Origin of the sequence: Sulfuriferula multivorans (assembly GCF_003851125.1) — a bacterium.
In the GTDB taxonomy this organism is placed as follows: Bacteria; Pseudomonadota; Gammaproteobacteria; order Burkholderiales; family Sulfuriferulaceae; genus Sulfuriferula; species Sulfuriferula multivorans.
The window spans coordinates 1-57,671 of sequence record NZ_BGOW01000021.1 but is presented as its reverse complement, the minus strand read 5'-3'; the positions used below and the strand labels follow the sequence as shown (position 1 = coordinate 57,671).

The 57,671-nt window shown below is 56.3% G+C and carries 55 protein-coding genes; 51 read left to right on the top strand and 4 right to left on the bottom strand.

Annotation, left to right across the window (positions count from 1 at the left end; genetic code table 11):
• The first annotated feature begins 204 nt into the window (after positions 1 to 204).
• From EI185_RS12000 to EI185_RS11905, 20 genes are all read left to right on the top strand, one after another.
• Positions 205 to 3,042 (top strand): class I SAM-dependent DNA methyltransferase, encoded by a 2,838-nt coding sequence (locus EI185_RS12000; RefSeq protein ID WP_124705397.1) that lies wholly within the window; start codon positions 205 to 207, stop codon positions 3,040 to 3,042.
• A gap of 214 nt (positions 3,043 to 3,256) precedes the next feature.
• Positions 3,257 to 4,060 (top strand): radical SAM protein, encoded by an 804-nt coding sequence (locus EI185_RS11995; protein WP_124705430.1) that lies wholly within the window; start codon positions 3,257 to 3,259, stop codon positions 4,058 to 4,060.
• Complete coding sequence (gene acpS / locus EI185_RS11990; protein ID WP_124705396.1) at positions 4,060 to 4,443, top strand: holo-ACP synthase; 384 nt, start codon at positions 4,060 to 4,062, stop codon at positions 4,441 to 4,443. Before EI185_RS11995 ends, acpS begins: the two co-directional genes overlap by 1 nt.
• Positions 4,440 to 5,516: a beta-N-acetylhexosaminidase gene (gene nagZ, locus EI185_RS11985; RefSeq protein WP_124705395.1), complete on the top strand. Its 1,077-nt coding sequence runs from the start codon at positions 4,440 to 4,442 to the stop codon at positions 5,514 to 5,516. The genes acpS and nagZ overlap by 4 nt, the downstream gene beginning before the upstream one ends.
• Complete coding sequence (locus EI185_RS11980) at positions 5,503 to 6,453, top strand: cation diffusion facilitator family transporter (RefSeq protein ID WP_223247812.1); 951 nt, start codon at positions 5,503 to 5,505, stop codon at positions 6,451 to 6,453. Before nagZ ends, EI185_RS11980 begins: the two co-directional genes overlap by 14 nt.
• Entirely contained in the window at positions 6,453 to 7,085 is a 633-nt protein-coding gene (locus EI185_RS11975; protein WP_124705393.1) for a uracil-DNA glycosylase, read from the top strand. Before EI185_RS11980 ends, EI185_RS11975 begins: the two co-directional genes overlap by 1 nt.
• Before the next feature lie 3 nt (positions 7,086 to 7,088).
• Complete coding sequence (locus EI185_RS11970) at positions 7,089 to 7,274, top strand: tautomerase family protein (RefSeq protein ID WP_124705392.1); 186 nt, start codon at positions 7,089 to 7,091, stop codon at positions 7,272 to 7,274.
• Complete coding sequence (gene uvrC, locus EI185_RS11965; protein WP_124705391.1) at positions 7,264 to 9,069, top strand: excinuclease ABC subunit UvrC; 1,806 nt, start codon at positions 7,264 to 7,266, stop codon at positions 9,067 to 9,069. Before EI185_RS11970 ends, uvrC begins: the two co-directional genes overlap by 11 nt.
• Before the next feature lie 26 nt (positions 9,070 to 9,095).
• Complete coding sequence (gene pgsA, locus EI185_RS11960; protein WP_124705390.1) at positions 9,096 to 9,668, top strand: CDP-diacylglycerol--glycerol-3-phosphate 3-phosphatidyltransferase; 573 nt, start codon at positions 9,096 to 9,098, stop codon at positions 9,666 to 9,668.
• Between the two features lie 204 nt (positions 9,669 to 9,872).
• Positions 9,873 to 10,685 carry a thiol:disulfide interchange protein DsbG gene (gene dsbG, locus EI185_RS11955; RefSeq protein WP_189836390.1) on the top strand — a complete coding sequence of 271 codons (813 nt, stop codon included), beginning with the start codon at positions 9,873 to 9,875 and terminating at the stop codon, positions 10,683 to 10,685.
• Positions 10,686 to 10,833: 148 nt separating this feature from the next.
• Positions 10,834 to 12,342, top strand: a complete 1,509-nt coding sequence (locus EI185_RS11950; RefSeq protein ID WP_124705388.1) for a sensor histidine kinase — start codon at positions 10,834 to 10,836, stop codon at positions 12,340 to 12,342.
• On the top strand, positions 12,335 to 12,898 hold the full coding sequence (locus tag EI185_RS11945) for a dihydrolipoamide acyltransferase (protein WP_124705387.1): 564 nt from the start codon (positions 12,335 to 12,337) through the stop codon (positions 12,896 to 12,898). The genes EI185_RS11950 and EI185_RS11945 overlap by 8 nt, the downstream gene beginning before the upstream one ends.
• Positions 12,895 to 14,250, top strand: a complete 1,356-nt coding sequence (locus tag EI185_RS11940) for a sigma 54-interacting transcriptional regulator (RefSeq protein WP_124705386.1) — start codon at positions 12,895 to 12,897, stop codon at positions 14,248 to 14,250. The genes EI185_RS11945 and EI185_RS11940 overlap by 4 nt, the downstream gene beginning before the upstream one ends.
• Positions 14,251 to 14,471: 221 nt before the next feature.
• Complete coding sequence (locus EI185_RS11935) at positions 14,472 to 14,807, top strand: EF-hand domain-containing protein (protein ID WP_124705385.1); 336 nt, start codon at positions 14,472 to 14,474, stop codon at positions 14,805 to 14,807.
• A 188-nt stretch (positions 14,808 to 14,995) separates the two neighbouring features.
• A complete protein-coding gene (locus tag EI185_RS11930; protein ID WP_124705384.1) occupies positions 14,996 to 15,514 on the top strand; it encodes a BON domain-containing protein in 519 nt (172 codons plus the stop codon).
• A 103-nt stretch (positions 15,515 to 15,617) separates the two neighbouring features.
• The gene (locus EI185_RS11925; protein WP_124705383.1) at positions 15,618 to 15,887 is read left to right on the top strand and encodes a BON domain-containing protein; all 270 of its coding nucleotides are present in this window, start codon (positions 15,618 to 15,620) and stop codon (positions 15,885 to 15,887) included.
• Positions 15,888 to 16,566: 679 nt separating this feature from the next.
• A complete protein-coding gene (gene oxlT / locus EI185_RS11920; RefSeq protein WP_124705382.1) occupies positions 16,567 to 17,871 on the top strand; it encodes an oxalate/formate MFS antiporter in 1,305 nt (434 codons plus the stop codon).
• Between the two features lie 92 nt (positions 17,872 to 17,963).
• Positions 17,964 to 19,532, top strand: a complete 1,569-nt coding sequence (locus tag EI185_RS11915) for a gamma-glutamyltransferase family protein (protein WP_223247811.1) — start codon at positions 17,964 to 17,966, stop codon at positions 19,530 to 19,532.
• A 62-nt stretch (positions 19,533 to 19,594) separates the two neighbouring features.
• Positions 19,595 to 20,386, top strand: a complete 792-nt coding sequence (locus tag EI185_RS11910) for a sulfite exporter TauE/SafE family protein (RefSeq protein WP_124705380.1) — start codon at positions 19,595 to 19,597, stop codon at positions 20,384 to 20,386.
• Between the two features lie 16 nt (positions 20,387 to 20,402).
• Positions 20,403 to 20,849, top strand: a complete 447-nt coding sequence (locus tag EI185_RS11905) for an Lrp/AsnC family transcriptional regulator (protein WP_124705379.1) — start codon at positions 20,403 to 20,405, stop codon at positions 20,847 to 20,849.
• A gap of 78 nt (positions 20,850 to 20,927) precedes the next feature.
• Here EI185_RS11905 and EI185_RS11900 read toward each other — a convergent pair whose 3' ends face one another.
• On the bottom strand, positions 20,928 to 21,479 hold the full coding sequence (locus EI185_RS11900; RefSeq protein ID WP_223247810.1) for a bactofilin family protein: 552 nt from the start codon (positions 21,477 to 21,479) through the stop codon (positions 20,928 to 20,930).
• A 349-nt stretch (positions 21,480 to 21,828) separates the two neighbouring features.
• On the opposite strand from EI185_RS11900, the gene EI185_RS11895 reads away from it, so the two are divergent.
• The 17 genes from EI185_RS11895 to EI185_RS11815 all read left to right on the top strand — a co-directional run bounded on the left by EI185_RS11895 (position 21,829) and on the right by EI185_RS11815 (position 38,276).
• Positions 21,829 to 23,613 (top strand): ABC transporter transmembrane domain-containing protein, encoded by a 1,785-nt coding sequence (locus EI185_RS11895; protein WP_124705378.1) that lies wholly within the window; start codon positions 21,829 to 21,831, stop codon positions 23,611 to 23,613.
• 155 nt (positions 23,614 to 23,768) lie between these two features.
• Complete coding sequence (gene rpsB, locus EI185_RS11890; protein WP_124705377.1) at positions 23,769 to 24,518, top strand: 30S ribosomal protein S2; 750 nt, start codon at positions 23,769 to 23,771, stop codon at positions 24,516 to 24,518.
• An 87-nt stretch (positions 24,519 to 24,605) separates the two neighbouring features.
• A complete protein-coding gene (tsf, locus tag EI185_RS11885) occupies positions 24,606 to 25,481 on the top strand; it encodes a translation elongation factor Ts (protein WP_124705376.1) in 876 nt (291 codons plus the stop codon).
• Between the two features lie 4 nt (positions 25,482 to 25,485).
• Entirely contained in the window at positions 25,486 to 26,208 is a 723-nt protein-coding gene (gene pyrH / locus EI185_RS11880; protein WP_124705375.1) for a UMP kinase, read from the top strand.
• Positions 26,209 to 26,220: 12 nt separating this feature from the next.
• Positions 26,221 to 26,778, top strand: coding sequence for a ribosome recycling factor (gene frr, locus EI185_RS11875; protein ID WP_124705374.1), 558 nt, complete (start codon positions 26,221 to 26,223; stop codon positions 26,776 to 26,778).
• Positions 26,779 to 26,790: 12 nt separating this feature from the next.
• Positions 26,791 to 27,552 carry a polyprenyl diphosphate synthase gene (gene uppS, locus EI185_RS11870; protein ID WP_124705373.1) on the top strand — a complete coding sequence of 254 codons (762 nt, stop codon included), beginning with the start codon at positions 26,791 to 26,793 and terminating at the stop codon, positions 27,550 to 27,552.
• On the top strand, positions 27,542 to 28,369 hold the full coding sequence (locus EI185_RS11865) for a phosphatidate cytidylyltransferase (protein ID WP_124705372.1): 828 nt from the start codon (positions 27,542 to 27,544) through the stop codon (positions 28,367 to 28,369). The genes uppS and EI185_RS11865 overlap by 11 nt, the downstream gene beginning before the upstream one ends.
• Entirely contained in the window at positions 28,366 to 29,556 is a 1,191-nt protein-coding gene (gene ispC, locus EI185_RS11860; protein WP_124705371.1) for a 1-deoxy-D-xylulose-5-phosphate reductoisomerase, read from the top strand. The genes EI185_RS11865 and ispC overlap by 4 nt, the downstream gene beginning before the upstream one ends.
• Before the next feature lie 3 nt (positions 29,557 to 29,559).
• Entirely contained in the window at positions 29,560 to 30,915 is a 1,356-nt protein-coding gene (rseP, locus tag EI185_RS11855; RefSeq protein WP_124705370.1) for an RIP metalloprotease RseP, read from the top strand.
• 5 nt (positions 30,916 to 30,920) lie between these two features.
• Positions 30,921 to 33,230 carry an outer membrane protein assembly factor BamA gene (gene bamA, locus EI185_RS11850; protein WP_124705369.1) on the top strand — a complete coding sequence of 770 codons (2,310 nt, stop codon included), beginning with the start codon at positions 30,921 to 30,923 and terminating at the stop codon, positions 33,228 to 33,230.
• Between the two features lie 10 nt (positions 33,231 to 33,240).
• A complete protein-coding gene (locus tag EI185_RS11845) occupies positions 33,241 to 33,738 on the top strand; it encodes an OmpH/Skp family outer membrane protein (RefSeq protein WP_370685767.1) in 498 nt (165 codons plus the stop codon).
• 25 nt (positions 33,739 to 33,763) lie between these two features.
• Positions 33,764 to 34,801, top strand: a complete 1,038-nt coding sequence (gene lpxD, locus EI185_RS11840; RefSeq protein WP_189836388.1) for a UDP-3-O-(3-hydroxymyristoyl)glucosamine N-acyltransferase — start codon at positions 33,764 to 33,766, stop codon at positions 34,799 to 34,801.
• Between the two features lies 1 nt (position 34,802).
• Positions 34,803 to 35,231, top strand: a complete 429-nt coding sequence (gene fabZ / locus EI185_RS11835) for a 3-hydroxyacyl-ACP dehydratase FabZ (protein WP_124705427.1) — start codon at positions 34,803 to 34,805, stop codon at positions 35,229 to 35,231.
• Between the two features lie 5 nt (positions 35,232 to 35,236).
• Complete coding sequence (lpxA, locus tag EI185_RS11830) at positions 35,237 to 36,007, top strand: acyl-ACP--UDP-N-acetylglucosamine O-acyltransferase (RefSeq protein WP_124705367.1); 771 nt, start codon at positions 35,237 to 35,239, stop codon at positions 36,005 to 36,007.
• Position 36,008: 1 nt separating this feature from the next.
• On the top strand, positions 36,009 to 37,166 hold the full coding sequence (gene lpxB / locus EI185_RS11825; RefSeq protein ID WP_124705366.1) for a lipid-A-disaccharide synthase: 1,158 nt from the start codon (positions 36,009 to 36,011) through the stop codon (positions 37,164 to 37,166).
• The gene (gene rnhB / locus EI185_RS11820; RefSeq protein ID WP_189836387.1) at positions 37,163 to 37,762 is read left to right on the top strand and encodes a ribonuclease HII; all 600 of its coding nucleotides are present in this window, start codon (positions 37,163 to 37,165) and stop codon (positions 37,760 to 37,762) included. Before lpxB ends, rnhB begins: the two co-directional genes overlap by 4 nt.
• Before the next feature lie 64 nt (positions 37,763 to 37,826).
• Entirely contained in the window at positions 37,827 to 38,276 is a 450-nt protein-coding gene (locus EI185_RS11815) for a CopD family protein (protein WP_124705365.1), read from the top strand.
• A gap of 12 nt (positions 38,277 to 38,288) precedes the next feature.
• Here the strand turns inward: EI185_RS11815 and EI185_RS11810 are convergent, their stop codons facing one another.
• The 3 genes from EI185_RS11810 to senB all read right to left on the bottom strand — a co-directional run bounded on the left by EI185_RS11810 (position 38,289) and on the right by senB (position 41,086).
• On the bottom strand, positions 38,289 to 39,425 hold the full coding sequence (locus EI185_RS11810; protein ID WP_124705364.1) for an HD-GYP domain-containing protein: 1,137 nt from the start codon (positions 39,423 to 39,425) through the stop codon (positions 38,289 to 38,291).
• Between the two features lie 261 nt (positions 39,426 to 39,686).
• Positions 39,687 to 40,079, bottom strand: coding sequence for a Gfo/Idh/MocA family oxidoreductase (locus tag EI185_RS11805; protein WP_124705363.1), 393 nt, complete (start codon positions 40,077 to 40,079; stop codon positions 39,687 to 39,689).
• Between the two features lie 53 nt (positions 40,080 to 40,132).
• Positions 40,133 to 41,086: a selenoneine biosynthesis selenosugar synthase SenB gene (gene senB, locus EI185_RS11800; protein ID WP_124705362.1), complete on the bottom strand. Its 954-nt coding sequence runs from the start codon at positions 41,084 to 41,086 to the stop codon at positions 40,133 to 40,135.
• Positions 41,087 to 41,146: 60 nt separating this feature from the next.
• On the opposite strand from senB, the gene EI185_RS11795 reads away from it, so the two are divergent.
• From EI185_RS11795 to EI185_RS11730, 14 genes are all read left to right on the top strand, one after another.
• Positions 41,147 to 41,911 (top strand): TrmH family RNA methyltransferase, encoded by a 765-nt coding sequence (locus tag EI185_RS11795; RefSeq protein ID WP_124705361.1) that lies wholly within the window; start codon positions 41,147 to 41,149, stop codon positions 41,909 to 41,911.
• 94 nt (positions 41,912 to 42,005) lie between these two features.
• Positions 42,006 to 44,342 (top strand): phosphoenolpyruvate synthase, encoded by a 2,337-nt coding sequence (gene ppsA, locus EI185_RS11790; RefSeq protein WP_124705360.1) that lies wholly within the window; start codon positions 42,006 to 42,008, stop codon positions 44,340 to 44,342.
• A gap of 21 nt (positions 44,343 to 44,363) precedes the next feature.
• Positions 44,364 to 44,486: a type II toxin-antitoxin system RelE/ParE family toxin gene (locus EI185_RS11785; RefSeq protein ID WP_124705425.1), complete on the top strand. Its 123-nt coding sequence runs from the start codon at positions 44,364 to 44,366 to the stop codon at positions 44,484 to 44,486.
• The gene (locus EI185_RS11780) at positions 44,486 to 44,806 is read left to right on the top strand and encodes a HigA family addiction module antitoxin (protein ID WP_124705359.1); all 321 of its coding nucleotides are present in this window, start codon (positions 44,486 to 44,488) and stop codon (positions 44,804 to 44,806) included. Before EI185_RS11785 ends, EI185_RS11780 begins: the two co-directional genes overlap by 1 nt.
• A 166-nt stretch (positions 44,807 to 44,972) precedes the next feature.
• A complete protein-coding gene (locus EI185_RS11775) occupies positions 44,973 to 46,448 on the top strand; it encodes an amidase (RefSeq protein WP_124705358.1) in 1,476 nt (491 codons plus the stop codon).
• A 118-nt stretch (positions 46,449 to 46,566) separates the two neighbouring features.
• Positions 46,567 to 48,228: a CTP synthase gene (gene pyrG / locus EI185_RS11770; protein WP_124705357.1), complete on the top strand. Its 1,662-nt coding sequence runs from the start codon at positions 46,567 to 46,569 to the stop codon at positions 48,226 to 48,228.
• The gene (gene kdsA / locus EI185_RS11765; protein WP_124705356.1) at positions 48,225 to 49,067 is read left to right on the top strand and encodes a 3-deoxy-8-phosphooctulonate synthase; all 843 of its coding nucleotides are present in this window, start codon (positions 48,225 to 48,227) and stop codon (positions 49,065 to 49,067) included. The genes pyrG and kdsA overlap by 4 nt, the downstream gene beginning before the upstream one ends.
• A gap of 40 nt (positions 49,068 to 49,107) precedes the next feature.
• Positions 49,108 to 50,394: a phosphopyruvate hydratase gene (eno, locus tag EI185_RS11760; protein WP_124705355.1), complete on the top strand. Its 1,287-nt coding sequence runs from the start codon at positions 49,108 to 49,110 to the stop codon at positions 50,392 to 50,394.
• Between the two features lie 23 nt (positions 50,395 to 50,417).
• On the top strand, positions 50,418 to 50,768 hold the full coding sequence (ftsB, locus tag EI185_RS11755; RefSeq protein WP_306308279.1) for a cell division protein FtsB: 351 nt from the start codon (positions 50,418 to 50,420) through the stop codon (positions 50,766 to 50,768).
• Complete coding sequence (locus EI185_RS11750; RefSeq protein ID WP_124705353.1) at positions 50,765 to 51,988, top strand: cell division protein ZipA C-terminal FtsZ-binding domain-containing protein; 1,224 nt, start codon at positions 50,765 to 50,767, stop codon at positions 51,986 to 51,988. The genes ftsB and EI185_RS11750 overlap by 4 nt, the downstream gene beginning before the upstream one ends.
• Positions 51,988 to 54,012, top strand: coding sequence for an NAD-dependent DNA ligase LigA (gene ligA / locus EI185_RS11745; protein WP_124705352.1), 2,025 nt, complete (start codon positions 51,988 to 51,990; stop codon positions 54,010 to 54,012). Before EI185_RS11750 ends, ligA begins: the two co-directional genes overlap by 1 nt.
• Before the next feature lie 25 nt (positions 54,013 to 54,037).
• Entirely contained in the window at positions 54,038 to 54,925 is an 888-nt protein-coding gene (gene galU, locus EI185_RS11740; protein WP_124705351.1) for a UTP--glucose-1-phosphate uridylyltransferase GalU, read from the top strand.
• Between the two features lie 414 nt (positions 54,926 to 55,339).
• Positions 55,340 to 56,203, top strand: a complete 864-nt coding sequence (locus EI185_RS11735; protein ID WP_124705350.1) for a phosphate/phosphite/phosphonate ABC transporter substrate-binding protein — start codon at positions 55,340 to 55,342, stop codon at positions 56,201 to 56,203.
• 489 nt (positions 56,204 to 56,692) lie between these two features.
• Entirely contained in the window at positions 56,693 to 57,559 is an 867-nt protein-coding gene (locus EI185_RS11730) for a phosphate/phosphite/phosphonate ABC transporter substrate-binding protein (RefSeq protein ID WP_124705349.1), read from the top strand.
• Positions 57,560 to 57,671 lie beyond the last annotated feature (112 nt).

Below are 57,671 nucleotides of genomic sequence, written 5' to 3'. Positions count from 1 at the left end.
CGGCGTGCCGGGCAGATTTTCGATTTCAGGCAGCATCATGCTGCGCTATTTGCACTTGGTCATCGAACCGCCTCAGATATAACCGATTAGAGAAAAACGTATTCAATACCAGGAAAGACAAACGGAAGCGCGCGCAAAATCGCGGCTTTACAACTTACCTCCCGCATAGCACCATGCTCCAGTTAAAAAACTGGTGCCGAGCAGATGACCCCCAAGCAGTTTATCGAAAAGTGGCGTGACAACCCGCTCAAGGAGCGCGCCAGTTACCAGCTCCACTTTATCGACCTGTGCGCATTGCTGGACCTGCCCACTCCCTCACCCTCCAGCCACGACACCTATTGCTTCGAACGCGGCGCGACCCGCACCGGCGCCGGGCAAGGCTGGGCCGACGTGTGGAAAAAAGGCTTTTTCGCTTTCGAATACAAGGCCACGCGGCGCAACCTGGGCGAAGCCCTGAAACAGTTGATGACCTACGCGCTGGCGTTGGACAACCCGCCGTTGCTGGTGGTGTGCGATACCAGCATCATCGAAATCCACACCCATTTCACCAACGCGCCGTCCGAGGTGCACACCATCGGGCTCGAACACCTCGGCGAACCGGAAAATCTGGACAAACTGCGCTGGCTGTTCACCGACCCGGACAAGTTCCACCCCAAGCGCACCATCACCCAGATCACCGAAGAAGCCGCAGGCAAGTTCGCTGCGCTGGCGCAGTCGCTGAACGCCAGAGGACATGCCCCGCAGAGCGTGGCGCACTTCCTCAATCAATGCCTGTTCTGTCTGTTTGCCGAAGATGCCGAACTGCTGCCCGGAAAACTGTTCGAGCGCTTGCTGAACAAGAGCCAGCAAGACCCGGCCAAATTGTCCGCGCGCCTGGAAGAATTGTTCAACGCGATGCGCAAAGGCGGCGACTTCGCGCTGGAAGATATTCACTGGTTCAACGGCGGCCTGTTCGAGAAAGTCGAAGTTTTGCCGCTGGAATCCGCCGAAATAAAAATACTGTTTCAGGCGGCGCAACTGAACTGGAGCGGGATCGAACCGTCGATATTCGGCACCCTGTTCGAGCGCGGCCTCGACCCGAAGAAACGCTCCCAACTCGGCGCGCACTATACCGACCAGCAATCCATACTGCGCATTATCAACCCCGTCATCGTCGAACCGCTGACCAGGGAATGGGAGGTTATCAAGCAGAAAATAAGCGAGCTATATCCAAAGTTTGCTCTGACTGGAAAAAAGCGAGATACCCCAAACAAGGAAATGAAAGAAGGTTATGGGTTGTTCCACGCCTATCTCGAACGTATCAAGAACTTCCGAGTGCTTGACCCTGCGTGTGGTAGCGGTAACTTTTTATACCTTGCGCTGCGCACATTGAAAGACCTCGAACACAAAGCCAACCTCGATGCCGAAACCATCGGTCTACACCGACAAATCAGCATTGAAGCCTCGCCCGCCAACGTGCTGGGCATTGAACTCAACCCCTATGCCGCCGAACTCGCGCGCGTCACCGTGTGGATCGGCGAAATCCAGTGGATGCTGAAAAACGGCTACCCCATCCGCAACAACCCCATCCTGCAGCCGCTCGACCACATCGAAAACCGCGATGCGGTGCTGAAAGCGGATGGCAGCGAAGCGCAATGGCCGGGGGTGGACGTCATCATCGGCAACCCGCCTTTTTTAGGCGGTTCCAAGATGCGCAGCGAGTTGGGCGACGACTACACCGAAGCCCTGCGCAAGTGCTATGCAGACCGGGTAGCGGGCGGCGCGGACTTGGTGACCTATTGGTTCGAGAAAGCGCGCGCACAGATTGAAACGGGCAAGTGCCAGCGCGCCGGGCTGGTTGCGACCAACTCGATACGCGGCGGCGCGAACCAGAAAGTGCTGGCACGCATCTGTGACACCACCCGCATCTTCACTGCGTGGAGCGACGAGGAATGGATCAACGAGGGCGCTGCGGTGCGCGTGTCGCTGGTGTGTTTCGGAAATATCGCAGGCGCGATACTGGACGGCAAGGCCGTCGAGGCCATTCACGCCGACCTGACCGCAGGTGATGGGCTGAATCTCACGCAGGCCAAGCCCCTGAAAGCGAATGCGGGCATGTCCTTCATTGGTACGCAAAAGAATGGCCCATTCGATATCCCCGGCGATATTGCGCGCCAATGGCTCAAACAACCTAATGCGAACGGAAAGCCAAGCAGCAATGTTGTGCGACCTTGGGTGAATGGTATGGATATAACTCGCCGCCCTTCCGATACTTGGATTGTTGATTTCGGCGGTAATACCACTATCGAAGTGGCTGCACTCTACGAGCAGCCATTCGCTCATGCCGAGAAACATGTTAAGCCAACCCGCGATGGAAATCGCGATCCTCGTGCTGGTAGTATTTGGTGGTTACACAAACGCTCTAATGATGACTTACGCACTGCTCTGGCACCGCTCAAGCGGTATATTGGCACGCCGCGTGTTGCGAAACATCGGCTGTTTGTTTGGTTAGAACAATCAATGCTTCCAGACTGTCAGGTGGTGGCTGTTGCTCGTTCCGATTACACCACTTTTGGCATCCTCCACTCGCGTTTTCACGAACTATGGGCGTTGCGCCTCGGCACCAGTCTGGAAGATCGGCCACGCTACACACCGACCACCACCTTCGAGACCTTCCCCTTCCCCGAAGGGCTGACGCCCAACCTCGCGCCAGCCGATTACAGCAATCCCGCAGCAGCCGGGATCGACACCGCCGCGCAAGCTTTGAACACGCTGCGCGAAAACTGGCTCAACCCGCCGGAGTGGGTGGACTGGGTGCGCACAGCGGAAGAAGAAAAAGCCGGCTACCCCGCGCGCCCGGTTGCCAAACCGGGGCATGAGGCCGAGCTGAAAAAACGCACCCTGACCAACCTCTACAACGCCCGCCCCGCGTGGCTCGACAACGCCCATAAGACGCTGGATGCGGCCGTCGCCCAGGCTTACGGCTGGAACGACTACACGCCAGAGATGACCGACGAGGAAATCCTGCGTCGCCTGCTCGCGCTCAACCTGTCCCGAGCGTAGAAATTACCCCGTAAGCGCCTGAAACCCGCTGCGATGATACAATTGCGTACATCCCTTGGGCCTGCAAGCGCCGTGCGTTGGCAGGGATATTTCTGATAACGGTTTTCAAGCGGCTGCCAGCCTAAGCGTGACTGACCTGGCCGCGCCATCTCACATCGTGGATACCTCGAACAAGCCTCTGACACCTACCGATCATTCGCGCGACGCCGCCGGCATGACTTATGTCTATCCGGTGGTGTCGCGCCGCGCCGGCGGGGTATCGGTGGGCATCAATCTCAATCCCAACAATGCCTGCAACTGGCGCTGCATTTACTGCCAGGTGCCGGGGCTCACGCGCGGTGCAGCGCCGGAAATCGACCTGGCGCTGCTCGAACGTGAGCTGAGCGGTTTTCTGCACGAGCTGCTGCAGGGCGACTTCATGGTGACGCGCGTGCCGGAGAGTGCGCGGCGCATTAACGATATCGCCTTGTCCGGCAATGGCGAGCCGACCAGCGCCAAAGCCTTTGTCGAGGTGATAGAGCTGATTGGCCGGGTGATGGCGCGTTTCGACCTCACGGGTAAAATCAAGCTGGTTCTCATCACCAATGGCAGCCTGCTGGACAAGGCATACGTACAAGCGGGGCTGCAGCAGATGCGTTCGCTCAACGGCGAAGTCTGGTTCAAGCTGGACAGCGCCACGCGCGAAGGTTTGCGCCGCATCAATCACGCCGAACTCAGCCCGGAGCGGGTGTTTGTCAACCTGCAAACTGCCGCCGGGTTGTGTACCACCTGGCTGCAAACCTGTATGTTTGCGATCGATGGCGCTGCGCCGCCGGAGGCGGAACAGCAGGCTTATCTGGATTTTGTGCGACGCATCGTAAGCGCAGGCGTGCCGGTGCAGGGTGTGCTGTTGTACGGTCTGGCGCGGCCCTCGCAGCAACCCGAAGCGCCGCGTTTGTCGGCATTGCCGGCAGGCTGGATGGAAGTATTTGCGGAAAAAATTCGCGCATGCGGGCTGGCCGTGAAAGTGAGTCTCTGATGATTTACGGTATCGGCACGGATATGGTGGCGGTGGCGCGCATGGCGCGGCTATTGGCGCGCCACGGCGAACGTGCGGTACAGCGTATTCTTGCGCCGCAAGAATGGGCGGAATTTGCGCGCAAATCCGACGGCGCGCGCTTTCTCGCCAAACGCTTCGCCGCCAAGGAGGCGCTGGCCAAGGCGGCCGGTACCGGCCTGCGCAGCCCGGTGGCGTTAAGCAATATCCGCGTGCAACATACCCCGCTTGGGCAACCCGAACTGGCGTTTGCAGCAGAGCTGCAAACCTGGCTGGCTGAACGGGGCGTGGCGCGCGCGCATCTTTCCATCAGCGACGAATCCGATTACGTTATAGCTTTTGTGATACTGGAAACCACACCATGAGCCTGGGTCCCATCATGCTCGACGTGCCCGGCGCGGCACTCACCGACGACGACCGCCGCCGCCTTGCGCATCCGCTGGTGGGCGGCGTGATTCTGTTTGCGCGCAATTATCAGTCTCCCGCGCAACTGCTTGCGCTGACGGCCGAAATCCACGCGCTGCGCACGCCGCATCTGCTCATCGCGGTGGATCACGAAGGCGGGCGGGTGCAGCGTTTCCGCGAGAGCTTCACGGTGCTGCCGCCGATGCGCGAGCTGGGGCGGATATGGGATCGGCATCCCGCCGAGGCGCGGCGGCTGGCGCGCGAATGCGGCTATGTACTGGCTGCCGAGTTGCGCGCGCACGGTGTGGATCTGAGCTTCACGCCGGTGCTGGATCTGGATTACGGCGCATCCGGCGTGATCGGCGACCGCGCCTTTCACAGCGATGCGGATGCCGTCGCCGACCTCGCGCATCAGCTCATGCTCGGCCTCAGGGACGCAGGCATGGGCAGCGTTGGCAAGCATTTCCCCGGCCATGGTTTCGTGCGCGCCGATTCACATCGGGAAATCCCGGTGGACGAACGCAGCTATGCCGACATCGAGCAGGCCGATCTGGTGCCGTTCCGCCGTATGGCAGGCTATGGCATGACCGGTGTGATGCCGGCCCATGTCATCTACCCGGCCGTGGACAGCCGTCCGGCGGGATTTTCTACGGTCTGGCTGAGGCAGATATTGCGCAGCGAGCTGGGTTTTGACGGGGTGATTTTCAGTGACGATCTTTCCATGGAAGGCGCCAGCGTGGCGGGCAGCATTGTCGAACGCGCCGCCGCTGCGCTCGAAGCGGGCTGCGACATGGCGCTGGTGTGCAACAACTGCGCGGCTGCCGATGAAGTGCTGGCTAATCTGAACTGGCGCATGCCGGCCACCAGCATTGCCCGCATCGCACGCCTGCACGGCAAACCGCATCCACCCGGCATGACGGAATTACGCGAGCAGGCACGTTACGCTGCTGCCGTTCACGCCATCGCCGGTATAGGGCATGGCAGCGCAGATTTATGGGAAACCGACGGGAGTAATACTTGTGGCAAAGGCTGAAGACACGCATCAGGATCACGATCACGACCACGCGCACCATGGGCACGACCATCACCACCATGGTCACGGTGGTGTGGGCATCGCGTTCTGGCTGACCCTGGGATTTGCTGCAGTGGAAGCGGGCGGAGGATGGTGGTCGGGCTCGCTGGCCTTGATCTCCGATGCCGGGCACATGCTGATCGACTCACTGGCGCTGGGGCTGGCGGCGTTTGCCGGCTGGCTGGCGCAGCGTCCGGCATCGTATCGGCATTCCTACGGCCTGGTGCGCGCCGAGGTGGTGGCAGCACTGGCCAACAGCGTGCTCATGCTGGCGCTGATGGTGGGTATCGTGTGGGAAGCCATCGCGCGCCTGCAAGCACCGCAGCCGGTGCAGGGCGGGGCCGTGATGGTGATCGCCGCCATCGGGCTGGCGGTGAATATTTTTGTCGCCTATCACTTGTCGCGCGGCGAACAGACTCTGAATGTGCGCGCCGCGCTGCTGCACGTGCTGGGCGACATGCTGGGCTCGGTGGCGGCGCTGGCTGCGGGCGCGGTGATCTATTTCACCGGCTGGCTGCCGATTGACGCGCTGCTGTCGCTGTTTGTGGTGGCGCTGATTCTGGTTTCCAGCATTCGCCTGCTCAGGGAAGCGCTGCATATTTTGATGGAAGGCGTGCCGCAAAATCTCGATCTGCCCGAAATAGGGTTGGCGATGGCGCAGACAACCGGGGTGAACTCGGTACATGACCTGCATATCTGGACGCTGGCCTCGGGCAAGGTTGCGCTGTCGGCGCATCTGGAAATTCCCGCCATGCAGGATTGGCCGGGTATTCTCCACAGCACACGGCAAATGCTGCACACGCGCTTTGATATCGACCACGTGACCCTGCAGCCGGAACTGCCCGCCGCTCAACTCGAACAGGTGGGCATTCCGTTTTATCCGCGGCACCATCATTGATGACGTCTTTTGATCTGAGCTGCCGTGCCTGCCCGCGTCTTGCCGGTTTTCTCGATGAGGTGCGCATGGCACATCCCGCCTATCATGCGCGCCCGGTTGCGCCATTTGGCGATGCCGCACCCTGGCTGTTGATTGTCGGCCTGGCCCCCGGCATGCACGGCGCCAACCGCAGCGGCCGGCCGTTTACCGGCGACCACGCCGGCATATTGCTCTACGAAACCCTGCACGCCTACGGTTTCGCCAGCCATCCCACCTCCGTGAGTGCTGACGATGGATTGCAATTGCATGGCTGCCGCATCACCAACGCAGTCAAGTGCCTGCCGCCGGCCAACAAGCCGGAAACCGCCGAGATTCGCCAGTGCAATCATTATCTGGCGCATGAAATTGCGGGGCTCCCCGATGATCTGGCCATCCTTGCATTGGGCAGCGTCGCGCATGCCGCTGTGCTCATGGCGCTGGGACGGAAAGCCAAATCCCATGCGTTCGGCCACGGTGCGGTGCATGCACTGGATGATGGCCGCACGCTTTACGACAGCTACCATTGCAGCCGTTACAATACCAATACGCGACGCCTGACGCCGGACATGTTCCGCGCCGTGTTTGCGCGTATCCGTGCTGACAAGGAGAGATGAACCATGCCTTATGTGAATATCCGTATCGCAGGTAGTTTGAGCCGCGAACAGAAGCAGAAAATCGCCGAAGAAATCACCGGTACGCTGGAGCGTGTGGCGGGTAAGCCTGCCTCGTACACTTATATTGCCTTCGATGAATTGCCGGAAGAAAACTGGGCAATCGCGGGCAAATTGCTGGATGAAAACTGAAAGTTTCGACAGCAAGGCATTTCTCGCCACACTGCCAGGATTACCCGGCGTGTATCGCATGCTCGGGCAGGATGGCGAAGTGCTGTATGTGGGCAAGGCGCGCGACCTGAAAAAACGCGTGACCTCGTATTTCCAGAAGACCGACCAGAGCCCGCGCATCCGTCTGATGGTGGCGAAAATTGCCAGCGTGGAGATCACCGTCACGCGCTCCGAATCCGAAGCGCTGGTGCTGGAGAACAACCTGATCAAGGCGCTATCGCCGCGTTACAACATCCTGTTTCGCGACGACAAGTCCTATCCCTATCTCATGCTCAGCGGCCACCGCTATCCGCGCCTGGCCTATTTCCGCGGCACGCCGCAGCGCCAGGACCGGTGCTTCGGCCCGTTTCCCAATTCCTATGCGGTGCGCAACAGCATCCAGATTCTGCAAAAGGTGTTCCGCCTGCGTACCTGCGAGGACAGCGTATTCAATCATCGCTCGCGTCCGTGCCTGCTGCACCAGATCAAGCGTTGTACTGCGCCGTGCGTGGATTTGATCAGCGCCGAAGACTACGCCGCCGACGTGAAGAATGCCGCGCTGTTTCTGGAGGGCAAGGAAAACGAGGTATTGCAGTCAATCACCGAAAAAATGCAGCAGTCTGCGGATGCCATGCGCTATGAAGAAGCAGCGTTGTATCGCGACCAGATCAAGAGCCTCACGGCGGTGCGCGAAAAGCAGTTTGTAGCCAGCCAGAGTCAGGCGGATGTGGACGTGGTGGCCGTGGTGGCCGAGCAGGGTCTGCTGTGTGTTAACCTGCTGATGATACGCGGCGGGCGGCATCTGGGCGACAAGACCCTGTTCCCGCAAAATGCCCAGGACGTTGTCCCCAAAGAAGCCATGGAAGCCTTTCTCTCCCAGCATTATCTCAATCGCGCCATTCCGCCGCAGATCATCGTTTCAGAACCGGTTGATGCTGACGCACTGGCGGCAGTTTTCAGCGAGCAGGCCGGGCGCAAGGTCAGCATCCAGGTCAACCCCATCGGCGAACGCCGCAGCTGGCTGGCCATGACGCAGGGCAATGCGCGCATCGCCATCACCCGCCAGGTCGCGCAAAAAGCCACGCAAGAGGCGCGTCTCACCGCGCTGCAGGAAGCGCTTGTCCTGCCTAATGTGCAGCGCATCGAGTGTTTCGATATCAGCCACACCATGGGCGAGGCGACGGTGGCGTCGTGCGTGGTGTACGACAAGGGCGCGATGCAGAATGGCGAGTACCGGCGCTACAACATCAGCGGCATCACTCCCGGCGACGACTATGCGGCGATGCGCGATGCGCTGACCCGGCGCTACACCAAAATCCAGCAGACCGAGGCCAGGCGCCCCGACCTGATCCTGATCGACGGCGGCACCGGCCAGCTCAATATCGCCAGCGAGGTCATGGCTGAACTTGGCATCACCGACATCGAGTTGATCGGTGTCGCCAAAGGGGTCGAGCGCAAGGCCGGTATGGAGCAGCTCATCAGCACCGATGGCCGCGCCACGCGTTTGCCCGGCGATCATCCCGGCCTGCACCTGATCCAGCAAATCCGCGACGAAGCGCACCGTTTCGCCATTACCGGCCACCGCGCACGGCGCGGCAAGGCACGCACCCACTCGGCGCTGGAAGACATCGGCGGCATCGGCCCGAAGCGCCGGCAAAAATTGCTGGAAAATTTCGGTGGCCTGCGCGGCTTGCAAAATGCAGGGGTGGAAGAGATCGCCCAGATCGATGGAATCAGCCGCGCGCTGGCTGAAAAGATATACCGTGAATTACACTAGCCGGATATCTCACTAAAATTCACGCCATGCCGCTTAATCTACCCAACCTGCTCACCTGGCTGCGTATCATCATGATCCCGCTGGTCGTCGCCGTGTTCTATCTGCCGGACGGCTGGCTCACTCCGCATCAAATAAACCTGATTGCCGCCGGCATGTTTGGCATCGCCGCCATTACCGACTGGCTGGACGGCTATCTGGCGCGCATCCTCAACCAGACCTCCGCCTTCGGCGCCTTTCTCGACCCGGTGGCCGACAAGCTGATGGTCGCCGCCGCACTGATCGTGCTGGTGAAACTGGGGCGCGTGGATGCGCTCATCGCGCTCATCATCATCGGTCGCGAAATCACCATCTCCGCGTTGCGCGAATGGATGGCCAGCATCGGCGCACGCGGCAGCGTGGCGGTATCGATGATCGGCAAACTCAAAACCGTGGCGCAAATGGTCGCCATCCTGCTGCTGCTATTCCATGAGACTTTCCTGGGTCTGGATACCCAGCAAATCGGCACCTGGCTGATCTGGCTGGCCGCCGTGCTGACGCTGTGGTCAATGGCTTACTACCTGCGCCAGGCGGTGCCGGAAGTGATCAGGCATGGGCGGTGAGGCCGGGATCGGTCTATGTTCTGATCACTGTCGCGTGATGGTGGAAGTTGCACGTTGCAACATCAAGCAAGCACCATTTCAGTAGTTCAATATGAACTAAATTGAGTTCTTCCTCCCTAAACGGAGAGCGCTTTTTATAGCATTCTTAACCGGCAGGGCAAATGTTGCATGCTACCCAAATTCTCCAATCAAAAAGGAATGAAATTGAAATTATCATTGAAGCAAAAAACAGCCGTGTTTGGAATTGTGTTGGGCCTTTCCACCAGCGCATTCGCGGCCGAATATCCCAAGGTCATTCAGACCGCCGTTAATCAGGGCGTCAAGGTTGCAAAATCTTTTCCTGCCGCATCAGGGATGACCGGGTGGGTACTTTCCCGCGAGGGGCAATACTCCATCGTATTCACCACGCCTGACAGTAAAACGCTGGTGGCGGGTTTGATGATCAGCGAGAGTGGCGCCAATCTGTCGCAGGAATATGCCGAGAAATATATCCCGAAACCGGATTTCGCGGCTGTCTTCAAGTATCTGGAAAAAACCACGATGATCGTGGAAGGCGCCAAGGCGCCTAAAGGCATCCTGTATGCGTTCTTCGATCCAAACTGTCCGTTTTGCCATATGACCTGGAAAGCGCTGCAGCCGTATGAAGCGGCTGGTTTACAAGTCCGTTGGGTGCCGGTTGCATACCTCGCGCCGAGCAGCCTGCCTAAAGCGATAGAAATGCTGGCCTCGGCGAATCCGACCTCGGCATTTCGCGCGAATGAGCAGAATTTCGGCAAGGAAAAAAATCCTCCTGCAAAATACACAGCCAGCGCTTACCCTGAGATTGCCAAGAAACTGGAAAAAAATGCCGAGTTGATGCAAAAATTCGGTTTTAACGGTACGCCGGGTATCGTGTGGAAAGACAAGAGCGGTAAGATAATGGTCAAGAACGGCATGCCTAAATTGTCTGAATTGCCGGCCATGACAGGTTTGCCTGAGCAGAAAATTGATGACCCGGAACTGGCCAGATTCCGTTAAGTGAACTTCAGGGCAGGGGCGTGTTGCCCTGCCCGTTCGATCTGACCGAACAAACGATGCGAGTCCTTAAACTTGTCAGGCTTTGCCGCTATTGCCGGACGATTGAAACATGCCGGGAATGCCCAAATCCGGCTAGAGGATTCAGGAAATGAAAGCAGGCACGCCGCTCGTTGAATTGGAGGATGAATCCGCGCCCGTTTCCAAAGGATTGCTGCGGCATAATCCAAAGTCCTTCCTGAAACTGATTCTCATCGGATTTGTTCTGGTGGCGCTGCCGCTTATCATCGCCCTCATCAATAGCGCTTTATCTATTGATAAACTGGCCGAGCAGAGCCGCAAAGCGGTTTACCAGGCAGCGCAGATCGCGCATGGCAGCCGCGTTCTGCTGGATGAAATCTCCACCATGGAACGTAGTGTGCGGCAAACGCTGATCCTCGGCGATGCATCCTTGCTGGAGGGTTATTTTCAGGCACACGCGAAATTCGCGAGTACGGCAATGAGTCTCTCTGCATTGTCTTTACGCCCGGACCAGAAACAGGTGCTGGACAGACTCACAGCTTCTGAATCAGCCATTTTTCAGCAGGTATCTTCGGCGCGCCGATCATCACAGGGTTTGCAGGAAATCGTCAGTGATTTTGTGCCCTTGCTGGATACGGCACGCGCTTTCTCGTCTAGTGGTTATGCGTTGATTGAGCGCGAAGTGACCGCAATGCAGGACATGGCCTGGCATGCACGATCGATTGTGGTATGGCAACTGCTCGCGCTGGTCCCGTTTGCTATCCTGCTGGCGCTCGGTTTTTCGGTATTGATTGCACGTCCGATTCGACAGATCGATGCCGCCATCAGGACCATGGGAGAGGGCGAACTTACCAAAGCAGTGAGCGTGGAAGGCCCGCAGGATTTGAGGTACCTTGGGCAAAGGCTGGACTGGATGCGCCGGCGCCTGCTGGAAGTGGAAGAGCAGAAGACCCGCTTTCTGCGACATGTTTCGCATGAACTCAAGACACCGCTCACAGCCATGCGCGAGGGTGCCGATTTGCTGGTGGAAGGGGTGGCTGGCGAGTTGAGCGTGAAGCAGCGTCAGATCGCAAATATTCTGTACACCAACAGTATACAATTGCAAAAACGCATCGAGGATTTGCTTAATTACAGCGCACTTCAAAATGGACAAAACGGGCTTGTAAAATGCCCGGCGGCGTTGAAAAAAATTGTAGAGGATGTGTTGCAGGATCAAAAACTCGCAATCATGAACAAAAACCTGCAAGTCGAACTGACATGCTCTGACCTGACGGTTGAGTGTGACCAGCAAAAAATTGGCATTATTGTGGATAATCTCGTGTCGAATGCGGTGAAGTTTTCTCCTCCAGGAGGGCATATTAAAATCAATGTGAGGCGGGTTCGCGAGTCTGTTTGGCTGGAAGTTGCGGATTCGGGACCGGGCGTTGAGGAAGCTGACCATGCCAGGGTATTCGAGCCTTTTTATCAAGGGCGCAAGGCGCCTGATATGCACGTCCAGGGAACCGGCCTTGGCTTATCCATTGCCCGTGAATATGCGCGTGCGCATGGTGGGGAGATTGAGCTTTTGAAACAAGCTGGCGCTGGTGCTCGTTTTCGTTTGTTGTTGCCTATCTGTAATTCGGAAGACGCGCATGTCTGACATTCTGCAACGATTCTGGATTTTGCCGGTTATTATGTTGACGTCTCTTGCAGCATGTACAAACTTGCCGACAAGTTCTTCGCATCTTCCAGCTACGGGGTGGTCGCCTTCCTTGCTCGTGACCAGCCAGGTGGAAGAGTTGATGCTGTATTACGATTTTTTGCGTAAACAGCCAGCGCCGGAACTGATTAAAGAATACGACAAAGCGCGGCAGGCTTTGACGCAATCCAAAACGGATGTAAATCGTGTGCGGGTTGCATTGCTTCTATCGATGCCTAATACGCCTTTCCACGATACGGCAGCCGCGCTTGGTTTACTCAATGAGGTGAGCAAAGAAACCAAAGCGCCATCGCCAAGCTTACGTGGTCTGGCAAACATGATGGCGATGATGATCGCAGAACAGCAGCGTGCCAATAATAATGCAGATGATCTGTCGCAAAAACTGAAGGATGAGCAGAAACGTGCCGATGCATTGCAAGGGCAAGTGGATGGCATCAAAAATATGGAAAAGAACCTTATCCGCCGGGATAGGCGCGGAATTACTACAAAACCATGATTGAATCCAAATTAAAAATCCTGGTTGTCGATGACGATGCCGATCTGCTGGAGCTGCTCTCGATTCGCCTGACTGCTGCCGGTTATGAAGTGGAGACGGTACAAAATGCCGAGGCAGCACTCAATCGTCTTGATGTGTCGCGCCCGCAACTGGTGATCACCGATATGCAGATGGGCGGTATGGACGGCATGGCCTTGTTTGAGCACATTCATCGTACTACACCCACCTTGCCGGTCATTATCCTGACCGCGCATGGCACGATTCCGGATGCGGTTGCGGCCGCGCAGCGTGGTGTTTTCGGCTATCTTGCCAAGCCTTTCGACAGTAAGACCCTGTTGGCCCAGATTGCCCAGGCGCTCAGAATTTCACCCGGCATCACGCCTCAGATTGAAACGCCACAAGCACTGTGGCGCGCCGGCATCATTACGCAAAGCGCCGCGATGGAAGATCTTCTCACCAAGGCGCAGCTCGTTGCCGAAGGGGATGCGAGTGTGCTGATCCACGGTGAGAGCGGCACCGGCAAGGAATTGTTCGCTCACGCCATTCATGACGCGGGAAAACGCGCCAATCGACCTTTTGTGGCGGTCAATTGCGCGGCTATCCCGGAACAGCTGCTGGAGTCGGAACTGTTCGGGCATGTGAAGGGTGCTTTTACCGGAGCCGTACGCGATCATAAAGGTCTGTTTCAGATCGCTGAGGGAGGCACGCTGTTCCTCGACGAGATCGGCGATATGCCGCTGCTGCTACAGGTAAAATTGTTGCGAGTGCTGCAGGAAAAGCAGATACGCCCGGTGGGTTCTGCGCAGACCGTCGAGGTGGATGTGCGCATTATTTCTGCGACCCATCGTGATCTCAGAGCAGAGGTGGCGACCAGCAACTTTCGCGAGGATCTCTATTACCGGCTAAATGTAGTGTCGTTAACAATTCCGTCCTTGTCGGAGCGGCGTGAGGACATTCCTTTGCTGGCGAACCATTTCCTTGGCTCGCTGACCAAAAAATACGAAAAGAATATCAATGGTTTTGCGCCCGAGGCGATGGAGATGCTGGTCAGTGCATCCTGGCCCGGCAATGTGCGTCAGCTGATGAATATCGTCGAGCAATGTGTTGTTCTGTCTACGACGCCGCTTATTTCCGCTGTGCTGGTATATGACGCCATGCATAAGGAAGAAGAACAGCTGGTTTCGTTCGAAGAAGCGCGCAAGCGCTTCGAAAGAGAATACCTGGTGCGAGTGTTGAAAATCACTTCCGGCAATGTGACGCAGGCGGCTCGCTTATCCAAGCGCAATCGTACTGAGTTCTATAAATTGCTGCAGAGACATCAACTTGATGCCGCGACTTTTAAACTGTCATAAATCCTTTTCCCCGTCACCGTTCGGCGACAAGATGTATTCCAATATTTTTCAATAAGTTAGCATGCCGTAGCCATATCCATGTTGCCGGAAGGCGACACAAACCTGTTCCACACCCCTTTTTTTATCAGTAACGCACTGTTATTAATCGATAATTCAGTATGGCATAACAATTGCTCACTCTTTGTACACAGCAATATTGCTGCGTACTTAAGGAGCTACAGATGAGTTACCGAGCTTTAAATTTGCAAAATAAGGCAATCCAGGCATTTGTATTGGGAACCGCATTGGTGGTTTCCGGAATGGCTGTTAGCCATGCTGCCCCAGCCAGCAAAACTGAAGTTTCTCCAGCCATGTCGCTGTTTGACACAAACCATGACAGTTTCGTCAATCCTAAGGAAGCCTCGGCACAGGGCATGCCTGCTCAAGTATTCAAAGAGGCTGATGCCAACCACGATGGAAAATTGAGTCCCGACGAGTTGGCCAATGCAATGGCGACAGCAAGTGTACCGCCGGCCGATGCACCAACCGTGCCATCACCAGGAACTCCGAAGTACTAAATAAAATAAATAGCGTTACTGCGAGGTACACCCGAAGTCGACTTGAATGATTAGCTCTGGTTGGGAGCGATTGAGTTGCTTGGGTTTTGCTTCGTTTTTCTTTAGGGCGGCAGAAAGTTTGGATTGTTGCTTATCCGGAATGGTCGATCAGCTAAACCCGTGGTGAGGAACAAATCAGGAGGCAATTCATGGAATACCCCACATTCACTTTTAAAAAGAGACCCTGCTTAAGCTTCCTGGTTGGAATGGCTCTTACCTTTGGGGTTGCCACCGCATCCCACGGGACACCACTGTCCCGGCCCGGAGATTCCACATTCAAAAAATATGATACCAATCGGGATGGTTTGATCAGCAAGGAGGAAGCTGCTGAACACAAAATGTCCAGCAAGGCATTTGAAGAGGCGGATACCAATGGCGACGGAAAATTGAACAAAAGCGAGTTTGTCAAAGCAGAGTCAATAAATGAGCGCGTCCAGGTAGCGAAATATGTGGATGACAGCGTGATCACTGCGAAAGTGAAAGCTGGTCTCTTCAAACATTCACTCTTGAAAGGCTCGCAGATACATGTCGAGACCTACAAAGGGGCGGTACAGCTGAGCGGGTTTATTGACAGTGACAAGCAAGTTGCAGCGGCTGGAAAAATCACTGCCGGCGTAGAGGGAGTTACGAAAGTCATCAACAATTTGATTCCAAAAAATAATGATTAGGCAGCGCCTGTTTAGGTCAACCGTGTTCAAAGTTGCGCACAAATGTCTGCGATGTTATGCGGCTTGGACCGGATTTTGTTTAATAGCTTGAGGATATCAATTCATGAAGATGCAGCTCCGCACACAGTCATTTCATTCGCAAATTCAGGTATTGAAGGCCGTTGATGACGAAATTATCACAGCCAATATACAAATTGCGTTGAAGCAGCACCCGTCAATGGGTCAAGCATTTATCCATGTAGAAACTTTTGCGGGGGGCGTGGAATTGACCGGATGGGTCCGCAAAGCCGTACAGGAACAGCTGGCTGTGGTTCTGGCAACAGAGGTACAGGGTGTTTCCTACGTTGTAAATAATCTCAGTGTGCGCGGTTAGATTAAGCGGGGTATTTCGTGTAATGGTTGAAAGTGCGAGGTTTCTGTGCCGCCGCCTTGATGGAAGGCGTTCAGAATGAACTTATCAAAAAGAAATTTATATCCCATATTGCTGATATCCGGGATCGCACTTACGATTTTCAGTCTCCTCGGGTTCGCGGCAATATGTGGCTGGATTCCTTTTATAGCACTCCACGAAAAACCCTCTATATCTATCGAGACGCATGCTGTAGTGCCGCGTCCAATATTAAAAGATATCGCTACCAAGTAGATTAACGCCCAATTGGTCCTTCCTCCTTCGGGGAAAAAAGCGATGCCGTCAGAGCGATTTCGCATTTTTTCACCGCACTTCTCCTGTGCGCTCCATACCCCGTAAAAAAAATCTTATAAACAGTTGTTTCCGTTATGCGGGAATTTTTTCCTGATTATGAGTAGCTAACGCAAAAAAATAATCAAATGTTAGTGCTTTAAAGAAAAATAACAACAAATGATAAGTGCACTACTCTGGATTGCCTCGCACCAATGCGGGTATGAATTGGTTTGGAAAAGACTGAATTGATATTATTTGGTTGTCTAATACATTGAAATACAATATTATTTGTATCTAGCATGCATGTTGCTAGATGCCTCCTGGAAGCCTTGATCTTTTGTTAGGGCTGACATTTCAGTGAGGTGAAAACATGAATAATGTTGCTAATTTAGAGAGTTCGTCGAAGTGGTCGCATAACCGGTGGTGGCAGCTGGTTTTCGGGCTGGTTGCGATGATGTCCATTTCGAGTTCACAGTATGTCTGGACCCTGTTTGTGAAACCCTTGCAATCTTCGCTCGATACTAATCTTGCTGCCGTGCAGGTCACCTTCTCGATTTTTGTTGTTTTACAGACCTGGCTTTCGCCCCTGCAAGGGGTGCTGATACAAAAGTTTGGGCCCAGATTGTTGATTTCGGCCGGTGCGATATTGACGGGCGGGAGTTGGGTGCTGGCCGCAGCGGCCCATGACCTGGCCGGGTTATATCTTTCCTACGGTGTGATGGGTGGGTTGGGAACGGGGATTATCTATGTGGGCATTGTCGGTTTGATGGTGCAATGGTTTCCGGACAAGCGAGGTCTTGCAACAGGGCTGGTGGCGGCGGGCTATGGCTTCGGAGCGATATTGACGACTTTCCCCATCGCCTCGATGATCAAAAGTGCGGGCTATGCACACGCCCTGACGGTATTTGGCATTATTCTCGGCCTGGTAGGGTTGGTGGTTGCGCAAGGCTTGCGTCGTGCGCCGAAATCTTCGGAGTTGCCGGCATCGGTTATCAACGCTTCCAGCCCGGCCATTTCCCAGAGTACGCGTCATTACACTTCGAAAGAGATGCTGAAAACTCCCGTCTTCTGGCTGTTGTTCGTAATGATGGCCATGATGTCTACCGGCGGCCTGATGGTCATCTCCCAGATGGGGGCGTTTGCCAAGGATTTCGGGGTCAGCGACGTGCTGGTGTTCGGTTTGGCGGCGCTGCCTTTGGCGTTGTCGATTGATCGATTTACCAATGGGTTGACGCGCCCGTTTTTCGGTTGGGTTTCCGATCATATCGGCAGGGAAAACACCATGGCGGTTGCGTTTATGCTGGAAGCCATTGCGATCGTGATGATGCTTGCCTTTAGAGAGAATGCGTTGGCGTTTGTACTGCTGTCCGGCGTCGTGTTCTTCGGCTGGGGTGAAATATTCTCGTTGTTCCCCTCCACCTTGACGGACATTTTCGGTACCGGCAATGCGACCACCAACTACGGATTTTTGTACATGGCTCAAGGCGTGGGCGCTATTCTCGGGGCTCCTGTCGCTGCCTTGCTTCATGAAGCCGCCCACAGTTGGGTGCCCATCTTTGGCATTGTTACGGTAATGGATGTGGCGACAGCGTTGCTGGCATTTTTCGTGCTCAAGTCGTGGCGCAAACGTATGGTTACTGCCGAGCACGCTGAAATGGCTCCAGCGTTAGCCTGAACACCTTTCTTCCTTGATGGAAGAATCTTGAATATCGGAGATACATTGAGTCACTGCATTCCATGAGAAGCATATCGAGAGCCGGTACGGCAATGGCTGTCGCCCCACATTTTCTGGCATCCAGGGCGGCCATCGACGTACTCAAGGAGGGCGGTGACGCCATAGAGGCCATGGTGGCTGCGGCTGCCACCATTGCGATGGTCTACCCCCACATGACGGGACTCGGGGGAGATGCATTTTGGCTGATTCATGAGCCGGGGCAGGAGCCGGTCGCCATCGATGCATGCGGTGGTGCGGCTGCGCGAGCGAACCCATGGTTTTATGCCGGGCGGGGTCTGGATACCATCCCGGTGCGCGGGCCGTTGGCGGCCAATACTGTCGCAGGCACCGTGTCAGGCTGGGAATGCGCGCTGGCGTTGAGCAAACGGCGCTGGAACGGGCGCATGCCCTTATCCCGGTTGTTTGCAGAAGCTATCCGCTACGCGGAGCAGGGTGTGCCTGTCACCGGTAGTCAAATGCGCAGTACCCGGACCAAGCAGGCGGAGCTGGAAAGCCAGCCTGGTTTCCGCGAACATTTTCTGGTGGATGGGGAAACGCCTCAGGAAGGCAGTCTGTTTTTCCAGACCAAAATGGCAGCGACTCTGCGCCATCTGGCTCGCGCCGGTCTGGATGATTTCTATCGCGGTGAACTGGCGCAGACCATTGCGGCAGATCTGGCGGCATGCGGCAGCCCTCTCGCCCTGGCCGATCTGAATGGCTATCGAGCTGAGCTGACCAAGCCTTTGGCGTTGGAGCACAGCCTGGGCAAGCTCTACAATCTGCCTCCGCCCACCCAGGGTGTGGTATCGCTGATGATCCTCGGGATTCTGGACCGGATGGGATTGAACCAAATGGAAGCGGACAGTGCCGACTATGTGCATTGCGTTGTGGAGGCCACCAAGCAGGCGTTTATGGTTCGCGATGCTTATATTACTGACCCCCGGGATATGCGCATCGACGCGCAGGATTGTTTGAAGCCTGAATTTTTAAACCCTTTGGCGAAAGCCATCAATCTGGACCAGGCGCTGCCGTGGGGAAATGGTCGCGGTCCTGGCGATACGGTATGGATGGGTGTGGTGGATGGTCAGGGGCGGGCAGTGAGTTTTATCCAGAGTATCTATCATGAGTTCGGAAGCGGTGTAGTGCTTGAACAGAGTGGACTTAATTGGCAAAACCGGGGATGCAGCTTTTCCTTGCAAGAAGGCGCCCTGAATGAACTGAAGCCTGGGCGCAAACCTTTTCACACCCTGAATCCGGCTTTGGCGCGGTTGCATGACGGGCGTGTGATGGTTTACGGCACCATGGGCGGAGACGGTCAACCGCAAACCCAGGCAGCCGTATTCACCCGTGCAATGGTCTATGGGCAGGGATTGCAGCAGGCGGTGAATGCACCGCGCTGGTTACTTGGCCGTACCTGGGGACGAGCCTCGGACAGCTTGAAACTCGAGGCACGCTTTACTGGAGAGGTGGTCGAATCCTTGCGTCGGCGCGGTCACCAGATCGAGATATTGCAGGATTTCGACGAAGCCATGGGGCATGCTGGCGCGATTGTTTGGCATCCGGACGGCGCGCTGGAAGGCGCGTCAGACCCGCGCAGCGACGGTGGAGTAGCCAGCTTCTAGATGTCAGGCGCCGTGGAATTCGAGGAGCGTTTTGTGTGTGTTGATGAAAGTGGAGAAGCTGTATGACGTTTATCGTTTTTTACCTTGGTCTCGGGGTGGTCGCCGGCCTGTTAGGCGGGATGCTCGGAGTGGGTGGTGGCATCGTGGTGGTGCCCGCGCTGATCTGGATCTTCAAGCGTGAGGGGGTGCAGCCTGATGTGCTGACGCACCTGGCGATCGGCACCTCCCTGGCGGGTATTATTTTTACGTCTTTGTCAGCAATCCAGGCGCAGCAAAAACGCGGTGCGATAGACTGGACGGTAGTACGCATGCTGGTCCCTGCCACGCTGATCGGCGGTTTGGTGAGTGGTTATCTGGCCGGGTTCATTCCAGCGGGAACACTCAAAATGATATTTTCAGTATTCCTGATAGTCGTGTCGCTGCAATTATTGGCCAAATGGCAACCCGCTGCGCACTGGACGCTACCCGGCCCCAAAGGACTTTGGGGCGTTGGCCTGGGAATAGGTTCGTTGTCCGCCATGATGGGAATTGGCGGCGGCACGATTTCCGTGCCGTTTTTGCATGCCTGCAATGTCGAGATGAAACGCGCCATCGCAATTTCCACCACGCTGGGTTTTCCCATCGCGTTGTTCGGGGCGGCGGGTTTCGTTCTGTCAGGGTGGCATCACCCGGGCCTGCCTGCCTGGAGTCTCGGCTATATTGATTTGCCGGCACTGCTTGCGGTAGGTGTTACTTCAATCATTGTGGCGCCCCTGGGCGTAAGACTGGCACACCATCTGCCGGTGGCAAGGCTGAAACGGGCTTTCGGTATACTATTACTCGTGGTTGCACTGCAAATGCTGTTTGGTGGATAAGTTTTAAAGGAAAGCCGTGACCGATCTGGACCAGACAATATTGCGGATATTAATCGACGACGGGCGCAGAAGCTTCGCTGATATTGCCCGTGAGTTGGGAATTTCCAGAGTGCATGTACGCGACCGCGTACAAAAGATGATCACGGATGGTGTGATCGAGAAATTTACCCTGATCGTTAATCCGGAAAAAATCGGCAGCAGCGTTTCGGCGTTTTTTGATGTGGAAGTTGATCCGCAAGGGATTGAAGCGGTTGCGGAAGACCTCGCCCGCCAGCCGGAAGTACGCAGTCTATACATCATGAGCGATATGGCGAGCCTGCATATCCATACCTTGACAGAGGACAGCAAAGCCCTTGAAGACTTCGCACACCGTAATCTTTTTTCCCGCAAACACGTCGTGAAGGTCAACTGCAAAACACTGCTTACGCGTCTCAAGAACCGCCGGGGCGGTCCTCGTATTTAGTGACTTGGCGTTAGTATCAGGTGGTGCGCCGTACCTGCAGTTCTACTGGAGAGAGTGCAGGTACAGCAGTGTAACGGGTTAACCCTGGCGGCGGCCCGCCGAGTTTTTGGCGAGCACCGAAGCCGGGTATGTTTGAGTTGGGCTGGAAACGTTTTCCTGATGCGCTTCCGGTTTTTCCTCGATAGTAATTTCCGGTACTTTAACCAGGCTGGCCTGTGGCGTTGAGAGTGTTGCCACATCTCCCGAGAGAACACCACCTTCCTCAATCTTCAGCGCACCATAGCGAATGTGACCGGTAACTTTCCCGGTAGCATAAATTACCAGCCGTTTGCGGGCGGTGAGTTCACCTTCAAAATGACCACGTACTTCGGCGACGTCGATCTCTGCAGTGCCGGAAAAAACGCCGCCTTCGGCGATGCGGATATCGCGGCTATTCATGGAGGCTTCCACGCGGCCTTCCACAACCAGAATTTCACAATCGGTGATTTCTGAACCTTTCAGCTTGATGTTGGGCCCTACGATGAGCTTGTTACCTTCTTCATGCGATGCAGGTTTTGCGCTCGCAGAAGTTTCGAGTGGTTTGGGCGTATTATCCAATGATTTTGGCGTATCCAATAAGGAATTATTCATGCTGTGGTGAGTGGGCTTGGCATGGGTTGGCTGCATGAAATTCTTTAGCATAATGGATCGTCCTCTCGAAGGAATTGAGTCGCGGAAAGTGACCACGGTAAAAATGCCGCCGTAGATTTGAGTCCGTTAGCAAAATATGCGCCATTTATGAAATATTTATAATAAACAGTCAGATAGCTTAAAATAAAGAGATTGAACATTGTCAGAATGATGAATTTTGTCGCTGCAGAGCGACGGTAAATTCTGATGTTTTTATTAGTATTAAATAAATCAAGGCGATGCCTGTTTTTTGCGTGTCGCTAACCGGCGACGAAGTGTGATGTTTTCGATTGAGTCTTGAATAATCCCTATGCCCCTTACCCGATCAACTCCAAAAAGCAGTCTGGCTACCCTCAAGGGCCTGTTGCCATTTTTGGCCCCCTATAAACGGGAATTTCTCGTGGCCGGTATTGCACTGGTGGTTGCAGCCGGTGCCACACTTGCCATTCCGTATGCGTTCAAGCAGATGATAGATCTCGGCTTTGGAGCAGCCGGCGCAAAAAGCATCCAGCATGTGAATACCTATTTCCTCGCACTGTTCGGTGTGGCCTGCATTCTCGCCGTGGCCACGGCAGCGCGTTTTTACATGGTGTCGTGGTTGGGTGAACGCGTGACTGCCGATATCCGCAGTGCGGTATACAGGCACGTCGTAAGTCAAAGCCCGCAGTTTTTTGAAACGACGCAGAGTGGCGAGGTATTGTCACGTCTGACCACTGATACCACGCTGATTCAGGCAGTGGTCGGCACCAGCATTTCCATGGCCCTGCGCAACGCCTTGCTTTTCGTCGGTGGTCTGTCGATGCTGTTCGTTACCAGCGTCAAGCTGTCGTCCATCATTATTGTGCTGCTGGCTGTTGTGGTGCTGCCGATCGTTATTTTTGGCCGGCGTGTGCGCAAGCTGTCGCGCGACTCGCAAGACCGCATTGCCGATGCGTCAGCGATGGCAGGCGAAATTCTCAACGCGATGCCAACGGTACAGGCATTCACTCATGAGGCAATGGAATCCAGTCGCTTCAGCAGCTTGGTTGAAAATGCTTTCAACACTGCGATGCGGCGCATTCGTGCGCGCGCCATGCTGACTTTGCTGGCGATCTTGCTGGTGTTTGGTGCAATCGTGTTCGTGCTGTGGCTGGGTGCGCACGCGGTGATCGACGGCCAGATGAGCGGCGGAGAACTGGGGCAGTTTATCCTCTATGCTGCGATCGTGGCGGGTGCCATTGGGGCTCTCTCGGAGGTGCTGGGCGAAGCGCAGCGAGCGGCAGGTGCGACCGAACGATTGCTGGAATTAATGGCAGTGCATTCGCCGATCCAGCCTCCTACGCTGCCGCAGAAATTGCCGCCGCGCTCTCACAACGGCGCTGCACTGGTGCTGCAGGAGGTCACTTTCCACTACCCCTCGCGGCCACTCACTGCATCCTTGAGTCACTTGTCGCTTGTTATCCAGCCGGGCGAGACCGTGGCGGTTGTCGGCCCGTCCGGCGCGGGCAAGACCACGCTGTTTCAGTTGTTGCTGCGTTTTTATGATCCACAACAAGGATTGATCACTCTGGATGGCGTGGACATCAGGCAGCTCGATTTGCATGACTTGCGCGCAGCCATCGGCATTGTGCCGCAGGATACGGTAATTTTTTCTGCCAATGCGCTGGAGAATATTCGTTATGGCCGCATCGAAGCCAGCGATGCCGAAGTGATTGCTGCCGCCAAAATGGCTGCAGCGCATGAATTCATCGAGAAACTTCCGCAAGGATATCAATCCTTCCTGGGTGAGCGTGGCGTACGCCTGTCGGGCGGGCAGCGCCAGCGTATCGCCATCGCCCGCGCGTTGCTCAAAAATCCGCCGCTATTGTTGCTGGACGAGGCGACCAGTGCGCTGGATGCCGAATCCGAGCGTCTGGTGCAAAGCGCGCTGGAGGCGGCATTGATTGGCCGTACCACCCTCATCATTGCGCACCGCCTGGCGACAGTGCAACGTGCCGACCGGATTATCGTGATGGAAAATGGCGAAATTGTGGAGGTTGGTACGCATGCGTCGCTGATTGCGCTGGGTGGCGTATATGCCAATCTTGCGGCACTGCAATTCCATGCCTTCAGTTAAGCCATATGCGCGTTGCCGAGAATGTTGCTGACGTGCTAGAATTACGCCCTTGGTGTGCATGGTGCGCATCAAAATTCGCACAGTCGTCAATAGCTTAGGGTGCCCCATGCGGGGTGTTGGGCGACGGCTGGAGGCTTAACCCTAAAGGAAAACTTATGTCCATTACCATGCGTCAAATGCTGGAGGCCGGTGTTCACTTCGGCCATCAAACCCGTTTCTGGAACCCGAAGATGGCACCGTACATCTTCGGCCATCGCAACAAAATCCACATCGTCAACCTTGAAAAAAGCTTGCCGATGTTCGAGGATGCACTGAAATTCGTGCGCAAGCTGTCAACCAACAAGGGCACAGTGCTGTTTGTTGGTACCAAGCGTTCTGCGCGCGAAATTGTGCGCGAAGAAGCTGAACGCGCCGGTATGCCCTATGTGGATCACCGCTGGCTGGGTGGCATGCTGACCAATTTCAAAACCGTCAAGCAATCCGTCAAGCGCCTGAAGGATCTGGAAGCCATGCTGGGCGATGTCAATTCCAAGCTGACCAAAAAGGAAGTCCTGGTGCTGCAGCGCGAATTTGACAAGCTGGATCGCAGCCTGGGCGGCATCAAGGAAATGAGCGCGCTGCCCGATGCGCTGCTGGTGATCGACGTGGGTTACCAGAAAGGTGCTGTGACCGAAGCCAACAAGCTGGGGATCCCGGTCATCGGCGTGGTGGATACAAACAATAGTCCTCTGGGTGTGGATTACATCATCCCCGGTAATGACGATTCCAACCGTGCGATTCGCCTGTATGCCCGCGGCATGGCTGATGCGGTGCTGGAAGGCCGGAGTCAGGTGATCAGCGACATTCTGGGTGAAGGCGAAGAATTTGTTGAGGTAGAAGCCTCCGGTGAAGCTGCAGCGCAATAAGCTGGCTTTTCTGGAAAAAAGGGGGCGTACGCCCCTTTTTTTGTAATAAGTTTTTGAATTTTGAATTAAGAATCCAAGGAGTAAGGCATGGCTGAAATTACTGCAAGCATGGTCAAGGAACTGCGTGAGCGCACCGGTTTAGGCATGATGGAATGCAAAAAAGCATTGACTGAAACCGATGGCGATATGAGTGCTGCCGAAGATCTGCTGCGCATCAAGAGCGGTGCCAAGGCCAGCAAGGCCGCGGGAAGGATAGCGGCGGAGGGTGTGATCGGTTCTTTTGTCAGCGCTGATGGAAAAACCGGTGCGCTGGTAGAGATCAATTGTGAAACCGATTTCGTCGCCAAAAACGAGGATTTTCTGGCATTTGCTACGGCTGTTGCACAACTGGCGGCGCAAAGCGGCATTACCGATGCGGCCGCACTGTCCGAGATGTCCTTGCCTGCCGGTGGCAGCGTCCAGGAAGCGCGTCAGGCCCTGATCATGAAACTGGGCGAAAATCTCAGCATTCGCCGCGCCGCATACTACGCTACGGCAGGTCGTTTGGCTGTTTACCTGCATGGTTCCAGAATCGGCGTAATGGTGGATCTGGATGGTGATGAAACATTGGGTAAAGATATAGCCATGCACATCGCTGCGAGCAAGCCGATTTGCGTGTCCAAAGATCAGGTGTCCGCCGACTTGCTGGAAAAAGAGCGCGAAATCTACACTGCGCAGGCAGCCGACTCAGGCAAGCCCGCCGATATCGTTTCTAAAATGGTGGAGGGCCGTATCAGCAAGTATCTGGCCGAAGTGACCCTGCTGGGTCAGCCGTTCGTGAAAAATCCCGATCAGACCGTGGAAAAGCTGCTGGCCGAGAAAAAGGCCAAGGTGAACGGTTTTACCATGTTTGTAGTGGGTGAAGGCATCGAGAAAAAAGTGGTGGACTACGCTGCTGAAGTGGCCGCAGCCGCCAAGGTTTAACGCCATGAGCGCCCCGGTGTACAAGCGCATTCTGCTGAAGCTGTCGGGCGAAGCCCTGATGGGTGACGACAGCTATGGCATCAACCGTGACACCATTGCCCGCATTGTGGGAGAGGTCAAATCGGTGGTGGATATGGGCGTGCAGGTGGCAGTGGTGATCGGCGGCGGAAATATTTTTCGCGGTGTGGCGCCGGGTGCCGCGGGCATGGATCGTGCGACAGCCGACTATATGGGGATGCTGGCCACGGTGATGAACGCGCTGGCATTGCAGGATGCGTTCCGGCGCGTGGGTGTGCCCAGCCGGGTGCAATCAGCGCTCAACATCGAGCAAGTGGCCGAGCCTTATATTCGCGGCAAGGCACTGCGTTATCTGGAAGAAGGCACGGTAGTGATTTTCGGTGCCGGCACCGGCAACCCGTTTTTCACCACCGATACTGCCGCAGCCTTGCGCGGCATGGAAATGAACGCGGATATCGTGGTCAAAGCCACCAAGGTCGATGGCGTATATAGCGCTGACCCGAAAAAGGATCCGACTGCCGCACGCTATCAGCGGCTGAGTTTTGACGAGGCGATCCAGAAAGACCTGAAGGTAATGGATGCCACTGCGTTCACCCTGTGCCGTGACCAGAATATGCCGCTGGCAGTATTGAGTATTTTCAAAACCGGTGCGCTGGCGCGTTTTGTGACGGGGGAAGACGAAGGTACGCTGGTTCTGGCGCAGTGTTAACAGGAGTTATTCATGATTGCAGACGTCAAAAAAAACGCTGAACAAAAAATGGTCAAGAGCCTGGAATCGCTCAAGACCGATCTGGGCAAGGTGCGTACCGGCCGCGCGCATACCGGCATACTTGACCATGTCATGGTGGATTACTATGGCAACCCGACCGCAATCAACCAGGTTTCCAATATTACCCTGATGGATGCGCGCACCATTGCCGTGCAGCCGTGGGAAGGCAAGATGGTCGGTGCGGTGGAGAAGGCAATCCGTGATGCCGACCTGGGGTTGAACCCATCCAGCCAGGGCAATCTGATCCGCGTGCCGATGCCTGCGCTCACTGAAGAGCGTCGCCGTGACTTGATCAAGCTGGTGAAAACCGAAGGCGAAAACGCCAAGGTGGCAATGCGCAATGTGCGCCGTGACGCCAATGCCCAACTCAAGGATCTTCTCAAGGACAAGGCTATCAGCGAGGACGATGAGCGTCGCGCGCAGGAAGATATCCAGAAACTCACCGACAAATATATTGCCGAGATCGACAAGGCGCTGGTCGCCAAAGAAGCCGACCTGATGGCGGTCTAGGCCTTAAACTCAGTGGGTATTTTTACCAGTTCGACCAAGGACATTCCGCAGGCACCTGCGGTACCGCGGCACATTGCCATCATTATGGACGGCAATGGACGTTGGGCGAAAAAGCGTTTCCTGCCACGCATCGCCGGGCACAAGCGCGGTGTGGAAACCGTGCGCGACGTGATCAAGGCGTGTGGCGACCGCGGCGTGGAATACCTTACCCTGTTTGCATTCAGCTCGGAAAACTGGCGCCGTCCGCAGGAAGAGGTGTCCATGCTCATGGATTTGTTCGCCCTGGCGCTGGAACGGGAAATCACCAAGCTGCACAAGAATGGCGCACGTCTGCGCGTAGTGGGCGACCTTGCACGCTTTGGTCCCAAGCTGGTCAAGCTCATCCGCGAATCCGAACACCTCACTTGCAACAACACCCGCCTCACCCTGACCATTGCGGCCAATTATGGGGGGCGCTGGGACATCATCCAGGCAATGAATGCGATGCTGGAAAAACATCCCGAACTGGCAGGCAAGCCCATTTCCGAAGCGGATCTTGCACCGCACCTGGCCATGCACTACGCGCCCGAGCCGGATCTGTTTATCCGCACCGGCGGCGAGCAACGCATCAGCAATTTCCTGCTATGGCAACTGGCTTACTCCGAGTTGTATTTCACCCCAACGTTGTGGCCGGATTTCGATGCCGCAGCACTGGATCAGGCTATTGCTTCCTACAGTAACCGCGAACGCCGTTTTGGCCGCACCAGCGAACAGTTGGTCGAGCATGCTAAGTAAGCGCTGGGCAACAGCCCTGACCTTGCTGGCGGGTTTTCTGGCATGCCTGTTTCTGTTGCCACAATCCTGGTGGGCACTTGTGATGGCAGTGCCGTTGATATTCGGGGCGCGCGAATGGGCACGCCTGTCCGGATTTTCTGCGTTCACTGCAAATGGCTACGCACTGAGCAGTGTCGCGATGGCGGTGCTGATTTATGGATGGGGCGGGCCCTACCATGCGCAGATTTATCTGGCAGCAACGGCATTCTGGCTGGCCGTCGCCCCCCTTTGGCTGGCATTCGGCTGGCGGCTGCAGCAGCCTTTATTGCGCGTATTGAGCGGCTGGCTGGTGCTGTTGCCGTTGTGGCTGGCATTGCTGGATTTGCGTGCCTACAGCGCTCTCGGCTTGTTATTGCTAATGGGTGTTGTGTGGATTGCCGATAGCGCAGCTTATTTCACTGGCAAGCGTTTCGGTCGGCACAAACTGGCAGCGCAAATCAGTCCCGGAAAAACCTGGGAGGGTGCTGTCGGCGCGTGGTTGGCGGTGACGGTTTATACCTTGATTGTCCTGGGTGTGGCGGCTGCATGGGGACGGGTGCAATCACCTGCGGGGTGGTTGTTGCCATCGGTGTTATTTGTCTGGCTGGTATTTTATTTGAGCGTACTGGGCGATCTGTTCGAGTCCTGGATCAAGCGTCTGGCCGGCGCCAAGGACAGTGGCAACTTGCTGCCCGGGCATGGCGGCATGCTGGACCGTATCGATGCGCTGACCTCCGCTTTGCCGGTATCGGCGCTGATGCTGTTGCACGGTCAGTTACTGACACGGGCGCTGCTATGAGCGTACGTCATCTCACCATACTCGGCGCGACCGGCACGATCGGGGTCAACACCCTGGACGTGGTTGCGCGTCACCCGGATCGTTTCAATGTGGTGGCGCTGTCCGGCAATCACCAGTTGGACAAGCTTGCCGAGCAGTGCCGGGTGCACTCTCCGCGCTATGCCGTGGTGCTGGATGCGGCCAGCGCCGCACGTCTGCGCGAAATACTCAAAGCAATGGGTAGTGCGACCGAAGTGTTATGGGGCATAGCCGCACTGGAGCAGATTGCCGCGTTACCCGAAGTGGATATGGTGATGGCGGCGATCGTCGGCGCCGCAGGTCTGCGTCCGGCGCTGGCAGCAGCCAAAGCCGGCAAGCGCATCCTGCTTGCCAACAAGGAAACCCTGGTCATGGCCGGCAGCCTGTTCATGCAGGCAGTGGCTGCGGGCGGCGCGGAATTGATACCGATCGACAGCGAGCACAACGCGATTTTCCAGTCGTTGCCGCGTCATTTTTGCGGCGATCTTGCAGCGTGCGGGGTGCGCCGTATTCTGCTCACCGCTTCGGGCGGTCCGTTCCGTACCACGCCGCTCAATGAGTTGGCGCACGTCACGCCGGCGCAGGCCTGTGCGCATCCCAACTGGGTAATGGGCAAAAAGATTTCGGTGGATTCCGCCACCATGATGAACAAGGGTCTGGAGGTGATCGAGGCGCACTGGCTGTTCAACGCCACGCCTTCACAGATCCAGGTGGTCATCCACCCGCAAAGCGTGATTCATTCAATGGTCGATTATCTGGATGGCTCGGTCATCGCCCAGCTCGGCAACCCCGACATGCGCACTCCTATTGCCTACGCGCTGGGTTTTCCAGAGCGTATCGACGCTGGAGTATCGGCGCTTGATTTGTTTGGACGCGGGCTCACGTTTGAACCCCCGGACTATGCGCGCTTCCCCTGTCTTAAACTGGCCTTTGACGCGCTGGCCAGTGGCGGCATGTTGCCCGCCGTATTGAATGCCGCCAATGAATCTGCGGTGGCAGCATTTTTGGCCGGGCATGCATCCTATTTGACCATACCCGCCGCGATTGAATATGCATTGTCGCGTGCACCAGGCGGAGAACCGGGCAGCATGGATGATTTGGTGCAGGCCGATCTGCAGGCGCGTGCCGATGCGGATTCTTTCCTCGAAACACAACGGGCGCGAGCGTAGATCATGACACTGTTAACGACCTTGCTTGCCTTTGCGGTGGCACTGGGAATTCTTATTGTCGTGCATGAATTCGGCCACTATACAGCGGCGCGTCTGGTAGGCGTGAAAGTGTTGCGATTCTCGGTTGGCTTCGGCAAGCCATTGCTGTCGCGGCGTTGGGGAAAAGACCGCACCGAATGGGCCATTGCCGGCTTCCCGCTGGGCGGATATGTAAAGATGCTGGATGAACGCGAAGGCCCCGTGCCGGAAGCTGATCGGCATCGCAGCTTTAACCTGCAAAGCGTGGGCGCGCGCATGTTGATCCTGGTCGCCGGACCACTTGCCAACCTGCTGCTGGCGGTGCTGCTGTATTGGGGCTTATTCATGCATGGCGTGCCTGGCCTCAAGCCGGTCATTGCCCAACCGCCTGCGGCGAGCGCTGCAGCGCGTGCCGGACTCGATAGCGGCGACGAGATCAGCGCAATCGATGGAGAGCCGGTGGCCAGCTGGGCCGATCTGCAATGGGCGCTACTGCGTGAACTGCCTACACAACAACCACTCAGCATCGCTTTGCAGGGCGGTGGTACACGCATGCTGGATGCTGCTGGCGTGTCGGTGGATGGCGAATCCGATATTGCAGCCAAACTGGGCATCCGCTTGTTTGAACCGGCGCTTCCTGCGGTGATTGGGCAGGTGTTGCCCGATAGCGTGGGCGCGCGTGCCGGGTTGCGGGTGGGCGACCGCATTTTGGCAATGGATGGGATGAAGATCAACGAGTGGTCGGACCTGGTTAAATCGATACGTGATCGGCCCGGTAAAGCGGTCACCTTGCAGGTGGAACGCGCCAGTCCGGCAGGTCTGGTCGACATCCGGCTGGTGCCACAACGCGCGGATGAAGCCGGTGTGGCGGTGGGCAAGGTAGGCATTGGTCCCAAGGTGGACCCTGCAGTATTTGATTCCATGCTAACCAAAACGCGCTATGGCGTAGCGACAGCATTCACCAAGGCGTTTGCCAAAACCTGGGATACGGCTGTGTTCAGCTTGCAGATGATGGGACGCATGGTGACTGGCGAGGTATCATGGCGCAACCTGTCCGGCCCCATTACCATTGCCGATTATGCGGGACAGTCGGCACGCACCGGCCCGGCCGCATTTGTGACTTTCCTGGCGCTGGTGAGTATCAGTCTGGGTGTGCTCAATCTGTTGCCCATCCCGTTATTGGATGGGGGGCATTTGATGTATCATATCGCGGAGCTTATCAAAGGCAGTCCGGTCTCCGAGCGCGTAATGGAAATCGGCCAGCAAATTGGCATGGCGCTGTTGCTCACCCTCATGATTTTTGCCTTTTATAACGATATTTCCCGTTTGTTTACAGGCTGACCCTAATGCAAATCAAACTTGTGGCTGCACTCCTTACAAGTCTGTGGGCGGTATCCGCCCACGCAATGGATAATTTTGTAGTGAAGGATATCCGCGTTGAAGGAATACAGCGCACCGAAGCGGGTACGGTATTCAGTTATTTGCCGGTGAAAGTCGGCGATACGATGGATGACGAAAAGGCTTCGGCCGCGATCAAGGCACTATTTGCCACCGGTTTTTTCAAGGATGTGCGGCTGGAACAGCAGGGCAATGTATTGATTGTGGTGGTGGAGGAGCGTCCGGCCATTTCCAAAGTTGAGCTGATCGGCAACAAGGAATTTTCCAAGGAGCAGCTCACTACCGGCTTGAAGCAGGCGGGCCTGACGGAAGGCCGCATTTTCGATAAATCGATACTGGATCGTGCCGTACAGGAAATAAAACGGCTGTATTTCAGCAAAGGTAAATACGCGGTACAAATCGAGACGACGGTCACACCGCAGGAGCGCAACCGGGTATCGATCACTTTCAATATCCAGGATGGCGAGGCCGCCAAAATCAGGCAGATCAATATTGTTGGCAACCATGCATTCAAGGAAAAACAGCTGCTGGATGAGCTGAGCGAAAAAACCCCCGGATGGTTTAGCTGGTATACCAAGAACGATCAATACTCCAAGCAGAAACTGGCAGCCGACCTGGAAAAGCTCAAGTCGTTTTACCTGAATCGTGGCTACCTGGAATTCAATGTGGATTCCACCCAGGTGTCGATCACACCGGACAAGAAGGACATTTACATCACCATCAATATCACCGAGGGTGAAAAATACACCGTATCCAGCGTCAAGCTGACGGGAGAGACTGTCGTTCCCCCGGCAGAACTGGAAAAGCTGATTGCAGTGAAACCAGGCGAAGTATTTTCGCGCGAAAAACTCACCGAAACTGCGAAAAAAATTGGCGATCGGCTGGGGAATGACGGGTATGCATTTGCCAACGTCAATGCAGTGCCCGATGTGGATAAAGAGAAACATCAGGTCGCATTCACTTTCTACGTGGACAGCGGCCGGCGCGTGTACATCAATCGCATCAACGTCACCGGCAATACCCGTACCAAGGACGAAGTGGTACGGCGCGAATTCCGCCAGATGGAAGGCGCCTGGTATGCAGCCGATAAAATCAAGCGCTCGCGCGAACGAGTAGAACGGCTTGGCTATTTTAACGATGTCAACCTCACCACACCTGCGGTGGCGGGCACCACGGATCAAGTCGATATTGATCTGGGCGTGACGGAAAAAGCGACTGGCAGCATCATGGTCGGGGCAGGTTTCTCGTCCTCGGAAGGCCTGATCCTGTCGGGTTCGATCGCGCAAAACAACCTGTTCGGTACCGGTAACCAATTATCCCTGCAGGTCAACAGCGGCAAGATCAACAAGGTTTACTCGGTTTCCTATACCAATCCCTACTTCACTCCGGATGGCTTAAGCCTGGGTTATGACCTGTACCGGCGCGACATCAACACCACCTCGCTCAGCAGCGTGGCCACTTATCAGAATTCCACCAAGGGCGTGGGGGTGAGGTTGGGCATTCCGCTGAACGAAAAAGACAGTATCAACCTGGGGCTGGCATACGAGCGCTTCGACCTGACGGTGGATACCAACAGCCCCAAGCAGTACCAGGATTTCGTCAAGCAGTTTGGCAGCAGCAACGATACAGTGCGCGCTGATCTGGGATGGGCGCGCGACAGTCGCGACAGTTTGACGTACCCGACCGAAGGTATGTTGCAGCGGGTCTACGGCGAGGTTGGTATACCGCCCGGCAGTCTCGAGTATTACAAGCTGTCCTATCAACAGCAGTGGTTCAAGCCATTGAGCAAGAATTTTACCCTGATGCTGAACGGCGAAATCGGCTTTGGCAATGGCTATTCAGGCAAGCCGCTGCCGTTTTTCAAGAATTTCTATGCGGGTGGCGTGAGCTCGGTGCGCGGTTACGATACCTCCACGCTGGGGCCTAAGCTGAACGACCCGATTAACGGTGTAGTCGCAGCAGGCGGCAATAAGCGCGTGGTGGGTAATGCGGAGTTGTTTTTCCCCATGCCCGGCCTGAAGGATGACAAATCGGTGCGCATGAGCGCGTTTGTTGATGCAGGCTCGACGTGGGGGGCGGATGATTATCTGGGGCGTTATTCCAGTTTCAGTTTCAAGGATATGCGTTATTCCACCGGTATTGCATTGAGCTGGATTTCTCCGGTCGGACCACTCAAGTTCAGTCTGGCGAAGCCACTCAATCCCAAGCCGGATGACAGGACGCAGGTGTTCCAGTTTACCTTGGGCACGGTGTTTTAAGGAGCGAGCAGTGAATAAGGTTTTGGCAGCAATTATATTGAGCGCAGGGTTGATGTCTGCCGGGGTAGCGTCAGCCGATATCAAGATCGGTTTTGTGAATACCGAGCGCGTGTTCCGTGAAGCGCCGATTGCCCTGCAGGCGCAAAAAAAGCTGGAAAAGGAATTTGCCCCGCGCGAAGCCGAATTGCAAAAAATGGCAAAGCAGGCACGCGATCTGCAGGCTCAGCTGGAGAAGGATGGAGCGATCCAATCCGACACGGATCGCCGCAACAAGGAACGTGATCTGGCCAACCTGAACCGCGATTACCAGCGTACCCTGCGCGAATTTCGCGAAGATCTCAATGTACGTCGCAATGAAGAACTGTCCAAGGTGCAGGACCGCGCCCGTAAAGCCATTCATGCCTACGGTGAGGCTGAGAAGTATGATGTCATACTCGAAGAAGCTGTCTATTTCAGCCCGAAAATCGACATCACTGACAAAATTATTCGCGCTCTGAGCGACAAGTAATCCTGAAGGGCGCCTTATGCCGGACGTGTCTTACACATTGGCAGAAATTGTCAGGCGCCTTGGCGGCGAAGTGCTTGGAGATGCGCAAACCCGTGTTAGCCAGGTTGCCACGTTGAGCAGTGCCCGGCCCGACCAGATCAGCTTTCTCGCCAATCTGAAATACCGCAGCCAGCTGGCTGAATCGGCAGCGGGTGCGTTCATACTGGGGCGCGATGCGGCCGAGGCCAGTACCAGGCCACGCATTATTGCCGACAACCCATACACGTATTTCGCCCGTGTTTCCGCGCTGTTCAATCCACCGCCTGAAGCCGTGCCTGGGGTACACCCATCGGCGGTGGTGCACCCCACCGTGCATATCGCAGATGACGCCTGTATTGGCGCCAATGCGGTGGTGGAACAGGGGACGAAAATCGGCGCCGGCAGCATTATCGGCGCCGGCAGCGTGATCGGCGCGGATTGTGTTATCGGTAAGGGCTGTCTGCTGTACGCCAATGTCAGCGTGTATCACGGATGCATGATAGGGGATCGCGTTATTTTGCATTCCGGCTGCGTGATCGGTTCCGATGGTTTCGGCCTGGCACCCGATGGTGGTCGCTGGTTGAAAATACCGCAGATCGGCCGGGTGATCATTGGCAATGATGTGGAGATCGGCGCCAATACCACGGTGGATCGTGGCGCGCTCGACGATACGGTGATCGAGGAGGGCGTCAAGCTCGACAATCAGATTCAGGTCGCGCATAACGTACGCATTGGTGCGCACACCGCGATAGCTGCCTGTACCGGGATTGCCGGCAGTGCCAAAATCGGTGCGCACTGCACCATCGGCGGTGCGGCAATGATTTTTGGGCATATCGAGATCGCCGATGGAGTGAATATTTCCACCAATACCCTGATTACCAAATCACTGACCCAACCTGGCACCTATACTTCTGCGCTGCCCTTTTCGGAACATGGCGAATGGCTGAAAAATGCAGTGCAGATGCGTCATCTCGACAGCATGGCCAAACGTATCCGCGAGTTGGAAAAAAAGCTGGGCGAACTGGAGAAAAACCAACATGAGTAGCATGGACATCAACGAAATCATGGCATATTTGCCTCACCGTTTCCCGTTTCTATTGGTGGACCGGGTGATTTCTCTGGAGCCTGGGAAAAGCATCGTGGCGCTCAAGAACGTGAGCATGAACGAGCCATTTTTCCCTGGGCATTTCCCCAAGCATCCGGTCATGCCTGGCGTGCTGATTCTCGAGGCACTGGCCCAGGCGGCAGCCCTGCTGTCATTCAAGACGGTTGCAGATGCGCCCAATGGTGACGCGGTGGTGTATTTTGCCGGTATCGACGCCGCGCGTTTCAAAAAACCGGTAATGCCTGGCGACCAGCTCATGCTGCATGCGGAAATCCTGCGCAATCTCAAGGGCATCTGGAAATATGCGACCTACGCCGAAGTGGATGGCCAGCGCGTGGCGGAAGCCGAGATGATGGCCACGCTGCGCTGAAACAGATGATTCACCCCAGCGCAATCATTCATCCCGGCGCGCAGCTCGGCGCCCATGTCAGTATCGGTCCCTACGCCGTGATCGGCGAGCACGTGGTCATCGGCGACGGCACCACGGTGGGCGCGCATACGATTATTAACGGGCACACCCTTATCGGCCGCGATAATCATATTTTCCAGTTCAACTCCCTGGGAGAAATTCCTCAGGACAAGAAATATGCGGGAGAGCCGACCCGGCTGGAAATTGGCGACCGCAATACCATACGCGAATTCTGCACTTTCAATCTGGGCACTGCGCAGGACACCGGCGTGACGCGTGTCGGCAACGACAACTGGATCATGGCCTATGTCCATCTCGCCCACGACTGCCACGTGGGCAACCATACGATTTTCGCCAATAACGCTTCCCTGGCGGGGCATGTGACGGTGGGAGATCATGCCATCCTGGGCGGGTTTACCGGCGTGCACCAATTCTGCAAAATTGGCGCCCATGTCATGACGGGTATTTCCAGCGTGGTATTCAAGGATATTCCACCTTACATCATGGCCGCGGGACAGCCTGCCGCACCGTACGGCATCAATGTCGAAGGCCTGCGGCGGCGTGGCTTTTCGCCCGAGTCGCTGGCCGGGCTCAAGCGTGCCTACAAAACCTTGTATCGAGAGGGGCTGACTTTCAGCGAGGCACAAGAGCGTCTTGCAGAACAGGCGCAAGGTGTTGCGGAAGTCCGGTTGCTGGTGGATTTTCTCGGTCAGACCGATCGCGGCATTATTCGCTGACATGGCGGCAGCAGCACGACCGCCCCGGATTGGTATCGTCGCGGGCGAAGCCTCTGGTGATCTGCTCGGCAGCCACCTGATCACCGCCCTGAAGGCGCATCGCCCGGATATCGAATTTGTCGGTATCGCCGGACCAAAAATGATTGCGGCGGGGGCACGCAGCCTGTTCCCGATGGAAAAGCTTTCGGTGAATGGCTACGTTGAGGTGTTGCGCCACCTGCCGGAAATCCTCGGCATCCGGCGCAAACTCAGGCGCGCTTTGCTGGACGATCCGCCCGACTTGTTCATCGGCATCGACGCACCCGATTTCAACCTCGCTCTCGAGGCCCGCCTCAAGGCACGCGGCATTCCCACGCTGCATTATGTGAGTCCGTCGATTTGGGCATGGCGCGGCGAGCGCATCAAGAAAATTGCACGTGCTGTCACCCACATGTTGGTGGTGTTCCCGTTTGAAGAAGCGATTTATCGCAAGGCAGGTATCCCGGTCAGCTACGTCGGACACCCGCTGGCCGATATGCTGCCCGATAACCCGGACCGCGACGAAATGCGCGAACTTCTTAAACTCCCTAACCAGCAGCCGATTGTGGCGATGTTGCCGGGCAGCCGCGCCGGCGAATTGGCGCATCATGCGCAACTGTTTGTGGACACCGCACGCCTGATTCATGCACAGCATCCGGAAGTCTGTTTTTTGGTGCCGCTGCTGAGCCGCACAACCCGTAATATCTTTGAGAGTGCCCTGGGCAGTAACGACATCATGCTGCCTGTCCGTATCATGATCGGCCATGCCGATTACGCTATGACGGCGGCGGATGTCGTACTGGTTGCATCCGGCACTGCGACGCTGGAAGCCGCGCTGCTCAAACGCCCCATGGTCATTACCTATCGCGTGCCCAAACTGACTGCTTATCTCATGCGCCGCAAGGCCTATCTGCCCTGGGTCGGGTTGCCCAATATCCTCGCCAATCGCGATGTGGTGCCTGAACTTGTGCAGGAAAACGCCACCCCCGAAAAACTCGCGGCCGCAGTGCTGGACTTGCTGGCTGACCGGGATAAGTGTCAAGCCATGGAAACCGAGTTCGCCGCGCAGCACGCAGCCCTCAAATGCAATACCGCCGAGCGCATGGCTGAAGCCGTGCTGCCCTACCTGGAGCACAGATGAACAAAACCTTGCTGGTGTGCGGCGTGGATGAAGCCGGACGAGGGCCGCTGGCCGGAGCCGTGTTTGCCGCTGCGGTCATTCTTGATCCGGCGCATCCGATCGACGGCCTCGACGATTCAAAAAAACTTTCTGCGCGTCGCCGCGAATCGCTTGAAATTCTAATTCAGGAACATGCACTGGCCTGGGCGGTGGCTCAGGCCAGTGCCGCCGAGATTGACCAAATTAATATTTTGCAGGCCACGCTCCTGGCCATGAAACGCGCGGTGGAGGCATTGCAGGTGCTGCCGGCAGAGGTATTGGTGGACGGCCTGCATTGCCCGAAGATACTGATACCCGCGCGTGCCATCGTCAAGGGCGATGCTTCGGAGCCAGCCATTTCAGCTGCGTCGATTCTCGCTAAAACAGCGCGTGACCGCGACTTGATGCGTTTGCACAAGATTTATCCGGAATACGGTTTTGACCGCCATAAAGGCTATCCAACGCAAGAGCATCTGGCGGCCTTGAATCAACATGGCATCACCATCGAGCATCGTAGAAGTTATGCGCCAGTGCAGCGCTGCATATTGGCCGCACAATCCAGACCATTTCCGGAATAGCTGACAAACGCGGCCGCTTGTGTGTAGGCTGTGCGGATTGTTTTTTTAATCAAGGAGAACTGCCATGATATTTGCTAAATTTTTGCACGTGCTCGGCTTCACCATCTGGGTCGGCGGTATGTTTTTTGCCTATATGGCGCTGCGTCCTGTGGCCGCAGCACGGCTCGAGCCGCCGCAGCGTTTGTCGCTGTGGGAAGGTGTATTCGGCAAATTCTTTCCCTGGGTGTGGCTGTGCGTCGCCACCATACTTGCCAGCGGCCTTTACATGATGGCGCAGCTTGGCAAGCCACCCATGTACGTATCTGCCATGTTCGGCCTGGGAATCATCATGATGATGCTATTCGCGCATGTCTTCTTTGCACCGTTCAAACGTCTTAAGCGCGCAGTCGCCGCGCAGGATTGGCAGGCCGGCGGTGCCGCGCTGGGTCAGATACGCATGCTGGTGGGGGTTAACTTGAGCCTGGGGCTGCTGACAATTGTGGTGGGTACGCTGGGTGCCCTGCTGGTTAGCTAGGATCAGGCTGATTCATAGCCTGGCTTCTTTTCCCCATAAATGCTGCATGCTGAAACGGACGTTCGCCTGACTCGGGTACACTGCCTCGCGGATGGCGAAAAGCTCTTTTGCAGTATCACGCTGAATCGGAAAAGCCAGCGGCGCGCCGCGTGGCCCGACCAACGCATGTACTACCGGCGCCGATGCCTGTTTGCTCTTGTGGGTGACCACACCGATCTCGCCATTTTGCAGGCGCACATAGGTACCCGGTGGGTAGGTTCCAAGTTCATGGATAAAATAAGGCGCCAGGTGTGTGTCTATGGTTTTGCTTTCTTCGACAAACAATCCGCGCAATGCGGCGGGCGGCAGCAAAGCTTGCCGATAGGTGCGGCCGGTTACGCGCGCGCAATAACGGTCAGCCAGTGAAATGATCTTGGCGTTCTGTGAAATTTCCTGGCCTTTCAGGCTGTGAGGATAGCCGCTGCCGTCCTCGTTTTCGTGATGCTGCAATACATAAGTTAACCAGTCTGGATGGTCGATTCCAGCCTGCTTTAGCAATTGCACCCCTTCTTCCGGATGCTTTTTGATAAACTCGATTTCCTTCTCGGTCAAGGGCCCTTGCTTGTCCTGAAAATGGTCATGCTGGCGTATCATTCCTATATTCATTGTCAGGGCGGCTGCGACAATGATGCGAACCTCGTCCGGGCTTTTTTTCATTACCTGGGCAACCAGCAGGGACACCAGAGCAGTATCCATCGAATGGCGTCCGGCATAGCTGCTCACGCTCTGGTTGAGCAAAATGCACGCAATGGCAATATCGGGATTCAGATTGGTGGCATAGATCACCGTTTTGGCAACCTCGAGAATCTTGGCCTGCGCATCGGCCTCTGCATGCAAGCCAAACAGCAGCCCCTCAAGCCGTTTGTGAGCCAGGTTGATAAAGCGTAGTACGGACGGCAGTTCCCGAACCTGTGCGGCTGCTTGCGGTGCCTCGTTTGGCTTGTCGGGCAGATCAATAAACATCCCCCGTGCCACCAGGGATTCAAGCAGATGGTTGTTATCTATGACGTGACCGCGGCTGAGCAGCAAATGCCCGGCCGTATCGTAAACGTCCCACTGCAAAGGTTCGCCCAGAACCATGTCCTGCATACTGATACGCCGTTTATTCACGGTGACCTCCGGTTGCTTTGCGTTGGCGTGTTTTAAGCATGATCCTCATTTGAATGTTGGGGCACGCTGTTATGGTAGCAAAATTACAGCTTTTTGCTTTCCTGGCAGATAAGGATACGCGCGGGGCATGGGAAGGCTCTACCTGACGCGGCATAGTCAGACTGAAGTGGCAGTACGATTGACCACCCAGCGCGGCAGGATCCCGGTTGAACATGGGAAACGCGCCTGGACAAGACCAGGCTTGTGGCAAATGAGGTTGCGTCAGTAGCCTGTTTGTGAACTGCGCGGCAGTTCGCCGACCTCACCGAAAAAGCTCCACAGCAGGTGGGCGACGACTTCGGGAGCGATCACGGTATGGCGATTGTTGGTTTCCTGAAGACGGGCACGCAGATCCTTGCGCAATTGTGCATTACCGGTCAGATCGAAAATGATATCGACCTTCTCGCCCAGATCGATGACTTCCAGCGCATCGCGAAAAACCGGAATTTTGCTGTGCACGAAACCCATGGCTACCGGAGATTCCAGGTCTCTCGAGGCAACCGCGACAATTTCCACATTGGCGTGTTCTTCCTGAATCTTTTCCAGGAAATTTTCCGCGAAAATTTCTCCGACGCTGCCTAAACCGAGTAATGCGACTCTGACTTTATTGCTCATGGGTAGATCTCCTTGGTGTTATGAATTTATCGGCTGACGATACCGGAATGGCCCTAAGCTAGCAAGGACGCTTCAATCACGCGTGCAAGGGAGTCCGCTTCGGTTTCAGGCATAAACAATTCGCGGCGCCTCGCGCATTGATTTTGTAGCAACGCCAGCCACGTCGGGTCGCATTCGGCACGGTGCAGCAGCGCGGTGAGCGCGGCGGTATCTGCCGGCGCGTAGTAACCGGCATAATGCTCGCCCAGCATGCCGATGTTGCCGGGGATCGCCGAAGCGATGACCGGAGTACCGGCGGCGACGGCCTCGCAGATCACATTCGCGCCGCCTTCCATGTGCGAGCTGATGACCATGACCGGCGCACGCGCCAGATAGCGCAGGACTTCACCGTGGGGGCGCTCGCCCAGCCAACGGTAGCGCGGTTCGACGCGCATCCAGTGCTGTGCCTCTGCGGCCATTGCCTGATCCAGCGCCTGCCCCATTTGCGTAATACGGATGCGGCTGTCCGCAGGCAGCCGGTGCAGGGCCTGGGCGGCGCGAAACGGGTCTTTTTCCGTGCGCAGATGGCCCGCTATGCACACCTCGAAACTGCGTTGGAGCGGGGGCCTGCGCGCCAGGCTGGGCGCCGACTGATATACCACATGCGCCCGGGTGCGGAGTGCCGGCGCCAGTTCGTCCAGTCCCTTGTCCTGCAGCACGATGATGCGCGTAGCCAGTGCGAGCGAGCGTTGCGCGTCAGCGTCAAAGTGGATGTCGCGATAGATGTCGGTTCCGGTCAGTGCCAGTACCAGCGGACATTGCGGGTAGGCCGTGGCAAACCGGGCAACGGAATCGGCGCTACGGCGAGCGTGTAGCGCCAGCATCAGGTCGGCGGGGTGGCTATTCCAGCTGACTTCCAGCGCGACCTGATGACCGCGCTGGCGCAGCATGGCGGCCCAGCGTAACGCAGTGTGACGGTTACCCAGACGGCTACCGGGTTTGGCTGGAGTAATGAGGGCTATTTTCATTTTTGCCTATGATACCTTGAGCTACAATACCGACTACTTCTCGCCACGCGCTGACGCGACATGACAGAAACCATTTCCTCGCCGCAAAACCCGCGCTTCAAGCATGTAAAAAAACTCGCCGAATCAGCCGCTGTGCGCCATGAATACGGCCAAACCCTGCTCGATGGCGAGCATTTGCTGACCGCGGCGCTGGAGGCCGGAATCCGTCCCGCGCTGCTGATAACAACAGCGGCCGCATCCGCCAGCTCCTTGCTGCAAGATTGTGCCGAAGTGGAGCGACTGACATTATCACAAGCGTTGTTCAATGTGCTTTCACCGGTTAAAGCTCCGACCGGCATACTGGCGCTGATCACCATTCCCCAATCTGCCCCACCCTCCAAAACGAATTTCTGCGTGTTGCTGGAAGCCATCCAGGACCCCGGCAACCTCGGCGCCATGTTGCGCAGCGCGGCGGCGGCGGGGGTTGACGTGGTGTATCTTTCCTCTGGTTGTGCCGATGCCTGGTCCCCCAAGGTGCTGCGCGGTGGCATGGGGGCGCACTTTGCGACCCATATTATCGAAAATGCCGACCTACCGGCCGTAGCACAGGCTTTTCCCGGTGCGGTATGCGCTGCCACGCTGGGTGCAGCGCACAGCCTGTATCAAACCGATTTGCGCGGCGCGGTGGCGTTTGCAGTAGGCAATGAAGGCGCCGGGCTTTCCGCTGAACTGCGTGCCGCAGCAGGCGTAGAATTCACCATCCCCATGCCGGGCACGGTGGAGTCACTTAACGCGGCTGCCGCGCTGGCGGTATGCCTGTTCGAGCGGGTGCGGCAGGCAGGGTAGGGTCCAGGCTGCTGCGCCCTGTGCAGAACCAACACACAAGGTATTGTCCGGGCTACACTGGTGCCGCATGTAACAGCCTTTTGAGGATAAGAGCATGAACCAGCCCTACATCATCGATTTCACCCAGCTCAAGCTTACCGATATTCCCCGCGTGGGCGGCAAAAATGCCTCTCTGGGCGAAATGATCGGTAACCTGTCCAGTGCTGGCGTCAACGTGCCGGGGGGCTTTGCCACCACCGCGCAGGCGTTTCGTGATTTTCTTGATTTCAATAATCTGACTGCTCGCATCAGCGATGTCTTGAGCAAGCTCGACGTGGCGGATGTGACGCAGCTCGCGGCGACCGGCAAGGAAATTCGTGACTGGGTAGCGCAGAGCCCATTGCAGCCGGATCTGGAAGCGGCCATCCGCGCTGCCTGTGCGGAACAGGGCGATGTGCCGGTGGCAGTGCGTTCTTCCGCCACTGCCGAAGACCTGCCCAATGCCTCGTTTGCCGGGCAGCAGGAGACCTATCTCAACATCCAGGGTGTGGATAATGTGCTCGCCGCCATCCGCCTGGTGTTTGCTTCCTTGTATAACGACCGCGCCATTGCCTATCGTGTGCATCAGGGTTTCGAGCATGACCATGTGGCGCTGTCCGCCGGGGTGCAGCGCATGGTGCGCTCGGATCTGGCGTGTTCCGGGGTGATGTTTACCCTGGATACCGAATCCGGCTTCGACGGCGTGGTGTTCATCACCGCCGCCTACGGGTTGGGAGAAACCGTGGTGCAGGGCCAGGTCAACCCGGACGAATATTATGTGCACAAGCCCACCCGCGCGGTAATCCGGCGCACGCTGGGCAGCAAGGCGGTCAAAATGATATTCGGCGCGAGTCAGGATGCGGCCAATGCCACACAGGTGGTCGAAGTGCCGGAAACCGAACGGCGCCGCTTTGCGCTGACGGACAGCGATGTCGTGGCGCTTGCGGACCAGGCCATTGCCATCGAGCAGCACTATGGCCGCCCGATGGATATCGAATGGGCTAAAGATGGTGTAACCGGCGAGCTGTTTATCGTGCAGGCGCGCCCGGAAACCGTTAAGGCGCGTGTCGGCACCACGCAAACACGTTTCGCGCTGAAACAGCATTCGCGCATTCTCGCTCAGGGTCGCGCCATCGGCAGCCGCATCGGCCAAGGCGTGGTGCGCAATATCGCCAGCCCGACTGAAATGGCGCGCGTGCAAAAGGGGGACGTGCTGGTCACGGATATGACCGACCCGGACTGGGAGCCGGTGATGAGAGTGGCGTCTGCCATTGTCACCAATCGCGGCGGGCGCACTTGCCATGCGGCGATTATTGCGCGCGAACTCGGCATCCCGGCAGTGGTGGGGGCGGGCGATGCCACCACTTGTCTGCGGGATGGTGCCGAGGTGACCGTGTCCTGCGCCGAGGGTGATACCGGCTTCGTGTACGAAGGGCGGCTGGAAGTGGAAATCACCGAAGTCACCCTGGGGAATCTGGCCGAGCCGCCGGTCAAAATCATGATGAACGTGGGCAACCCCGAGCGCGCCTTCGACGCCAGCCAGCTACCCAACCACGGTGTCGGCTTGGCGCGGCTGGAGTTCATTATCAATAACCAGATCGGCATCCATCCGCGCGCCGCGCTGGACTATCCCAACGTGCCGGACGATGTCCGTGCCACATTGGAGGACAAGAGTGCGGGTTACGGCGATCCGGTGAATTTCTATGTGGAAAAACTCGCCGAGGGCGTGGCCACGCTGGGCGCTGCGTTCTGGCCCAAACCGGTGATCGTGCGCCTGTCCGATTTCAAATCGAATGAATACGCCAATCTGCCCGGCGGCCGCGCCTACGAGCCGGTCGAAGAAAACCCCATGCTCGGCCTGCGCGGCGCTGCACGCTATGTCTCGCCCCTGTTCCGCGACGCCTTTGCGCTGGAATGCCGCGCCGTGAAAAAAGTGCGCGAGATCATGGGGCTGACCAACGTGGAATTGATGATCCCCTTCGTGCGCACCGTGGACGAAGCCCGCGCCGTGGTCGAAGCGCTTGCGCACAACGGCCTCAAGCGCGGGGAGCAGGGTCTGCGTCTGATCATGATGTGCGAGGTGCCCTCCAACGTGATTCTGGCGCACGACTTCCTGCAATACTTCGACGGCTACTCCATCGGTTCCAACGACCTGACCCAGCTTACCCTGGGGATCGACCGCGATTCATCCCTGGTCGCCGCCAGCTTCGACGAACGCAATCCGGCAGTGAAAGCGCTGCTCTCGCAAGCCATCAGCGCCTGCAAGCAGGCCGGTAAATACGTCGGCATCTGCGGTCAGGGGCCGTCCGACCATCCCGATCTGGCCGACTGGCTGGTCGCGCAGGGGATCGATTCCCTGTCGCTGAACCCGGATACGGTGCTGGAGACCTGGGAAAGGTTGGGGCGGGGGTGAGCCTGGACGCTCAACCCCCGTCTGAATCCCTTAAAAGGCGACAAAAAGTATCTTTACAGCGTGCGTGTTTCCGGTAATTGGCGTATCACCTTCGAGTTTAGAAAGGGCGATGCCACTATGCTTAAACTGGAGGATTATCACTGATGAACGAACAACCCGTTAGCTTGCGTAGCACCCAGCACAAACCCACGCACCCTGGCGCTATCCTGCGGGAAGACGTATTGCCCGAGTTGCGCATGACCCAAACCGAACTGGCTCTGCGTTTGAGCGTTTCGCGCCTGACGGTATCTGAAATCCTGCACGAAAAGCGTCCCATCACGCCAGACATGGCGGTTCGTATCGGCAAGTTGCTCGGGAACGGCCCCGGCATCTGGCTGCGGATGCAACAAACATTGGACGTATGGGAACTGGAAAAGGGCGGTAACTACACACATATCCAGCCGCTTGCATCGGAATCGGTGTAGCGTGCGCTGCCGCACGACTAAAGCTCGATAAACATGGTTATATGTCACCGTGACGGATGCTAAATTGTTAGTCGCTTGTAAGGCGTAATAATCTGGCGTTGTGCCGACTGCCTATGAGCCGCAAGCTAAATTGAAGATGTAGATCGGCATCTATAGGGAGCCGTGCATGGAGCACCCCATTTTCACCACAGCGAGTCGCTTGGCGCAAGCGATACATTCCGGTGCGATTAGCTCGCTTGATGTGGTTGAGGCGCATTTGGCACAAATCGCCAGATACAATCCAAAACTGAATGCCATCGTAACGTTGGATGCGGAACGCGCACGGCAGCAAGCTCGCGAAGCGGATGCAGCGCGGGCTCGTGGCGAAAGCTGGGGACCATTGCATGGTGTGCCATTTACCGCCAAGGATTTTTACGAAACGGCAGGTTTACGAACGACGGCAGGGTTCAAAGGGTTGGCAAACCATATCCCGGCGCGTGATGCCACGGCGGTAGCCAGAATGCGGCAAGCGGGCGCTATCCTCCTCGGCAAGACCAATATGCCTGTTTTAGGCCAGGATGTGCAGACCAATAGTCCCTTGCTAGGCATTGGTAATAATCCTTGGGATCTTGGTCGCACACCGGGCGGCAGTACAGGTGGAGGGGCGGCAGCGGTGGCCGCCGGTCTTACGCCTATTGAACTGGGTAGTGACGGTAATGGTTCAATCCGTATTCCGGCGCACTATTGTGGTGTCTATGGCTTCAAGCCGACGGAATATCGGGTTCCTGGTACGGGACATATCACGGACTTGCCCGGCAAGCCCCATGCATTTCGACATTTGGTCTGCTTCGGACCGATTGCCCGCTCAGTCGATGACCTCAAGCTGGTATTTTCAGTCATCGCGGGTCCCGATGGTCGCGATTTTCTGGTGCCTCCCGTTCCGTTGACCCCCGCATCCACCAAGCCACTGCTAAATTTGCGTTTAGCCTGGACGAGCGATTTTGGCGGTCTGGAGGTAAGCGCCGATACCCGGCGCTTGTTGCAGCAATTGTTTGCCGATTTAGGTGAGCGCGGCTGCAAGACCGAGGAACGTACGCCGCCGCTGGATTTCGACGCGGCATGGCGCATTGGCGGTGCGCTGACTACGGCAATGGCTGTCCCGGGTGTGCCCGTTCCATTGCGTTGGCTCGGTGCAGCGCTTTATCCGTTGATGTTTCCAAATCAGCCGTTTCACGCTGGGATGGCCAAAGGTTTACGCATGGGCATTAGCGGATATATGAAGACACTGACCGAAAGAGAAATCTTTATCGCCGGGATGGAGGGAATGTTCGATCACTGCGATGCACTCATCTGCCCTGTGGCGGCGACGCCCGCATTCACCCACCGACGCGCTGCCGTGACAGTGCCGGGGAAAGCGATTGATGTCGACGGCAAGAAAATGCCGTATTGGATGGCTACGGTTTACCATACCAGCATCTTCAACCTCACCGGGCATCCGGTGGTCGTCATCCCGTTGGGCTTGTCTGAGGAGGGTCTGCCTATCGGCGTCCAGGTGGTGGGCCGGCGCTGGCATGACATGGAGATTCTCGATATTGCAGGCAAGCTGGCTGAGATGCTCGGGCCACCGCCCGTCCCGCCTGGGTATTATCAAGAACCGAAATAACAATTTGACCAAAACATGGGTGGAGTTGGACAGTGAATTTAAACAGCTATCGCTGTTGCCAATTGTTACCCCCAGCGCTTTACGCTAAAATTCAGCATTACCTGCGCCGTAAATCAACATGACCCGTTATATCTTCGTTACTGGCGGTGTGGTTTCTTCCCTGGGCAAGGGAATCGCCGCCGCCTCTCTCGCCGCCATTCTTGAATCGCGCGGCATGCAAGTCACCATGATGAAGCTGGACCCATACATCAATGTGGATCCCGGCACCATGAGCCCGTTCCAGCACGGGGAGGTGTTCGTCACCGAGGACGGAGCGGAAACAGACCTCGATCTCGGCCACTACGAGCGCTTTACCCATGCGCACATGAGCAAGCGCAACAACTTCACCACTGGCCAGATTTACGAATCGGTGATCAAGAAGGAGCGGCGCGGCGAGTATCTGGGCGGCACGGTGCAAGTCATTCCGCATATTACCGACGAGATCAAGCTGCATATCCGCAACGGCGCAGCGGGGGCCGAGGTGGCCATTGTCGAGATCGGCGGTACTGTGGGCGACATCGAATCGCTACCCTTCCTGGAGGCGATCCGCCAGATGGGTTTGCAAGAGGGGCGCAACAATACCTGCTACATCCACCTCACGCTGGTGCCGTATCTGGGCAAGGCGGGCGAGGTGAAGACCAAACCCACCCAGCACTCGGTGAAAGAACTGCGCGAGATCGGTATCCAGCCCGACGTGGTGCTGTGCCGTGGCGACCGCCCGTTGCCCGACGAGGAACGCCGCAAGATTGCGCTGTTTACCAACCTGGAACCGGGTGCGGTGGTTTCCGTGCACGACGTGGACAGCATTTATAAAATTCCTGAAATGCTGCGCGAACAGGGCATGGACGAGATTGTCTGCCGCAAGTTCGGCATCACGCCGCCACCCGCCGATCTGTCCATGTGGAACGGCCTGGTGGAAGCGCTGGAGCATCCGCAGCATGAGATCGATATCGCCATGGTGGGCAAGTACGTGGGGCTGACCGAGTCGTACAAATCCCTGTCCGAGGCGCTGATCCATGCGGGGATTCATACCCGCACCCATATCAATATCCACTACCTGGATTCCGAGCAGATCGAGAAGGACGGTATCGGCTGCCTTACCGGCATGGATGCCATCCTGGTGCCGGGCGGTTTCGGCAAACGCGGTGTCGAGGGCAAGATTGCCGCGATCCAGTATGCGCGGGAAAACAAGGTGCCGTACCTGGGCATCTGTCTCGGCATGCAGCTTGCCGTGATTGAATATGCGCGTCACAAGGCGGGTATGACAGACGCGCACAGCACCGAATTCGAACCGGCCACCACGCATCCCATCGTGGCGCTGATTTCCGAATGGAGAGACGCCGCCGGCCAGGTGGAAACCCGCAGCGCGAATTCCAATCTGGGCGGCACCATGCGTCTGGGCGGCCAGGTTTGTAAACTCGATGCCAACTCGCTTGCACGCAACGTGTATGGCAGCGACGAGATTACTGAACGTCACCGCCACCGCTATGAGGTCAATAACGCGCTGCTGCCGCAATTGCAACAGGCCGGACTTAAAGTGAGCGGACTGTCTGCCAGCGATGGTCTATGCGAAATGGTGGAATTGCCCGATCACCCCTGGTTCATCGGCTGTCAGTTTCATCCGGAATTTACCTCTACACCGCGTGCCGGGCATCCGCTGTTCAAGGCGTTTGTCGAGGCGGCGCTTACCCATCAGCAATCTGCAGCAGGAAAGTTCGCTGCAGCAGGAGAAACAGTATGAAACTGTGCGGATTTGAGGCGGGCCTGGATCAACCGCTGTTCCTGATCGCCGGCCCGTGCGTGGTGGAATCGCGCCAGATGGCGATGGACACCGCCGGGGCGCTGAAAGAAATTTGCGCCGAGCTGGGCGTGCCGTTCATCTACAAGTCTTCCTACGACAAGGCCAACCGCAGTTCCGGCGTGTCGTTCCGCGGGCCGGGCATGAGCGCCGGGCTGCAGATCCTGGCCGATGTGAAAAAGGAAATCGGCGTGCCGGTTCTGACCGATGTGCACAGCATCGAGGAAATCAGCGAAGTGGCAGCGGTGGTGGATGTGTTGCAAACGCCCGCTTTCCTGTGCCGCCAGACCGATTTCATCCACGCTGTGGCGTGCGCGGGCAAGCCGGTGAATATCAAGAAGGGGCAGTTCCTTGCCCCCTGGGATATGAAGAACGTGGTGGACAAGGCGCGTGCCGCCAACGGCGGGCAGGACAACATCATGGTGTGCGAGCGGGGCGTGTCGTTCGGCTACAACAACCTGGTGTCGGATATGCGCTCGTTGATGGTGATGCGCGAAACCGGCTGCCCGGTGGTGTTCGACGCCACGCATTCGGTGCAACTGCCGGGCGGGCAGGGCAATGTTTCCGGCGGCCAGCGTGAATTCGTGCCGGTGCTGGCGCGTGCAGCGGTGGCGGCGGGGGTGGCCGGTGTGTTTGCGGAAACGCATCCCGATCCGGCCAAGGCGCTGTCCGACGGACCCAATGCCTGGCCGCTGGGATTGATGAAAGAATTGCTGTACACGCTGAAAGAAATGGATGCGCTGGTGAAACAGCGCGGATTGATTGAAAACAAAGTGAAATAGGTTGCGCATAGCGTAGCCGTTGATTGGACAGGGAAAATAAATGAGTGCAATTGTTGATGTCATCGCCCGCGAGATTCTGGATTCGCGCGGCAACCCCACTGTAGAAGCCGATGTGTTGCTGGAATCGGGCGTAATGGGACGCGCTGCCGTGCCGTCCGGCGCATCCACCGGCAGCCGCGAAGCGATCGAGCTGCGCGACGGCGATGCCCAGCGCTACCTCGGCAAGGGCGTATTGCGCGCGGTGGAAAACGTCAATACCGAAATCTGCGAGGCCATCATCGGTCTGGATGTGGAAGAACAGCACTTCATCGACCGCACGATGATCGAGCTGGACGGTACGGAAACCAAGTCGCGCCTCGGAGCCAATGCGATCCTGGCAGTGTCGATGGCGGTGGCGCGTGCGGCGGCGGAAGAATCCGGCCTGCCGCTGTATCGCTATCTGGGTGGCGCGGGCCCGATGCAGTTGCCGGTGCCGATGATGAATATCATCAACGGCGGCGCGCACGCCAACAACAATATCGACATGCAGGAATTCATGATCATTCCGCTCGGCGCGCCCAGCTTCCGCGAAGCGCTGCGCTATGGCGCGGAAGTGTTTCATGCGCTGAAAAAACTGCTGGACGGGTTGGGCATGACCACGACCGTCGGTGACGAAGGCGGCTTTGCGCCCAATCTGGAATCCAACGAAGCTGCATTGAAGCTCATCGTGCAGGCGATTGAAAAAGCCGGTTACGTGCCGGGCACCGACATTGCCATCGGCCTCGATTGTGCCGCCAGCGAGTTCTACAAAGACGGCAAATACCACCTCGAATCCGAAGGGCTGCAGCTCTCTTCCGAACAATTCACCGACTACCTGGCGAGCTGGTGCGACAAGTACCCCATTATCAGTATCGAAGACGGCATGGCCGAGGATGACTGGGCGGGTTGGGCAGTGCTGAGCGCACGGCTGAAAAAAACCATCCAGCTGGTGGGCGACGATTTGTTCGTCACGAATGCCAAAATCCTCAGCGAGGGTATCCGCCAGGGGATCGCCAATTCCATCCTGATCAAGGTCAACCAGATCGGCACACTGTCCGAAACATTTGATGCGATCGAGACTGCCAAGCGTGCCGGATACACTTCGGTGATTTCGCACCGTTCCGGCGAGACCGAGGACACCACGATCGCCGATCTCGCAGTGGCAACCAATGCGTTGCAAATCAAGACCGGTTCCCTATCACGTTCCGACCGCATGGCCAAATATAATCAATTGCTGCGTATCGAAGAAGAACTGGGTGATGCTGCGCGCTATCCGGGCCGGTCCGCTTTTTATCAGATCGGCAATTGATCTAATTGCGCCAGATGCGCTGGATGACTTGGATTCTGGTATCTTTGCTGCTGTCCTTGCAGTATCCGCTCTGGTTTGGCAAAGGCGGCTGGTTGCAGGTGTGGGATACAGGCCGTCAGGTCGCCGAGCAAAAACAGGTCAATGCCAACCTGACCGCACGTAATTTGGCGATGGATGCCGAAGTGCGCGACTTGAAGCATGGGCTGGATGCGATTGCCGAGCGGGCGCGCAACGAATTGGGCATGATCCGTAACGACGAAGTTTTTTTTCAGGTATTGAAACCGGGACAGGCACAACCAGCGGCGCCTGCTCAAAACGGGAATAATAAACAGCAGCCACTTCCAGGTGGCGCGGGAGACGGAAAGCAAAGATGAATCCATTGCAAATCAGTCTGATTGCCGTCGCAATCGTAGTGGTCGTAGCGATTGTCCTTTACAACTGGTTTCAGGAAAGAAAATACCGCAAGCAGTCACGCGAGATGTTTGAGTCTCAGCAGGATGTTTTACTGGATGGACAACCAGGCACCGAATCCGATGCAGCGCGCATCGAACCCTATCTGGATGAACCGGGATATGCGGAACAATTCGTGCCAGGCTCTCCCCGGATGCATGAGCAGATAGAGCCAGTTGCAACTACCGGCACAAACTCATCAACAATCAATTATCAGGCTGATGTTTCCGCGCTTCACGAGCCACAGCCGGCACATTCCATACCGGTTCAAGCAAGGGTGGCATCGCAGCCGGAATCCGCGCCCCCCTCAGTCGAGCTGCCGCCACCTCCAACAGATACGGAGATTGATTTCGAGATTCGGCTGCAAACCACGGATGCGATTCCTGGTTCCGCGATGACTGAGCAGATCGAGCGTAGCCGTATTAGCGGCAAGCATATGTACTGGTTTGGCTATAACCATCTTGCCGGAGACTGGGAGGAAATCGCCAGCTGGCGCGAAGATGCCTATTCGGAGATCGTGATTGCCCTGCAACTGGCTGACCGCAATGGCGCTGTCAGCGAAGACCATCTGGTACAGCTGTGCACTTTGGCACGGCAGTTGGCCAGCCGTTTCAATGGTATAGCAGAATGTCCCGACATTCCCTCTGCATTGCAGCGGGCCAGCGAACTCGATTTGTTCTGCGTGGATGTGGATGTGCTGATCGGCCTGAATGTGGTGAGCCGTGACAATGAAGTGTTTTCGGGCAACAGGATCAGCGAACTGGCGCAGCGTGCAAACATGGTGCTGGCGGTAGACGGCGTGTACCAATGCCGCAATGCTGCCAATGAGGTGATTTACTCATTGTGCAACCACGAATCCGCGCCATTTACGGCAAATGCAAACGCACCGTTTTCCACCCATGGCATCACCCTGCTGTTCGATTTGCCGCGCGTGGCCAATGGGCTGGCGGCATTCGACCGCATGACCGAATTGGCGCATCAGCTCAGCGAGCAGCTGGGTGGTCAATTAGTGGATGACAATATCCGTCCCCTCTCCCAGGCGGGTATCGACAAAATCCGTATGCAAATCGACCAAATCTACAAACGCATGCAGGCGCGCGGTATTGCTGGTGGCAGCAAGCGGGCGCTGCGCTTATTTGACTGATGCCTGTTCCCACCGAGATTGCCGTGCGCGCACGTCAGTTGCGCGAACAGATCGAGTACCACAATTACCGTTACTACGCGCTAGACGCACCCGTTATTCCCGATGCTGAATTTGATCGCTTGTTACGCGAATTACAATCACTGGAAACCCAATATCCGGAGCTGGTGACGCTGGATTCTCCCACTCAGCGCGTGGGCATAGCGCCGGTTGCGGCATTTTCCAAGATCACTCACCGTGTACCGATGTTATCGCTAAATAATGCGTTTAACGATGCGGAAATCGAGGCTTTTGATCGCCGTTGCCGCGAGTCGACCGGGCTGTCGCAAATCGAATACGCAGTTGAACCCAAGTTTGATGGCCTGGCGATTACGCTGAGTTATGCGCAGGGACGTTTTGTGCAGGGTGCTACGCGCGGGGATGGTTACACCGGCGAGGATGTCACGGCTAACCTGCGCACAATTCGTGCAATTCCGATGCAACTGGGCATCAAACAACCGCCTGCTTTGCTCGAAGTGCGCGGCGAAGTGCTCATGCTCAAAGCGGACTTTGCTGCGTTGAATGTCGCTCAACGCGAGCGCGGGGACAAGGAATTTGCCAATCCACGCAACGCCGCCGCAGGTTCATTGCGTCAACTCGACCCTCGCATCACTGCCAGCCGTCGTCTGCATTTTTTCGCTTATGGCATTGGCGCCGCAGATGGCTGGATTACCCCCCCGACCCACGCTGAAATAATGAATCAGCTGCTGGATATGCATCTGCCTATCGCCAGACAGCGCAACGTAGTGCAGGGTGTGTCCGGTCTGCTGGATTTCTACCGCCAGATTGGAAGTGCCCGTGCTCAGTTGCCCTACGACATTGACGGCGTGGTATATAAAGTCAACGATCTCGTCTTGCAGGAGCAGCTTGGCTTTGTCGCACGTGCACCCCGGTTCGCCATTGCACACAAATTTCCGGCACAGGAAGAGCTGACCCAGGTGATGGGGATCGACGTGCAGGTCGGCCGTACCGGTGCGTTGACGCCGGTGGCGCGGCTTGCTCCCGTGTTTGTCGGCGGCGTGACGGTGACCAACGCAACGTTGCATAATGAGGATGAAATCCGCCGCAAGGATGTGCGCATTGGCGATTGGGTGAATGTGCGTCGCGCGGGGGACGTGATTCCTGAAATCGTGTCTGTGGTCACGGAACGCCGTCCGCCCGACGCACGCGAATTCGTCATGCCCACTACTTGCCCGGTGTGCGGTTCGCATGTGGTGCGCTTGCCGGATGAGGCAGTGGCACGTTGCAGCGGTGGCTTGTATTGTCCGGCGCAGCGCAAGCAGGCACTATGGCATTTTGCCAGCCGCAGGGCGATGGATATCGACGGACTGGGCGAAAAACTGGTCGACCAATTGGTGGATATGGGATTGATCAACAGCCCGGCCGATCTGTACCGGCTGGGTATGGTGAAACTGGCCAATCTGGATCGCATGGCGGACAAATCCGCCGCCAATCTGCTCGCTGCCATCGAGGCCAGCAAGCACACGACTTTGGCACGCTTTATCTATGCACTGGGTATCCGCAACGTGGGCGAACAGACCGCCAAGGATCTGGCGCGTTACTTCGGCAATCTGGATGCGTTGATCGCTGCCGACCAGATTGTATTGCAGCAGGTACCCGATGTGGGACCGGTGGTGGCGCAATCCGTTGCGCAGTTCTTCGCCGAGCCGCATAACCGCACAGTGATCGATATGCTACGCGCTAGCGGGGTGGTTTGGCCGGAAGACGAGCCGGGCATGTCCATCCAAACCAGCGCAATTGTCGGCAAGACTTTCGTGCTCACCGGCACCTTGCCCAATCTGAGCCGCGAAGATGCCAAGGAAAATATTGAGTCGCTAGGTGGTAAAGTGAGCGGTAGCGTGTCGAAAAAAACCGACTATGTGGTGGCTGGCGTTGATCCCGGTAGCAAATACATCAAAGCGCAAGAACTCGGCGTCAAAATTCTCGATGAGGCCGCATTGCTGGAATTATTGAACAGTTTAAAATGAATTTTGTAATCACTATGGAGCCAGCATGACTAACACGATTACCAAAGCGGTTTTCCCGGTTGCGGGCATGGGCACACGATTTTTGCCTGCTACCAAGGCCAGTCCAAAGGAAATGCTGCCTATTGTAGACAAGCCATTGATTCAATACGCTGTGGAAGAGGCCGTCGCAGCCGGTATTACCGACCTGATCTTTATTACAGGGCGCAGCAAGCGTTCCATCCCGGACCATTTCGACAAGGCCTACGAGCTGGAAGCCGAACTGGAAGCGCATGGCAAGACCAAGTTGCTTGAGTTGGTGCGCGGCATACTGCCGTCCCACGTGAATTGCATTTACATTCGCCAGTCTGAGGCGCTGGGCCTCGGACACGCGGTGCTGTGCGCAAAACCGGTGGTGCAAAACGAGCCTTTTGCCGTGATCCTTGCCGATGACCTGATCGACGGCGAGCCGCCGGTAATGAAGCAGATGGTGGATTTATACGACTACTATCAATGCTCATTGCTGGGGGTTCAGAATGTTGCCCGTGAAGAAACCAGCCAGTACGGGATCGTGGCGGCAACGCCGCTCTCCAATGGTTTGCACAAGGTAAGTTCGATTGTGGAGAAACCCCGTCCGGAGGATGCGCCTTCCACGTTAGGCGTAGTTGGGCGTTACATTCTTACCCCGCGCATCTTCCATCACATCGAGAACATCCAGCCGGGTGCTGGCGGCGAGATCCAGCTTACCGACGCGATTGCCAGCTTGTTGCAGGAACAGCAGGTACAAGCCTACGAGTTTAAAGGGGTGCGCTACGATTGCGGCAGCAAGCTGGGCTATCTGAAAGCCACGGTGGAATATGCATTGAAGCATGATGAGGTGAGCGAGGAATTCCACGCCTACCTGCTGTCAAAATATTGTTCTGCATCTGAAAAATAAGCGATTGAGACAATTCAGCTGCTTATCTCTCTCGCCTGGCGCCAAGACAACGCTTCGGCTCTGGTGGACTATTGAGCGGCGTCGGGAAAATGCCAACGGATAATACGTCATAGCCTGCTTAAGATAGTTTGTTTTTTGTCGTTAATCGGGTTGCAGCATCAGTTCCAGGATGCGGGGTTGATTCGACGGCAATGGACATAATAGGTGGGTGGCAGATTTTCCTGTTTTCTCCCAGTGAAATCATTGTTTTAATCATATGTGCGTGATGGGATCCGCAGCGCTTGCTAACGCTCACGTGTTTGGTATGTGAGATGGGCACTATGTTCCTGAATTCGAGTTTGCATCTGGCTGGCTGATAGCGAGAACCAGACGCATAAGTCTGAATTGCACATTGTCAAAAAGGTGTCTCAAATAATGCGGAAAATATTTTTTGTTGCAACGTTGCTACTATCTTTTAACCTGCAGGCAGCAGATAGACTGATGTTTGGCATCAATCCCGGCACTGCGGCAGGCAAGGAAGACCAATGGATGTTAAGGGATTCGTTCCAGCCGCTCGCCGATTATATCGGCAAGGCAGCCGGCATTCCTGTGCGTACCGATATTACGCAAAATTTCAAGTCTATCGATGAGCACTCCGGCAAAGGTCGATATGACTTGTTGCTGGCGCCGACGAATGTGATAGGCCGGGCGCTTCTGGACGCCGGTTTTGTTCCAGTAGCAAAATTCAAGGATCTGCACGCGACTTTGCTAGTCAGCGAGCAAAGTCCATATAAAACCGTAGCTTCGCTGAAAAATTCGCGAATCGGCATGCTAAGCCGTGCAACGCTTATGGGGGCGCTGTCTGCGGATTTGTTGAATAAGCAGGGATTGTTGCTGAGCAAGGACTTCCAGCGAGTGCAGGAAATAAGGTTTCAGGATACCCTTGTTTCGCTGTTGCTGAAAAATTCCGTGGATGTGATTGCCATTTCGCACGAAGCCGCCACAAAGGCATTAAAGGATAATCCTGGAAAGCTGCGGATTTTGGCTAATACCGATCCGGTTCCTGGTTTTGCGATCGCTTTGTCTAAAGACATGCCACAAGCCCAGGCGAAAAAAATAACCGAGGCATTGTTGAACATGGGTGACAACGCGAGTGGCAAAGCGGCTCTGTCTGTTGCCTCGGCGGGTGGGAGTGTGGGCGTTACCAGTCTCACCAAAGCGAATAGCGCTGAATATGCAAAAGTGATGGCCCTAATTAGCGCGTCGCAAAAGCTTTACCCGCCGTCGGAAAATAACTGACGCATGGGATATTGTTTACAACAATAACGTTAACAGGGAAGTCAGGCATTATTATGCTGAACAGCATCTGATTTTCCGTGTTTGCCTAGTAAGTAACAAACACCCGCGATAAGCGGGTGTTTGTTTTTAGCTGGCCCAGATATACCTCGCTATCCATAGTATCGCGGCCTGTGTTTGCGGCGAATTGTCAGACAGAGTTGATGAAAAGCTAACAGGTAACAGATGCGGCTCAGATGATCGGATTAGAGTAATTCGGCTGAATATCGACATCAAATCAAGTAGACGCACGTTTATACAGCAGCCTGATCGTAACAATCGATAAATGGCATGCTTACTGCTCGTATATGGGAGTGACTTAGATTCGGTAGTGGATACACGTTATCGAATCGATGCTGCATCGCTGATTGAGCAGCATGCTAAAAATAATAGCTTGATATCTAAGAATGCACACTGAAACTATAAGTGCTCAATATTACAAGGAGATTAAAAATGAAGGCAAAGCGTTTTTTCTTTATGACTGTAGTGCTACTGTTACCTTTTAACCTGCACGCAGCCGACCGGCTGATGTTTGGCATCAATCCCGGCGCCTACGGCAGTGAGGATCAATGGGTGTTAAGGGATTCATTCCAGCCGCTGGCCGACTATATCGGCAAAGCTGCGGGGACTCAGGTACGCACCGACATCACGCAAAGCTTCAAGACGATCGATGCGCATGCAGGCAAGGGTCGGTATGACTTGTTGATGGGGCCCACCAATGTGATTGCCGAGGCTTATAAGGTCTCCGGATTCAATCCGGTTGCGAAGTTCAAGGATCTCGCTTCGGTTCTGCTGGTCAGGGAACCAAGCCCATACAAAACCGTCGCCTCCCTTAAAGGTTCGCGAATTGGTATGGTGAGCCGTAAAACGCTGATAGGCCAGTTGGCGGCCCATTTGCTGCAGAGCGAGGGGGTCATGCTGAATCGTGATTTCAAGCAAGTACAGGAAATAAACTTTCAGGACACACTGGTTTCGCTGTTGCTGGAAAACTCGGTCGATGTGATTTCCGTGGGGCCGAAAGTGGCAGGAGAAGCATTGAAGGCGCATCCAGGAAAGCTGCGGATATTGGCTAAAGCCGATCCTGTCCCGGGTTTTGCGATCTCTCTGGCACGTGACATGCCACCAGAACAAGCGAAAAAAATTACTGAGGCCCTGGTGACGATAGGTGATAGCGCCAGCGGCAAGGCTGCACTGGCCGCCATCACGGTGGGCGGGGGCGCGGGGAATACCCATCTAACCAAGACCAGCAGCGCAGAATACGTCAAGACAATGGAATTGATAGGCGCGGCGAAAAATCTTTATCCTGCCCAGGCAAAGTAATCAGTCGCTTTACCAGAGGCTAGATAGTGTCGTCACGAGATAGCGAGCCAAAGCACCAAGCAGCGTATGCGGACTGCGGCCAGGAATGAGGAAGCGTTTTTAACGTAGCGCG

What these genes read in the sequence shown, in the direction of transcription:
- EI185_RS11780 (WP_124705359.1), top strand. Translation starts at nt 44,486, where the DNA reads ATGAACGAACAACCCGTTAGCTTGCGTAGCACCCAGCACAAACCCACG.
- bamA (WP_124705369.1), top strand. Translation starts at nt 30,921, where the DNA reads ATGCAAATCAAACTTGTGGCTGCACTCCTTACAAGTCTGTGGGCGGTA.
- ligA (WP_124705352.1), top strand. Translation starts at nt 51,988, where the DNA reads ATGCCTGTTCCCACCGAGATTGCCGTGCGCGCACGTCAGTTGCGCGAA.
- EI185_RS11750 (WP_124705353.1), top strand. Translation starts at nt 50,765, where the DNA reads ATGAATCCATTGCAAATCAGTCTGATTGCCGTCGCAATCGTAGTGGTC.
- EI185_RS11910 (WP_124705380.1), top strand. Translation starts at nt 19,595, where the DNA reads ATGACGTTTATCGTTTTTTACCTTGGTCTCGGGGTGGTCGCCGGCCTG.
- eno (WP_124705355.1), top strand. Translation starts at nt 49,108, where the DNA reads ATGAGTGCAATTGTTGATGTCATCGCCCGCGAGATTCTGGATTCGCGC.
- EI185_RS11805 (WP_124705363.1), bottom strand. Translation starts at nt 40,079, where the DNA reads ATGAGCAATAAAGTCAGAGTCGCATTACTCGGTTTAGGCAGCGTCGGA.
- rseP (WP_124705370.1), top strand. Translation starts at nt 29,560, where the DNA reads ATGACACTGTTAACGACCTTGCTTGCCTTTGCGGTGGCACTGGGAATT.
- EI185_RS11900 (WP_223247810.1), bottom strand. Translation starts at nt 21,479, where the DNA reads ATGAATAATTCCTTATTGGATACGCCAAAATCATTGGATAATACGCCC.
- EI185_RS11970 (WP_124705392.1), top strand. Translation starts at nt 7,089, where the DNA reads ATGCCTTATGTGAATATCCGTATCGCAGGTAGTTTGAGCCGCGAACAG.
- EI185_RS11975 (WP_124705393.1), top strand. Translation starts at nt 6,453, where the DNA reads ATGACGTCTTTTGATCTGAGCTGCCGTGCCTGCCCGCGTCTTGCCGGT.
- tsf (WP_124705376.1), top strand. Translation starts at nt 24,606, where the DNA reads ATGGCTGAAATTACTGCAAGCATGGTCAAGGAACTGCGTGAGCGCACC.
- kdsA (WP_124705356.1), top strand. Translation starts at nt 48,225, where the DNA reads ATGAAACTGTGCGGATTTGAGGCGGGCCTGGATCAACCGCTGTTCCTG.
- EI185_RS11950 (WP_124705388.1), top strand. Translation starts at nt 10,834, where the DNA reads ATGAAAGCAGGCACGCCGCTCGTTGAATTGGAGGATGAATCCGCGCCC.
- EI185_RS11730 (WP_124705349.1), top strand. Translation starts at nt 56,693, where the DNA reads ATGAAGGCAAAGCGTTTTTTCTTTATGACTGTAGTGCTACTGTTACCT.
- acpS (WP_124705396.1), top strand. Translation starts at nt 4,060, where the DNA reads ATGATTTACGGTATCGGCACGGATATGGTGGCGGTGGCGCGCATGGCG.
- EI185_RS11935 (WP_124705385.1), top strand. Translation starts at nt 14,472, where the DNA reads ATGAGTTACCGAGCTTTAAATTTGCAAAATAAGGCAATCCAGGCATTT.
- fabZ (WP_124705427.1), top strand. Translation starts at nt 34,803, where the DNA reads ATGGACATCAACGAAATCATGGCATATTTGCCTCACCGTTTCCCGTTT.
- pgsA (WP_124705390.1), top strand. Translation starts at nt 9,096, where the DNA reads ATGCCGCTTAATCTACCCAACCTGCTCACCTGGCTGCGTATCATCATG.
- ftsB (WP_306308279.1), top strand. Translation starts at nt 50,418, where the DNA reads ATGACTTGGATTCTGGTATCTTTGCTGCTGTCCTTGCAGTATCCGCTC.
- nagZ (WP_124705395.1), top strand. Translation starts at nt 4,440, where the DNA reads ATGAGCCTGGGTCCCATCATGCTCGACGTGCCCGGCGCGGCACTCACC.
- ppsA (WP_124705360.1), top strand. Translation starts at nt 42,006, where the DNA reads ATGAACCAGCCCTACATCATCGATTTCACCCAGCTCAAGCTTACCGAT.
- EI185_RS11895 (WP_124705378.1), top strand. Translation starts at nt 21,829, where the DNA reads ATGCCCCTTACCCGATCAACTCCAAAAAGCAGTCTGGCTACCCTCAAG.
- lpxA (WP_124705367.1), top strand. Translation starts at nt 35,237, where the DNA reads ATGATTCACCCCAGCGCAATCATTCATCCCGGCGCGCAGCTCGGCGCC.
- EI185_RS11930 (WP_124705384.1), top strand. Translation starts at nt 14,996, where the DNA reads ATGGAATACCCCACATTCACTTTTAAAAAGAGACCCTGCTTAAGCTTC.
- EI185_RS11925 (WP_124705383.1), top strand. Translation starts at nt 15,618, where the DNA reads ATGAAGATGCAGCTCCGCACACAGTCATTTCATTCGCAAATTCAGGTA.
- EI185_RS11735 (WP_124705350.1), top strand. Translation starts at nt 55,340, where the DNA reads ATGCGGAAAATATTTTTTGTTGCAACGTTGCTACTATCTTTTAACCTG.
- pyrH (WP_124705375.1), top strand. Translation starts at nt 25,486, where the DNA reads ATGAGCGCCCCGGTGTACAAGCGCATTCTGCTGAAGCTGTCGGGCGAA.
- pyrG (WP_124705357.1), top strand. Translation starts at nt 46,567, where the DNA reads ATGACCCGTTATATCTTCGTTACTGGCGGTGTGGTTTCTTCCCTGGGC.
- rnhB (WP_189836387.1), top strand. Translation starts at nt 37,163, where the DNA reads ATGAACAAAACCTTGCTGGTGTGCGGCGTGGATGAAGCCGGACGAGGG.
- frr (WP_124705374.1), top strand. Translation starts at nt 26,221, where the DNA reads ATGATTGCAGACGTCAAAAAAAACGCTGAACAAAAAATGGTCAAGAGC.
- lpxB (WP_124705366.1), top strand. Translation starts at nt 36,009, where the DNA reads ATGGCGGCAGCAGCACGACCGCCCCGGATTGGTATCGTCGCGGGCGAA.
- EI185_RS11775 (WP_124705358.1), top strand. Translation starts at nt 44,973, where the DNA reads ATGGAGCACCCCATTTTCACCACAGCGAGTCGCTTGGCGCAAGCGATA.
- EI185_RS12000 (WP_124705397.1), top strand. Translation starts at nt 205, where the DNA reads ATGACCCCCAAGCAGTTTATCGAAAAGTGGCGTGACAACCCGCTCAAG.
- EI185_RS11945 (WP_124705387.1), top strand. Translation starts at nt 12,335, where the DNA reads ATGTCTGACATTCTGCAACGATTCTGGATTTTGCCGGTTATTATGTTG.
- EI185_RS11940 (WP_124705386.1), top strand. Translation starts at nt 12,895, where the DNA reads ATGATTGAATCCAAATTAAAAATCCTGGTTGTCGATGACGATGCCGAT.
- EI185_RS11795 (WP_124705361.1), top strand. Translation starts at nt 41,147, where the DNA reads ATGACAGAAACCATTTCCTCGCCGCAAAACCCGCGCTTCAAGCATGTA.
- rpsB (WP_124705377.1), top strand. Translation starts at nt 23,769, where the DNA reads ATGTCCATTACCATGCGTCAAATGCTGGAGGCCGGTGTTCACTTCGGC.
- galU (WP_124705351.1), top strand. Translation starts at nt 54,038, where the DNA reads ATGACTAACACGATTACCAAAGCGGTTTTCCCGGTTGCGGGCATGGGC.
- senB (WP_124705362.1), bottom strand. Translation starts at nt 41,086, where the DNA reads ATGAAAATAGCCCTCATTACTCCAGCCAAACCCGGTAGCCGTCTGGGT.
- EI185_RS11865 (WP_124705372.1), top strand. Translation starts at nt 27,542, where the DNA reads ATGCTAAGTAAGCGCTGGGCAACAGCCCTGACCTTGCTGGCGGGTTTT.
- EI185_RS11995 (WP_124705430.1), top strand. Translation starts at nt 3,257, where the DNA reads ATGACTTATGTCTATCCGGTGGTGTCGCGCCGCGCCGGCGGGGTATCG.
- EI185_RS11815 (WP_124705365.1), top strand. Translation starts at nt 37,827, where the DNA reads ATGATATTTGCTAAATTTTTGCACGTGCTCGGCTTCACCATCTGGGTC.
- ispC (WP_124705371.1), top strand. Translation starts at nt 28,366, where the DNA reads ATGAGCGTACGTCATCTCACCATACTCGGCGCGACCGGCACGATCGGG.
- EI185_RS11915 (WP_223247811.1), top strand. Translation starts at nt 17,964, where the DNA reads ATGGCTGTCGCCCCACATTTTCTGGCATCCAGGGCGGCCATCGACGTA.
- uvrC (WP_124705391.1), top strand. Translation starts at nt 7,264, where the DNA reads ATGAAAACTGAAAGTTTCGACAGCAAGGCATTTCTCGCCACACTGCCA.
- oxlT (WP_124705382.1), top strand. Translation starts at nt 16,567, where the DNA reads ATGAATAATGTTGCTAATTTAGAGAGTTCGTCGAAGTGGTCGCATAAC.